General features: G+C 33.9%; 56 protein-coding genes and 2 pseudogenes (1 of these 58 running past the window's edge). 43 read left to right on the top strand and 15 right to left on the bottom strand.

Going from position 1 to position 57,671, the window contains the following annotated elements; all coding sequences use genetic code 11:
* The 3 genes from CER22_RS21210 to CER22_RS21195 form a co-directional block, all read right to left on the bottom strand.
* Positions 1–1,424, bottom strand: the 5' portion of a protein-coding gene (locus tag CER22_RS21210) for an LTA synthase family protein (RefSeq protein WP_088609502.1). 496 nt of this gene lie to the left of the window's left edge; only the first 1,424 of its 1,920 coding nucleotides appear in the window; it begins with the start codon at positions 1,422–1,424; its stop codon lies beyond the left edge, outside the window.
* A 465-nt stretch (positions 1,425–1,889) separates the two neighbouring features.
* Positions 1,890–3,227, bottom strand: a complete 1,338-nt coding sequence (locus tag CER22_RS21200; protein WP_088064267.1) for an NAD(P)/FAD-dependent oxidoreductase — start codon at positions 3,225–3,227, stop codon at positions 1,890–1,892.
* Positions 3,228–3,492: 265 nt separating this feature from the next.
* Positions 3,493–4,296 (bottom strand): cell wall hydrolase, encoded by an 804-nt coding sequence (locus tag CER22_RS21195; RefSeq protein ID WP_060487524.1) that lies wholly within the window; start codon positions 4,294–4,296, stop codon positions 3,493–3,495.
* 290 nt (positions 4,297–4,586) lie between these two features.
* On the opposite strand from CER22_RS21195, the gene CER22_RS21190 reads away from it, so the two are divergent.
* From CER22_RS21190 to CER22_RS21135, 12 genes are all read left to right on the top strand, one after another.
* The gene (locus CER22_RS21190; RefSeq protein ID WP_088609501.1) at positions 4,587–6,428 is read left to right on the top strand and encodes a S8 family peptidase; all 1,842 of its coding nucleotides are present in this window, start codon (positions 4,587–4,589) and stop codon (positions 6,426–6,428) included.
* Between the two features lie 177 nt (positions 6,429–6,605).
* Positions 6,606–7,586 (top strand): phosphatidylinositol-specific phospholipase C, encoded by a 981-nt coding sequence (locus CER22_RS21185; protein ID WP_088064265.1) that lies wholly within the window; start codon positions 6,606–6,608, stop codon positions 7,584–7,586.
* A 231-nt stretch (positions 7,587–7,817) separates the two neighbouring features.
* Complete coding sequence (locus CER22_RS21180; protein ID WP_088064264.1) at positions 7,818–9,533, top strand: methyl-accepting chemotaxis protein; 1,716 nt, start codon at positions 7,818–7,820, stop codon at positions 9,531–9,533.
* Positions 9,534–9,764: 231 nt separating this feature from the next.
* Positions 9,765–11,174 carry a GH1 family beta-glucosidase gene (locus tag CER22_RS21175; RefSeq protein WP_088064263.1) on the top strand — a complete coding sequence of 470 codons (1,410 nt, stop codon included), beginning with the start codon at positions 9,765–9,767 and terminating at the stop codon, positions 11,172–11,174.
* Between the two features lie 30 nt (positions 11,175–11,204).
* On the top strand, positions 11,205–11,912 hold the full coding sequence (locus CER22_RS21170; protein ID WP_088122945.1) for a GntR family transcriptional regulator: 708 nt from the start codon (positions 11,205–11,207) through the stop codon (positions 11,910–11,912).
* Positions 11,913–12,127: 215 nt separating this feature from the next.
* The gene (locus CER22_RS21165) at positions 12,128–12,319 is read left to right on the top strand and encodes a hypothetical protein (RefSeq protein ID WP_000575326.1); all 192 of its coding nucleotides are present in this window, start codon (positions 12,128–12,130) and stop codon (positions 12,317–12,319) included.
* Between the two features lie 53 nt (positions 12,320–12,372).
* On the top strand, positions 12,373–13,053 hold the full coding sequence (gene bshB2 / locus CER22_RS21160) for a bacillithiol biosynthesis deacetylase BshB2 (RefSeq protein ID WP_088609511.1): 681 nt from the start codon (positions 12,373–12,375) through the stop codon (positions 13,051–13,053).
* 23 nt (positions 13,054–13,076) lie between these two features.
* Entirely contained in the window at positions 13,077–13,850 is a 774-nt protein-coding gene (locus tag CER22_RS21155; RefSeq protein ID WP_088609500.1) for an alpha/beta fold hydrolase, read from the top strand.
* A gap of 68 nt (positions 13,851–13,918) precedes the next feature.
* Entirely contained in the window at positions 13,919–15,352 is a 1,434-nt protein-coding gene (gene pdxR, locus CER22_RS21150; protein WP_048545917.1) for a MocR-like pyridoxine biosynthesis transcription factor PdxR, read from the top strand.
* 33 nt (positions 15,353–15,385) lie between these two features.
* A complete protein-coding gene (locus CER22_RS21145; protein ID WP_060487518.1) occupies positions 15,386–15,742 on the top strand; it encodes a CidA/LrgA family holin-like protein in 357 nt (118 codons plus the stop codon).
* A gap of 23 nt (positions 15,743–15,765) precedes the next feature.
* Positions 15,766–16,437: an LrgB family protein gene (locus tag CER22_RS21140; protein WP_060487517.1), complete on the top strand. Its 672-nt coding sequence runs from the start codon at positions 15,766–15,768 to the stop codon at positions 16,435–16,437.
* Positions 16,438–16,457: 20 nt separating this feature from the next.
* Complete coding sequence (locus tag CER22_RS21135; RefSeq protein WP_088064260.1) at positions 16,458–16,883, top strand: YfmQ family protein; 426 nt, start codon at positions 16,458–16,460, stop codon at positions 16,881–16,883.
* Between the two features lie 22 nt (positions 16,884–16,905).
* On the opposite strand, the gene CER22_RS21130 is transcribed toward CER22_RS21135, so the two are convergent.
* Both CER22_RS21130 and CER22_RS21125 read right to left on the bottom strand, forming a co-directional pair.
* Positions 16,906–17,319 carry a CBO0543 family protein gene (locus CER22_RS21130; protein ID WP_141542695.1) on the bottom strand — a complete coding sequence of 138 codons (414 nt, stop codon included), beginning with the start codon at positions 17,317–17,319 and terminating at the stop codon, positions 16,906–16,908.
* The gene (locus CER22_RS21125) at positions 17,282–18,460 is read right to left on the bottom strand and encodes a DUF2515 domain-containing protein (protein WP_088609499.1); all 1,179 of its coding nucleotides are present in this window, start codon (positions 18,458–18,460) and stop codon (positions 17,282–17,284) included. Before CER22_RS21125 ends, CER22_RS21130 begins: the two co-directional genes overlap by 38 nt.
* A gap of 309 nt (positions 18,461–18,769) precedes the next feature.
* Between CER22_RS21125 and CER22_RS21120 the strand changes: the two genes are divergently transcribed.
* From CER22_RS21120 to CER22_RS21105, 4 genes are read left to right on the top strand one after another with little or no spacing between them, the layout of a single operon-like run.
* On the top strand, positions 18,770–19,756 hold the full coding sequence (locus CER22_RS21120) for a UDP-N-acetylglucosamine 4,6-dehydratase family protein (RefSeq protein ID WP_088064259.1): 987 nt from the start codon (positions 18,770–18,772) through the stop codon (positions 19,754–19,756).
* Complete coding sequence (locus CER22_RS21115; protein ID WP_060487513.1) at positions 19,753–20,664, top strand: NAD-dependent epimerase/dehydratase family protein; 912 nt, start codon at positions 19,753–19,755, stop codon at positions 20,662–20,664. The genes CER22_RS21120 and CER22_RS21115 overlap by 4 nt, the downstream gene beginning before the upstream one ends.
* Positions 20,665–20,689: 25 nt before the next feature.
* A complete protein-coding gene (locus CER22_RS21110) occupies positions 20,690–21,010 on the top strand; it encodes a DUF6572 domain-containing protein (RefSeq protein ID WP_060487512.1) in 321 nt (106 codons plus the stop codon).
* A gap of 48 nt (positions 21,011–21,058) precedes the next feature.
* Complete coding sequence (locus tag CER22_RS21105) at positions 21,059–22,126, top strand: undecaprenyldiphospho-muramoylpentapeptide beta-N-acetylglucosaminyltransferase (RefSeq protein ID WP_088609498.1); 1,068 nt, start codon at positions 21,059–21,061, stop codon at positions 22,124–22,126.
* A gap of 96 nt (positions 22,127–22,222) precedes the next feature.
* Here CER22_RS21105 and CER22_RS21100 read toward each other — a convergent pair whose 3' ends face one another.
* Positions 22,223–24,943: a sensor domain-containing phosphodiesterase gene (locus tag CER22_RS21100; RefSeq protein WP_137014260.1), complete on the bottom strand. Its 2,721-nt coding sequence runs from the start codon at positions 24,941–24,943 to the stop codon at positions 22,223–22,225.
* Between the two features lie 439 nt (positions 24,944–25,382).
* On the opposite strand from CER22_RS21100, the pseudogene CER22_RS21095 reads away from it, so the two are divergent.
* The 3 genes and pseudogenes from CER22_RS21095 to CER22_RS21085 all read left to right on the top strand — a co-directional run bounded on the left by CER22_RS21095 (position 25,383) and on the right by CER22_RS21085 (position 27,438).
* Positions 25,383–26,197: pseudogene (locus tag CER22_RS21095) on the top strand (alpha/beta fold hydrolase).
* A 30-nt stretch (positions 26,198–26,227) separates the two neighbouring features.
* Positions 26,228–26,803, top strand: a complete 576-nt coding sequence (locus CER22_RS21090) for a histidine phosphatase family protein (RefSeq protein ID WP_088609497.1) — start codon at positions 26,228–26,230, stop codon at positions 26,801–26,803.
* A 317-nt stretch (positions 26,804–27,120) separates the two neighbouring features.
* The gene (locus CER22_RS21085) at positions 27,121–27,438 is read left to right on the top strand and encodes a hypothetical protein (RefSeq protein WP_060487508.1); all 318 of its coding nucleotides are present in this window, start codon (positions 27,121–27,123) and stop codon (positions 27,436–27,438) included.
* A gap of 91 nt (positions 27,439–27,529) precedes the next feature.
* Here the strand turns inward: CER22_RS21085 and CER22_RS21080 are convergent, their stop codons facing one another.
* Complete coding sequence (locus CER22_RS21080) at positions 27,530–28,168, bottom strand: YczE/YyaS/YitT family protein (protein WP_088609496.1); 639 nt, start codon at positions 28,166–28,168, stop codon at positions 27,530–27,532.
* Positions 28,169–28,361: 193 nt separating this feature from the next.
* Between CER22_RS21080 and pepT the strand changes: the two genes are divergently transcribed.
* A complete protein-coding gene (pepT, locus tag CER22_RS21075) occupies positions 28,362–29,594 on the top strand; it encodes a peptidase T (protein ID WP_088609495.1) in 1,233 nt (410 codons plus the stop codon).
* A gap of 36 nt (positions 29,595–29,630) precedes the next feature.
* Here pepT and CER22_RS21070 read toward each other — a convergent pair whose 3' ends face one another.
* From CER22_RS21070 to CER22_RS21060, 3 genes are read right to left on the bottom strand one after another with little or no spacing between them, the layout of a single operon-like run.
* Complete coding sequence (locus CER22_RS21070; RefSeq protein WP_087985002.1) at positions 29,631–30,542, bottom strand: DNA-3-methyladenine glycosylase family protein; 912 nt, start codon at positions 30,540–30,542, stop codon at positions 29,631–29,633.
* Entirely contained in the window at positions 30,539–31,069 is a 531-nt protein-coding gene (locus CER22_RS21065) for a methylated-DNA--[protein]-cysteine S-methyltransferase (RefSeq protein ID WP_088064252.1), read from the bottom strand. Before CER22_RS21065 ends, CER22_RS21070 begins: the two co-directional genes overlap by 4 nt.
* Positions 31,070–31,073: 4 nt before the next feature.
* Positions 31,074–31,646, bottom strand: a complete 573-nt coding sequence (locus CER22_RS21060; protein ID WP_060487504.1) for a bifunctional transcriptional activator/DNA repair enzyme AdaA — start codon at positions 31,644–31,646, stop codon at positions 31,074–31,076.
* Between the two features lie 154 nt (positions 31,647–31,800).
* On the opposite strand from CER22_RS21060, the gene CER22_RS21055 reads away from it, so the two are divergent.
* The 11 genes from CER22_RS21055 (at position 31,801) to CER22_RS21005 (ending at position 42,211) form a co-directional block, all read left to right on the top strand.
* Positions 31,801–32,559, top strand: coding sequence for an exodeoxyribonuclease III (locus CER22_RS21055; RefSeq protein WP_048545879.1), 759 nt, complete (start codon positions 31,801–31,803; stop codon positions 32,557–32,559).
* Between the two features lie 298 nt (positions 32,560–32,857).
* On the top strand, positions 32,858–33,823 hold the full coding sequence (locus CER22_RS21050; protein ID WP_060487502.1) for an iron-hydroxamate ABC transporter substrate-binding protein: 966 nt from the start codon (positions 32,858–32,860) through the stop codon (positions 33,821–33,823).
* Between the two features lie 27 nt (positions 33,824–33,850).
* Positions 33,851–34,858 carry a FecCD family ABC transporter permease gene (locus CER22_RS21045; RefSeq protein WP_088122939.1) on the top strand — a complete coding sequence of 336 codons (1,008 nt, stop codon included), beginning with the start codon at positions 33,851–33,853 and terminating at the stop codon, positions 34,856–34,858.
* Positions 34,851–35,873 (top strand): FecCD family ABC transporter permease, encoded by a 1,023-nt coding sequence (locus CER22_RS21040; RefSeq protein ID WP_088609494.1) that lies wholly within the window; start codon positions 34,851–34,853, stop codon positions 35,871–35,873. The genes CER22_RS21045 and CER22_RS21040 overlap by 8 nt, the downstream gene beginning before the upstream one ends.
* Before the next feature lie 14 nt (positions 35,874–35,887).
* The gene (locus CER22_RS21035; RefSeq protein WP_046956533.1) at positions 35,888–36,709 is read left to right on the top strand and encodes an ABC transporter ATP-binding protein; all 822 of its coding nucleotides are present in this window, start codon (positions 35,888–35,890) and stop codon (positions 36,707–36,709) included.
* Positions 36,710–36,726: 17 nt separating this feature from the next.
* Complete coding sequence (locus CER22_RS21030; protein WP_088064248.1) at positions 36,727–37,545, top strand: alpha/beta hydrolase; 819 nt, start codon at positions 36,727–36,729, stop codon at positions 37,543–37,545.
* A gap of 276 nt (positions 37,546–37,821) precedes the next feature.
* Positions 37,822–38,049: a hypothetical protein gene (locus CER22_RS21025; RefSeq protein WP_000849106.1), complete on the top strand. Its 228-nt coding sequence runs from the start codon at positions 37,822–37,824 to the stop codon at positions 38,047–38,049.
* A 293-nt stretch (positions 38,050–38,342) separates the two neighbouring features.
* A complete protein-coding gene (locus tag CER22_RS21020; protein ID WP_000349636.1) occupies positions 38,343–38,645 on the top strand; it encodes a metal-sensing transcriptional repressor in 303 nt (100 codons plus the stop codon).
* Between the two features lie 202 nt (positions 38,646–38,847).
* Positions 38,848–39,054: a copper chaperone CopZ gene (gene copZ / locus CER22_RS21015; protein WP_002014669.1), complete on the top strand. Its 207-nt coding sequence runs from the start codon at positions 38,848–38,850 to the stop codon at positions 39,052–39,054.
* Between the two features lie 95 nt (positions 39,055–39,149).
* Entirely contained in the window at positions 39,150–41,570 is a 2,421-nt protein-coding gene (locus CER22_RS21010; protein WP_088122937.1) for a heavy metal translocating P-type ATPase, read from the top strand.
* Between the two features lie 161 nt (positions 41,571–41,731).
* Positions 41,732–42,211, top strand: a complete 480-nt coding sequence (locus CER22_RS21005; protein WP_088609493.1) for a GNAT family N-acetyltransferase — start codon at positions 41,732–41,734, stop codon at positions 42,209–42,211.
* A gap of 20 nt (positions 42,212–42,231) precedes the next feature.
* Here the strand turns inward: CER22_RS21005 and CER22_RS21000 are convergent, their stop codons facing one another.
* Positions 42,232–42,504 (bottom strand): HU family DNA-binding protein, encoded by a 273-nt coding sequence (locus CER22_RS21000; protein ID WP_001043904.1) that lies wholly within the window; start codon positions 42,502–42,504, stop codon positions 42,232–42,234.
* A gap of 141 nt (positions 42,505–42,645) precedes the next feature.
* Positions 42,646–43,461: a formate/nitrite transporter family protein gene (locus CER22_RS20995; RefSeq protein WP_087984993.1), complete on the bottom strand. Its 816-nt coding sequence runs from the start codon at positions 43,459–43,461 to the stop codon at positions 42,646–42,648.
* Positions 43,462–43,657: 196 nt separating this feature from the next.
* Here CER22_RS20995 and CER22_RS20990 point away from each other — a divergent pair, with 196 nt between their 5' ends.
* Positions 43,658–44,551: a metallophosphoesterase gene (locus tag CER22_RS20990; RefSeq protein WP_088064245.1), complete on the top strand. Its 894-nt coding sequence runs from the start codon at positions 43,658–43,660 to the stop codon at positions 44,549–44,551.
* A gap of 168 nt (positions 44,552–44,719) precedes the next feature.
* A pseudogene (locus CER22_RS34215) lies at positions 44,720–44,799 on the top strand (N-acyl-L-amino acid amidohydrolase); the annotation flags it as partial.
* Positions 44,800–44,851: 52 nt separating this feature from the next.
* On the opposite strand, the gene CER22_RS20985 reads toward CER22_RS34215, so the two are convergent.
* Positions 44,852–45,934, bottom strand: coding sequence for a chitinase (locus CER22_RS20985; protein WP_088064244.1), 1,083 nt, complete (start codon positions 45,932–45,934; stop codon positions 44,852–44,854).
* Positions 45,935–46,355: 421 nt separating this feature from the next.
* On the opposite strand from CER22_RS20985, the gene gabP reads away from it, so the two are divergent.
* From gabP to entD, 8 genes are all read left to right on the top strand, one after another.
* Positions 46,356–47,750 carry a GABA permease gene (gene gabP / locus CER22_RS20980; RefSeq protein WP_000360103.1) on the top strand — a complete coding sequence of 465 codons (1,395 nt, stop codon included), beginning with the start codon at positions 46,356–46,358 and terminating at the stop codon, positions 47,748–47,750.
* 133 nt (positions 47,751–47,883) lie between these two features.
* Positions 47,884–48,222, top strand: a complete 339-nt coding sequence (locus CER22_RS20975; RefSeq protein WP_113732328.1) for a hypothetical protein — start codon at positions 47,884–47,886, stop codon at positions 48,220–48,222.
* A 317-nt stretch (positions 48,223–48,539) separates the two neighbouring features.
* On the top strand, positions 48,540–49,082 hold the full coding sequence (locus CER22_RS20965; RefSeq protein ID WP_000228316.1) for a DUF420 domain-containing protein: 543 nt from the start codon (positions 48,540–48,542) through the stop codon (positions 49,080–49,082).
* 117 nt (positions 49,083–49,199) lie between these two features.
* On the top strand, positions 49,200–50,363 hold the full coding sequence (locus CER22_RS20960; protein ID WP_046956536.1) for an iron-containing alcohol dehydrogenase: 1,164 nt from the start codon (positions 49,200–49,202) through the stop codon (positions 50,361–50,363).
* Positions 50,364–50,551: 188 nt separating this feature from the next.
* Positions 50,552–51,304: a DeoR/GlpR family DNA-binding transcription regulator gene (locus CER22_RS20955; RefSeq protein WP_088064242.1), complete on the top strand. Its 753-nt coding sequence runs from the start codon at positions 50,552–50,554 to the stop codon at positions 51,302–51,304.
* Positions 51,301–52,212, top strand: a complete 912-nt coding sequence (gene pfkB / locus CER22_RS20950; RefSeq protein WP_060487493.1) for a 1-phosphofructokinase — start codon at positions 51,301–51,303, stop codon at positions 52,210–52,212. The genes CER22_RS20955 and pfkB overlap by 4 nt, the downstream gene beginning before the upstream one ends.
* Before the next feature lie 13 nt (positions 52,213–52,225).
* Positions 52,226–54,085: a PTS fructose transporter subunit IIABC gene (locus CER22_RS20945; protein ID WP_088609492.1), complete on the top strand. Its 1,860-nt coding sequence runs from the start codon at positions 52,226–52,228 to the stop codon at positions 54,083–54,085.
* 346 nt (positions 54,086–54,431) lie between these two features.
* Positions 54,432–55,364: a cell wall-binding protein EntD gene (gene entD, locus CER22_RS20935; RefSeq protein ID WP_088064240.1), complete on the top strand. Its 933-nt coding sequence runs from the start codon at positions 54,432–54,434 to the stop codon at positions 55,362–55,364.
* 62 nt (positions 55,365–55,426) lie between these two features.
* Here the strand turns inward: entD and CER22_RS20930 are convergent, their stop codons facing one another.
* A complete protein-coding gene (locus CER22_RS20930; RefSeq protein WP_000814419.1) occupies positions 55,427–55,672 on the bottom strand; it encodes a hypothetical protein in 246 nt (81 codons plus the stop codon).
* Positions 55,673–55,853: 181 nt separating this feature from the next.
* Here CER22_RS20930 and miaA point away from each other — a divergent pair, with 181 nt between their 5' ends.
* Positions 55,854–56,807 carry a tRNA (adenosine(37)-N6)-dimethylallyltransferase MiaA gene (gene miaA / locus CER22_RS20925; RefSeq protein ID WP_088064239.1) on the top strand — a complete coding sequence of 318 codons (954 nt, stop codon included), beginning with the start codon at positions 55,854–55,856 and terminating at the stop codon, positions 56,805–56,807.
* A 21-nt stretch (positions 56,808–56,828) separates the two neighbouring features.
* The gene (hfq, locus tag CER22_RS20920) at positions 56,829–57,053 is read left to right on the top strand and encodes an RNA chaperone Hfq (RefSeq protein WP_000813896.1); all 225 of its coding nucleotides are present in this window, start codon (positions 56,829–56,831) and stop codon (positions 57,051–57,053) included.
* An 80-nt stretch (positions 57,054–57,133) separates the two neighbouring features.
* Here the strand turns inward: hfq and CER22_RS20915 are convergent.
* Positions 57,134–57,671: Gly-Xaa-Xaa repeat protein (locus CER22_RS20915; protein WP_142293522.1), on the bottom strand; the 538-nt coding region annotated here is incomplete at its 5' end.

The raw sequence follows: 57,671 nt of genomic DNA, 5'->3' as shown, positions 1-57,671 counted from the left end.
CCATAATGATCACCATACAACACAATAATAGAATCATCATACATTCCCTCGGCTTTTAAACGCTCAATAAATTTTTTAATTGATTCGTCTAAGTAACGTGCTGTTACGATATAACGATCAAATACGCCATTACCAGAGTTGTATGGTTCAATGAATTTTGTATCTTCATCATAAGTAAATGGATAATGGTTCGTTAAAGTAAGGAAACGAGCGTAAAATGGTTGGTCAACAGTTTTTAATATATCTACTGATTGATCAAAGTATTCGATATCTTTTAATCCCCAATTTAAATTTGTTTCGGGCGTAATTTTGTAATCAAGTTCATTATAGTAACGATCATAACCGAGAGCAGAGTACATAATGTTACGATTCCAAAATGTTGCGTTATTCGCATGGAATACAGAAGTGAAATAACCTTGCTGACGTAAAATCTCTGGAGTCGCAGTATAATCATTGTTACCGTGCGTGAAAAATACAGCTCCTCGATTTAATGGATACAGCGACGTATCGATTAGAAATTCAGAATCGGACGTTTTTCCTTGCCCAGTTTGGTGGAAAAAGTTATCGAAGTAATAGCTTTCATTGATGAATTCATTCAAGAATGGTGTAACTTCTTGACCGTTAACTGATGCGCCTATTAAAAAAGTTTGCAGAGATTCAAGAGTGACAACAATTACGTTTTTTCCTTTCGCTGCACCAAACATGTTAGGGTTTGGCTCACTTTGGTTTGCCTTTACGTAGTTTTCAGTTTCTTGTAATTTACTACTATCAGCAAGTGCTTTTTGTGATCCTGCTTTTACTTGCAGTGTTAAATCATATATTTGATGAGTGTATAGTCCTAAATTTTTAACAAGCATGACTCGGTCGAATGATCTCGTTAATAGTTCAGGGCGCTCTTTTTCTGCAAGGTGTAGATTCGCAAAAAATACACCAATCGTTAAGAGAAAATATACGAAGCGTGCCGGATGAGTTACACGTCCGGTTTGGAAGACTAGTGCCTTCTTCTTTAACAAAATAAAGAAGAAAATAATGTCTACGAATGCGAGAATAATTTTGTAGTTCAATATTTCTATAATACTGCCGCCTAATTGGCCAAAGTTTGATGTTTGTCCAAGTACTGGTAACGTAACGAAATCACTATAAAAATCATAGAACATTACATTCCCAACAAGTACGATTGTTAATAAGAGATTAATACATAGCGCTATATAATTTCGCTTTTCACCGGTTGCAAATAATGCTAATCCGACAAAAGCTAATGATGCAGCGAGAGGGCTAATAAACAAAATAAGCTCTTGTGTAGAAGACTCAATTTTTAAATCAAAACTGAATCTTGTAATAAGATATGTTTTTAACCATACTGTTAACGCAATTATTAAAACAAAGCTTATATTTTGCATTTGTAAATTAATTTTATTTTTCATTTTTACACCTTCTTTATACGATTTATTTAACTTGTGTTATATATTATATTTTCATAACTATTAGAGTGTAATGAACCATTTAATGGTTTCTAAAGGTAACAATATGAAGTATTCATATACGTACAATAGGGAATTTTAAAGCGCAAATCTATTTTTGGAAATAGAACAGAAAAAGTCATAGTTGTAGTAAAAAATACTTATAGACATCCTAACATATTAAACACTATAGTGATGTTACAAAATATCGAACAAATGAAAGTGGAAATGAATAGAGGCTTTTAAAACTGTTGACATTCAATTTGTTAGAATTGAATGTCGATAGTTTTACCATACATAGTTATGTTAAATATGTATCTCGTAAAATCCCGATTTTTGGTGGGATAATCATTAGCGGGGGAAGGACAAGGTACATAAATAAAGCGTTATGGAAGTTAAAATATTTGATTGCTATCTTAATGAAAGAAATTAAATATGAGATAAATATTTTCCAACATATAACCCACTTGCAGCAGCTTGAGATAATGAATGAGTGACGCCTGAACAATCTCCAACTAAAAATAGTCCATGCACACTTGTTTCAAAATGGTTATTTATTTTTATCGTAGGAGCATAGAATTTTCCGTCAATTCCATATAATAAAGTATCTTTATCGATCGGTTCTTGGATGAATTGTTCTAAACGTAATAAAAATTCTTTAAGCCCTTCAATATATAATGGAGGAATTTCTGTATGCAAATCGCCATAATCTCCTTGTAGTGTAGGCTGTATACGGTTATGTTTCATGCCTTTCTCTGTTGTAGGTTGTTTATTTAGTAAGTCCTCTAAGCGCTGTATAACAATTCGATCTCGTCCTTGGTTAATGCTTTTAATAATTGAACTTGCGTATACATTTGCTTCTTTGAGAGTTGAAAAATAGCGCGGGATAAATAAAGTGAAATTTAAGTTAGGTGTGCCAGTTCCTTCCTCTCGAAAATTTTGACCGTCAGGCATAACTAAACCTTCTTCGTACTTTCTAATGATGCGTCCTTTCGGATTCATACAGTACGTAGTTGCTGTGAATTGTTCATGCTCATAAGAAAGTTTTGTCTCAAATGTATCTTTTAATATAGAACGTAATTGGTGTTCTTTCATCTCTACTCTAATACCTAAATCTACACGAGTTTGTTCCTGAGAAATATTTAGAGAAGTGCACATTTCTTTTAACCAATCCGCTCCGGAACGCCCAGTTGCAAACACTAGTTGCTTAGATTGAACTATTCCTTCATTTGTCTCTATTGTAAAATGATCTTTCTGTTTCATAATATGTTGTACATCTATATGAAATTGAATATTTATTTTCGTAAGTAAAAATTCATAGAGCTGCTGAAAAATGTCACTTGAAAGGGTAGTACCAAGATGTCTTACTTCTGTTGTTAGCATTTGTAAACCACACGTTTCAGCTCTCTTATTGAGATTTGGATTTTCTGTAGAGTATTTTGAAACAGAACTTCCTCCGAACTGACATAGAATTTCATCTACTTCAGCCATGAGTTGAATAAAGCTTTCTTTACCGACTTTTTGCTCAAGTTCTCCGCCAAATCCGTTTGTATAATTAAATTTCCCTTCAGATTTTCCTAAACCGCCAAACCCAAAATATTTATCACATGTAGTACAAGTACACACTTTTCCTTCGTCTAAAGGACAATGGCGATCTTCTAGCGCTTTACCTTTATCAAGAATTAAAACCTTTTTGTTACTTTTAGCCAGTGAATAAGCCATAAAAATGCTACTTACTCCAGCACCGATAATTGTAACGTCATACATATTTTTCCACCTGCTAACGAATAGTTTGTTTTTATTTTTCTAGTGTATAACAATTTTATGAAGTTAAGAAATAGCTTTTATTAATAAAGAGGGAGTTTTTGAACTTGATGCTTTTTTAATTTCTCGGAGTGGTGGGATAAATACAAATGTTTTTATTTGAAAGAAGAAATAGTTTTAAATAATCACTATGTCATATGATTAATAAAATCTAACATATAAAGAAACAGACCTTTCAAGTGAAGAGGTCTGTTAATGATTTCAAATGTTATTTAGCAAACAGATGGTTACCAATTACTGCTACTGTTTGACGTGTCGTAATCCATTTGTCTGTTGATGTTTTTGGATTATAGAAATAAAGCCAATCAGAATGTATGCCATTTGTGGAGATAGCTTCTTCTACTGCCATTTTTGCTTCTGGGCTTGCAGGCTGATTAATTCTTCCATCTGTAACAGGAGTAAAGGCATATCCGTATTTAATAGGTTCATAAATAACGCCTGTTATTGTATTTGGAAAACCTTTTGCATTTACACGATTTAGTATAACTTTTGCTACAGCTACTTTACCTTTATAAGATTCGCCACCTGCTTCAGCGGTAACTAAGCGTGCCATTAAGTCTTTTTCTTTTTCTGAAATGCTTGAGTTAATTTTTAAATGTTGTCCTGTATAAAGCTTGTTTCCGGCTGTATTGTTAATTTGTTTTATAGATTGAACGGTAACGTTGTAACGCTTTGCTATCGTTTCTAATGAATCTCCCTGTTGTACTTGATAAATAATTTGTCTAGAAATGTTCGCAGGTTTGGGTTTGGCATTTTGACGAACGGTGATTTCATTTGAATTCATGGACCCTGGAATATTTAACTGCTCACCAATAAAGGTTTGATCGTTTCCTTTATTGTTAGCCTGTTTAATGGATTGTATTGAAACCCCATATTGTTTACTAATGCCCCAAAGTGTATCATTCTTTTTTACTGTATGAATGGTAGATGCTTCAGCTGTACTTTGATGACATACGAATGTAATTGCAGCTGCAGATATAGGGATTATATGTTTTATTTTTAATAATTTCATTGTAAATCCTCCTAGCAAAAATAAGGTGAAATTGTTAAGTAATATAGTTCAGAATGTCTATACATAATATTTTGATATAAGTATATTAGCACGTATAAAATAAATAATCATCATAAGTTTCTTATTTATGTAGTGTAGAGTCCGAATATGAAATATTGCATATGAAAATACATTGAAGTTCATATTGCTGATTACTATAATCTATTTAGTAGAAAGGGAATATGTTATATAAGTAAAATCATTATAGATTAATATAATGATTACATATTATTAATAGGAGGAGTGATGTAATGAATATATTTAAAAGAATATCTGTTTCAGCTGTAATTATTTCAATATTTTTAGGAATAGGGGACACGGTCAATAGTGTAAAGGCTGATTCTGTAGAACAGCAGAGTAAATTAGGGATAGAACAAGAAACAGATAAGCAAATCATTGTAAAATTCAGAGCGGATTTGAAATTGCCATATGAAGATGGTATTGAAAAACAAATACAATCTCAAACGAACGATAAAGTACTAGAAGATTTTTTTGCAGAATATCCAGATGTAACATTTAATCGTTTATTCACATCTGTAAGCCCGGAACAAATACAAAACCTTGAAGTGAAAGCACCCAATAATATATCTACAAGTTTATTAAACTACTATATTCTTCAAACTCAAAATGGTGAGCAGGAAGAAGAACTAGTAGATAAGTTAAAGACATCTTCTTTAATAGAAGATGTGTATGTGAAGAAACAAGAAAAAATAACGCCACCGGAAGTACAACCATTAAGTGTATCTTTTAATCCTAATAACAATCCTAGATATAAAAAACAAGGTTACCTTGATGCGGCACCATACGGTATTAATGCGCCCTTCGCCTGGGGAGTTCAAGGCGGTAATGGAAATGGTATAACTTTTGTTGATATGGAATATGGATGGCTATTAAATCATGAGGATTTAGTACATCAAAATATTAAGTTAATGTCTGGAAGAAATATAGATCAGCATGTTGGACATGGAACGTCAGTACTAGGAATTGTATCCTCTGAAGATAATGCAGTGGGGAATATTGGGATTGCGCCAAAAGCGAAAGCGAAAGTGATTTCTCAAATAAGAGATAACGGGCAGTATAATACAGCTGATGCAATATTAAGTGCTGTAAATCAGTTAGAAGCTGGGGATGTTTTATTATTAGAGGCACAAGCTTCCTTTGATGGATATGGTGATAAATATTTACCTGTTGAAATACAACCAGATATCTTTGATGCGATTCGTGCTGGTACAGATAAAGGTGTTGTCATTATAGAAGCTGGAGCAAATGGATGGAATGATTTAGATCAATTTAAAGATAGAAATGGTAAACAAGTCTTAAATCGTAATAGTAAAGATTTTAAAGATTCAGGTGCAATTATGGTAGGAGCGGGCTCTTCATCTTTCCCTCATGAGCGTATGTGGTTTTCAAATTATGGAAGTCGGATTGATGTGTACGGGTGGGGAGAAAATGTAGATACAACTACAGCCGAGCAAAGTCGAAGTGCTGTAAATCTTTATACTTCAAGCTTTAGTGGAACATCTAGTGCTTCACCCATTATCGCAGGAGCAGCGACTTTAGTACAAAGTATTGCTAAAGAAAATTTAGGACAACCGTATAGACCAAGTGAATTAAGAACGATATTAAGTAACCGTAACACTGGAACGAAATCTAAAGATCCATCTTCAGATAAAATTGGTGTTTTACCAGATTTGAAGTCTATACTAGTAGATTTAGGGTATGAACGAAGAGAACTGAACGGTGGGAATGAGTTACAAGTAACAGAAAATGAACCAAATAATGAACGTAGACAGGCAAATAAAGTTAACTTTCATACACCAATAAAAGGAACACTACATAATCGTGATAAGGTAGATGTATTTACTTTCCAAATTGACTCACCAGAAAATATTAATATTTCTCTACTAAATGAACAAAACATTGGAATGACATGGGTACTTCATCATGAATCAGATTTAAACAACTATGTAGCATATGGTGAAAATGAAGGGAATGTAGTTAAAGGAACTTATAATGCAAAGCCAGGTAAATATTATTTATATGTTTATAAGTATGAGAATAAAGATGGTTCATATATATTGAATATAAAATAAACGAAAGGAACTTCAGATGAAGTTCCTTTAAATTTTTCTAATTCAGTATATGTGAATGATTTTTTAACTTTACTTCTATGCAATATTTCATATTGATGAAATGTTATTTATTTTTTACTCACCAGATTATATTATATTCAATAAGTTTGATATAAAACAGAAAAGGGAGGAATAATAATGAGCAATAAGAAGTTTATTTTGAAATTATTCATATGTAGTATGATATTTATCACATCTGTATTTGCTTTACACGATAAGCAAGTCGTTGCAGCTAGCTCTGTTATTGAACTTGAAAATTGGTCAAAATGGATGCAACCTATACCTGATAACATCCCGTTAGCACGAATTTCAATTCCAGGAACACATGATAGTGGTACGTTTAAATTACAAAATCCAATAAAGCAAGTATGGGGAATGACGCAAGAGTATGATTTTCGTTATCAAATGGATCATGGAGCTCGCATTTTTGATATAAGAGGCCGTTTAACAGATGATAATACGATAGTTCTTCATCATGGGCCATTATATCTTTATGTAACACTGCATGAATTCATAAACGAAGCGAAACAATTTTTAAAAGATAACCCAAGTGAAACAATTATTATGTCTTTAAAAAAAGAGTATGAGGATATGAAAGGGGCAGAAGGTTCATTTAGTAATACGTTTGAAAAAAATTATTTTGTTGATCCTATCTTTTTAAAAACAGAAGGAAATATAAAACTTGGAGATGCTCGAGGGAAAATTGTACTACTAAAAAGATATAGTGGTAGTAATGAATCTGGAGGATATAATAATTTTTATTGGCCAGATAATGAGACGTTTACGACAACTGTAAATCAAAATGTAAATGTAACAGTACAAGATAAATATAAAGTGAGTTATGATGTGAAAGTAAAATCTATTAAAGATACGATCAAGGAAACGATGAACAATAGTGAGGATTTAAATCATCTATATGTTAATTTTACAAGCTTGTCTTCTGGTGGTACAGCATGGAATAGCCCATATTATTATGCCTCTTATATAAATCCCGAAATTGCGGCATATATTAAACAAGAGAATCCAAAAAGAGTTGGTTGGGTGATCCAAGATTATGTTAGTGATAAGTGGTCACCGATTCTCTATCAAGAAGTTATAAGAACTAATAAGTCACTTTAATTTTCACCATAATTTCATAGAAACAATGTAACGCTATTAAAAGTCTTGTGGAATTCCCATAAGACTTTTTAGTATTGGATATTATGAGAATCAAAGTTCTTTGAATAGGTTTATATAGTTAATATAATAATTTAATGCAGTTATAAAATCGACACAAAAAAATGTCGATAAATGTCGAATATTATTGTAATATAAAACATATAAGTATAATATACAGATGAGGTGGAATTGTTGTCTTTTATTAAAAATAGTAAAATTGGAACGAAATTAAATGTGTTAGTCATTATATCGAGTTTGGCTTGTATCATGTTATCTTCTCTAGGGTTTTTAGGGCTTCAAAAAGGTGAAAATACATCTTCTAGTATGTATGACGAAAGGCTATTACCAATTGAATGGATAGGAACTGTAGAATCAAATTTTTACCATGTTAATATGAATTTTATGGAGATTATGATATCGAAAGATGAAAAAAGAATGAAAGAACTAATAACAGAAATGGATAAGACTAGGAAAGAAAATGATGAGTTATTAAAACAATTTGAAACTAGAATTAGTTCTCATAAAGAAAAGGGCTTGTATAATGCATTTCAAAGTCAATTCAAAGATTTAAGAATACAAATGAAGAAAGCACAGGATTTGGGACTGACTAATAATGAAGAAGCTTATAGCTATTATTTAAAAGAAATTGAGCCTAATATGGGAAAAACAATTCAGTCTATCCGTGAACTTATTTTATATAATAATACCGCGGCTGAACAACTACAAAAAGAGAATATCAATAGTGTGAAAAATACAATAATAACATTTGTAATTATTTCATGTGTTGGAATCATAATAATTATTTTTATTGGTTTTATAATAAAAAATACTATAAAAAAACCAATTGTATTATTACAAAAAGATATGGAACGAGTATCTGCTGGAGATTTAACAATTCGAACTTCTTATAAATCCGAGAACGAATTAGGCCATATTGTACAATCCTTTAATAGTATGTTAGATAACTTGCAACAATTAGTCGGTCAGGTGAAGGTTACAGCAAAAGAAGTGATTATTTCAACTGAAAATATGTTACAAGAGACAAAAACGGCAGCACATATATCAAACGAGGTTGTTCGAACTACTTCTGAAATAAATAAAGAAATAGAGGGACAGGTGACTAGTATTCAAGAAAGTTCAACTGCGATGGAAGAAATTGCAACTGGAGTTCAAACAGTAGCTGAATCTTCAGCGATGGTTGCTGAAGTTGCTGTTGCAACAATAGACCAAGCAAATTCTGGTAGTGAAGTTATAAAACAATCTATTCGTCAAATGAATAGTGTGAATGAAGTTGTCGAAGAAACTTCTAAGGTCATTGATAGACTTGTTACACGTACACAACAAATTGAAGAAGCGCTAGATATTATTACTAATATTGCAGAACAAACGAATTTACTGGCCTTAAATGCTGCAATTGAGGCGGCACGCGCCGGAGAAAATGGAAAAGGATTTGCAGTAGTTGCAGCTGAAGTAAGAGGTCTGGCTGAGAAATCTAAAACGTCTGTAAATGATATAAATAATTTATTACATTTTATACATCAAGATACACAGGATACAGTTCATGTAATGAAAAAAGGTCAACAACAGGCTAGTGGTGGTAAAGAAGCAGCATATAAGGCAGAACTCGCATTTTCATCTATTATGCAAGATATTAATAGAATAACGTCCCAAATTCAAGAAGTGTCTGCTGCCACAGAAGAAATGTCTGCTGGGACAGAAGAAGTGAATGCCTCTTTATCAATAGTCTCTGAAACTGCAACACAAGTCTCGCAAGAAACGAATCGAACGGTACAATCAATTCAAGCACAAGCCACATTGATTCAAGAAATAACGACGAAATCTAATGAAATGAAAAAGAAAGTCGAAAATTTAGAAATGCTAATTTCACAATTCATTATTGAAGAATAAGTTTGTTAACATTTATCAGTAGTATAAACTTTAAGATACTCAATATAGTGCTGCGTTGCACAATTTGAAAAAGGACCTTTATAGGTTCTTTTTTTGTAAATGGTGTGAATGCTATGTTTAATTATAGTGAAAAACAGAAATTTGTTATATAATAATCATTTAAATTTGTACCTACAAATTTTATATGTAATAATGAATTTGATTTATTCTAATGAAATGGAGGTATATACTATGAAGTTTCCACATGATTTTTTATTCGGAGCTGCTTCAGCTTCTTATCAAGTAGAAGGTGCATGGAATGAGGATGGAAAAGGTGTTACGAATTGGGATGAGTTTTCAAAAATTCCTGGCAAAACATACAATGGAACAAATGGTGATGTAGCGGTTGATCATTATCATCGATATAAGGAAGATGTTCGTTTAATGGCTGAGATGGGATTGGAATCGTATCGTTTTTCGATTTCTTGGGCGAGAATATTGCCGAATGGAGATGGAGAGGTAAATGAAAAAGGCATTAAATTTTATAACAATTTAATTGATGAATGTTTAAAGTACGGGATTGTACCGTTTGTCACTTTATATCATTGGGATCTACCATTACCGTTAGAAAAGGATGGTGGGTGGACGAATAAACGAACAGCAGATGCTTTTGTAAAGTATGCCGAAATTTGCTTTAAAGCATTTGGTGATAGAGTGAAACATTGGATTACTTTTAATGAAACAGTAATGTTTTGTGGATTAGGCTATTTAAAAGGTGCACATCCACCAGGGATAAAAAATGATGTTCCAAAGTATTTTCAAGCGACTCATTATGTATTTTATGCACATGCGAAAACAGTTGCGGTGTACAAGCAGCTGAAACAATATGGGGAGATTGGGATTACACATGTTTTCTTACCTGCTTATAGTGTGGATGATGAAAAAGAAAATATACTAGCAGCAAATCATGCGAATGAATATGAAACGTATTGGTATTATGATCCAGTTTTAAAAGGTGAGTATCCACCTTATGTTGTTCAACAATTAAAGGAAAAAGGGTGGACTCCTAATTGGACGGTTGAAGAATTAGAAATCATTAAACAAAATGCCGAAAAGAATGATTTTATTGGCTTGAATTATTATCAACCAATACGAGTAGAAAGATACGATATGGATATAAAGAGCGATGAGCATTCTCGAGAAAACTCAACACTTGCTCCAGGTAATCCTTCTTTTGATGGTTTTTATCGCACAGTAAAAATGGATGATAAAACATATACAAAATGGGGATGGGAAATATCTCCCGAAGGTTTCTTAGATGGATTGCATATGTTGAAAGAGCGTTACGGTGACATAAAGATGTATGTAACGGAAAATGGACTTGGTGATGAAGATCCAATCATTGAAGGAGAAGTTGTAGATGTTCCGAGAATTAAATTTATTGAAGAGCATTTAAAAGTAATAAAGCGTGCAATTGAAGAGGGAATCAATTTAAAAGGTTATTATGCATGGTCAGTGATTGATTTATTAAGTTGGTTAAATGGGTATAAAAAGCAATATGGCTTTATTTTTGTCGATCATAATGATAACTTAAAACGTAAGAAAAAACTTTCGTTTCATTGGTATAAACATGTGATCGAAACGAGAGGAGAAGAGTTATAACAGATAAAAGAGTATTTTAGGAGAAAGTGTATGAGTGCAAAGTATAAACAAATTGCAGATGTGTTAGAGCAAAACATTAGAGATGGGCTTTTTAATGAAACGAAAAAACTACCTACAGAAGAAGCTTTGATGAATCGGTTTGAAGTAAGCCGTAATACGATACGTAAAGTAATTAGTCAGCTTGTAAATAGAGGTTATATTTTTCAAGTGCAAGGTAGTGGTATGTTTTTACGTGAAACTTCTGTAACAGATTACATTAATTTAGGAAGTTTACGTGGATTAACGAAAAATCTCGTTTCGCAAAATATTGAAACGAAAGTGTTAGAGCTTGAAGTAATAGATGCGGACGAAGATATAGCAAAGCGGATGCAATGCGAAGCTGGAACTAGGATATATTTTTTGAAGCGTTTAAGAATTGTAGATGGTAAACCATTCTCTATTGAAGTAAGTTATTTCAAAAAGGATATTATTCCATATTTGAATAAAGAAATAGCATTAAGCTCTGTATACAGTTATTTCATTGAAGATTTACGATTAAATATTGGCTTTGCCGATAAATTTATTAGTTGTGAAAAAGTAAATAAAGAAAACGCACAGCTGTTAGAATTAAATGAAGGTGATCCGGCGCTTCTTATTGAAAATACAGTATGTCTTGTAAACGGGACAATTTTCGAGTTATCTCAATCGATGTTTCATTATGAAAAGACTAAACTTTTAAATCGAATTAATTTCAAATAAAAATAGAAAATAATTTATCGTGTGAAAAGCAACTGAGTCCAAAGTGATCAGTTGCTTTTTATTTTTTAAAGTGGATGAGCAAAAAAACACAAAAGTGGTTGGTCCGTTTTTTGTAAACATCTATTATGATAAGAGAAGAAAGGTAGTATGTTATTAAAGTTTTAAAGAGGAAGTTCTTTATTAAAATAGATTGTCTTTAGAGAGGTGAAAATACAATGATTTTTGCAATTTCACTAGTGGTTATTATTGTAATTGGATCCCTGTTTGGGACCGTGTTAGTTGCACGAAATGTGGAGGAGAATTACGGCAAGTCTACAAAGAGAAATGTGAAAAACTTATCAACTATTTATATTCTTCTTCTTTTCGTACTACTTGTTGGGGTAACGTGGTATGCGGTAGTGATTTAATAGTTTTGAAAGAAAAAAGTTAATATTGTATATGATGGAGGAGTATGATTTTGATAAAAAATGAACGCCACGTTTTAATTGTTTTTCCGCATCCAGATGATGAGTCATATTGCGTGGCAGGTACAATTTTAGCTTATGCGCAGCGAAATGTTCCTCTTACTTATGTTTGCTTAACGTTAGGTGAAATGGGGAGAACGATGGGGAATCCTCCTTTTGCAACACGTGAATCATTAAATGTTATAAGAGAGACGGAACTAAAGAGGGCTACAAATATTTTAGGGATTAAAGATTTACGTATGATGGGATATCGTGATAAAACTCTTGAATTTGAAACTCCCGGAGAGTTAAGACGTGTATTACAAAAATGTGTAGAAGAAGTGAATCCTTCGCTAGTTATTTCTTTTTATCCGGGATATGCGGTTCATCCAGATCATGATGCAACAGGAGAAGCGGTAGCAGAGGCGTTAGCTAATATTCCGGAATATAAAAGGCCAACATTTTATGCGGTAGCTTTTTCGAAGAATCATGAAGCGGAAATAGGTCCTCCGCATTTTAAAAACGAAGTGAAAGAATATGTTCCCAAAAAATTAGAGGCATTGCAAGCACATGCATCACAATTTGCGACGAAAGTAACGGAACTAAAAAGAGAGTATGAAGAAGGTGTACCGGAAACAGTAGAGTGGTTAGAAAAGGAACCATTTTGGATATATTCATTCAAAGATAAGAGTAAGTGACGTTATAGCTGAAGGTGATGAATATGTATTTTGAATATAAGAATCGGAAAATTTCTTACAATATAGAAGGATCGGGCCCTGTTATATTGTTATTACACGGTCTTGGTGGGAACGCAAACAATTGGTTATATCAAAGGCAATATTTCAAAGAGAATTGGACGGTGATTTCTCTTGATTTACCGGGGCATGGGAAATCGGAAGGGCTGGAAATTCTTTTTAAAGAATATGCAAATGTATTGTATGAGTTATGCAGTTATTTAAAGATACAAAAAGTAGTTATGTGTGGTCTTTCAAAAGGAGCTAGAGTCGGTATCGATTTTGCTATTCAATATCCAGGCTTTGTTTCTAGTTTAATTGTTGTAAATGCATTTCCCTATTTGGAGCCTGAAGATCGAAAAGAACGAATTGAAGTATATGATTTACTTAGCTTACACGATAATGGAAAAACATGGGCGGATACATTATTGAAGGCGATGGGAGTAGCAGATAATGAAGTAATTGTTAGGGGATTTTATCAATCTTTACAGTCTATTAATTCGGTGCATATTCAAAGATTATTTGCTGAATTAGTAGATTATGATCAAAGACTGTTTCTTTCAAATATTTCATGTCCTACTTTAATTATAAGAGGGGAAAATGATGATTTCGTTCCCGAGAAATATGTAAGAGAGTTTGAAAGACGTTTGAAAAATACAACTTTTATTGAGTTTAAAAATAGTGGACACTTACCTTATTTAGAACAGCCGACTAGCTTTAATATGACGGTAGAAAGATTTTTAAATCATGTAATTAATTAATACTATTATTAAAGTTAATACTGTTATTAGGGAATCAAGGATAGTTCGTTTTGAGAGGGGGCAACAAGGTGGAATGGAAACCAAATCGTGCAGATAAGACGCCTGTATATAAACAAATAGCGGATTATATGGAAAGGGGTATTTCTTCAGGTGAGTTTCCTTCTGACAGCAAGTTACCTTCTGAGCGTACGTTAGCGAAAGAATTACAGGTGAACCGGAGTACAATAGTAGCTGCGTATGAAGAATTAAAATCACTTGGAGTAGTAGAACGGCAAAAGGGAAGCGGAACAAGGGTCAATACAGATATATGGGGTGTCTCACATAAACGAATACCGAACTGGGGTAGGTACGTGGAGGATGGATCGTTCTTACCTAACGTACCACTCGTTCAACAAATTAGAACGGAAACACAAAAAGACGACTTAATTAATTTAGCGAGTGGTGAATTGTCACCAGAATTGATTCCGAGCGATAGATTCCGAACGATTTTGTCGGAGAAAACATTTATGGAAAACCTCGGTTATGACCATCCGCTTGGAAATGAAATGTTGAGAAAAACAATTGCAGCACATGTTCAGCAATATAAACAAATTGAAGCAGATTCGAATTCTATCCTTATTACATCTGGCGCACAACAGGCACTTAACCTTATCGTGCAATGCTTATTAAAACCAGGAGACGCGATTGCAATTGAAGATCCGTCGTATTGTTTTTCATTGCCGATGTTTAAATCTGCTGGCTTAAAAATATTCCATCTACCTGTTGATCAGCATGGAATGAATCCAGATGACTTAATTGATTTGCATAAAAAGCATCGTATTCGCATGGTATTTTTGAATCCAGATTATCAAAATCCAACGGGAACTGTGTTGTCATTAGCAAGGCGTAAAAAGGTTTTAGAGCTGTCTTCTGAATTTGGTATACCGATTGTAGAAGATGATCCGTATAGTTTAACTTCATTTAATGGAGAAGTGAATCCTACATTAAAGTCAATGGATCAAAACGGGAATGTTCTTTATATAAGTTCATTATCAAAAATTGTTGCATCAGGATTACGTATTGGCTGGGTAATTGGCCCTACGCGTGTAATAGAACGTTTAGCGGATGCAAAACAGCAAGTTGATTTTGGCCATAGTGTATTTACGCAGTGGGTGGCAAATCAATTTTTAGAATCAGAAGATTTTCATGCACATATTACAATGCTTCGTGAGCAATTGAAAGACAGAAGAGATGTGTTAATTAGAAAGCTTGAAGAAATATTAGGGGACCAGGTTGAATTTTTTGTTCCAGAGGGTGGAATACATTTATGGTGCAAAGTGCAAGGAACATTTGATGAATATCATTTATTAGGCGAATCTATACGAAATGGTGTAGCGTTTGTCCCGGGAAGTGTTTTAGGTACTAAAAATGAATATATTCGTTTTACTTTTGGGAGAGTAGATGTCGAACAAATTCAACTGGGAATTACGAGGTTTGCGGAAACGTTAAATGAGATCTCATAATAGTGATGCGTAATATTGAAATGAGGGAAAGAAATGAAGTACGTGGCGCTTTTACTGCAAGTAGGCGTGCTATATGTATTTAGCTTAGTTGGTACGTGGATTCAGGAAGTATTCCATTTATCAATGCCAGGAAGTTTAATTGGGATGTTAATGCTGTTTCTGCTCCTTTCTACTCGTATTTTACCATTAAAGTGGTTTGAGGAAGGTGCGGAAAAGTTACTCGTATTTTTACCGTTATTTCTAATTCCTTCGACAACAGGGCTGATGGAATTCGGGTCTTTTCTTTTCGGTAAGGGGAGTATTATATTCCTGTTAGTAGTTGCAAGTACGGTAGTAACTTTAATTGTTTCAGGATATATAAGTCAATTATTAGTAACATCAAAAAAATAAAATCGACAAGGTGCACGATGCAAATGGTCTTAATTATTATTACTGTAGTAATGTATGTATTGGCGACAAAGTTATATAAAAAAATTCCGTTTCCATTTACGTTACCGGTGTTAACAGTTACAGCGAGTATGATTTGCTTATTTTTAATTTTTGATATTTCTCATCATGAATATAGGGAAAATGGGGGAGATATTCTTTCCGGCTTATTAAGTCCTGCAATTGTAGCGTTAGCGATACCTTTATTTAAAGAGCGAAACATACTTATGAAAAACTTTTTGTCGATACTTATCGGTGTAGCGGTAGGTATAGTGGTTTTAACGAGTATGAATGTAGTGATTGGCGGGATGTTAAATATAGATAAGGAACTCATATTAACAACACTGCCGCAATTAGCGACGATGCCTATTGCTATTTCATTAGCGGATCAAATTGGCGGTATTCCATCTATGACTTCTAGTTTTGTAGTTGTTGCAGGGATAACAGGTGCTATTATCGGACCAACAGTACTTAAGTTTTTCCGAATAACAAGTACGATTGGAAAAGGAGTGGGGATGGGCTGCGCATCACATATTATCGGTGTGAGCCGTCTCGTGAAGGAAGGCGAAAAAGAAGCGACAATCGGTTCGGTAACGATGATTGTAACGGGAATACTCATTAGTATATTCATACCGTATGGAACGAAATTTATATTTTAAAATGTAATGGAGATGAGAAAATGACAACATGGTTTATAGTTACTTTATTTATTTTTGGCGCTGTTAAAGTGCTAGTTTCTAGTATGCCAACTTCTGTTGTAGAATCAATTATTAGTAGATTTGAATTGCATCAAAAACTTGAGGAAGAGAATACCTCTATATCGATAGATGGAAAGAATATAGAGGGAGAAATGAAACGACAAGTTATTCATGAATTTAATGAAGCTTTATTTTTAGATAAACATTATTTCCCGCCACATGGAGAAGGAACACCACTTGTTATTGATACGAAGAAAGGGAATAAAGAGATTAGATTTTCTCTATATAGCCATGAGGAACATGTTGATGTAATCAAGCAATATAAGAAGAAAATCGTTGCTTATCGTTTACGTTCAAAAAGTCTTCAAACTCTTGCACCATTAGCAATAACCGAAGATTATGCTTAAGAAGAGATCGATTATGGTCTCTTCATTTTTGTATGAAATGATATACTTTCCAAATAAAAGAAAAGAAAATCATATAGCCAAATAAAGAATATGTATGATTCCAATCCAAGCTATGAATAAAGAAACCGAATCTTTCAGCAACTTGTTCAAAAATGCTGGCAAAAATACCTATTGAAATAATAAGTAGAATTCTAGAAATTGTAGATAATGTTTTGGAAATTTGTATAAAAACAGCTGTTAAAATCGGTAGTACAAACAAAGTAAAGCCAATGTTAACTGAAAATATGGATGAGAATGGTCTAACGGGAAAGGAATACATTTGGTTCGCAACAAAGAAAGCATCTAAGCAAGTTCCGATAATAGAAGAGAGTAAGATTGTAACTGCTAATGCTAGAAAATCATTCTTCTTCTCGAAGGAGGACGTTTTTCTTTGCAAGAATTGCCAACTCAATTGTTTCGAGTGTTTTACAGTAGTCTTCTGTAATTTGTCCATTTATATTTTCCTCCTTATCTACTAAGTAATTTACAACTTGCCAGTCCGTAAACCAATCTTCATTGTCAACTTCTTCATGATTCATATCTCGCCATGCATAGATGAGTGCAGGACTGTATATACGATAAGCGCCACTACGCAACTGGCATTTCTTTATTCGACGCTTATAAAACTCACGGGAAAAAGATTCATTGACACTTGAAAATAAATGAGGCCAGTAATCTTTCCTTGATCCTGTATGCGGATGGTGCTGGGCCCAGCTTATTATTTGAGATAAAACATGTGTGTCTCGAAATAATAATGAATACAACCTTTTTCCAATTAAGATTCGTTCGTGTAAGGAAGTGAAATGTTTCATTGTATCACCAAATAGTAATACTTTGAGTTTCTTATCATTTTCGTAGAATGGGAAAAGAATATGATTAAATTGAAAGAAATCAAAGAGTTTAAATCCAATACTATTAAGTACAGTCTTTTTAAATTGTATATTTTGAATCACTCTTTTTTCTAAGTAGTGTTGCTCATTAATAATAGTTGCAATGGCTAATGTTTTTTTGTTACCTGTTTTCCAAAAATCGTTCCACATCGTTTCCATAAATGTAGAAACATTTAGGTGAGGGAGAAGGTGAAATAGCTTTTGTGCTCTTTTCACACTTTGTTCATAAAGCAGAAATTGAGGATATACATCTTGGAAAATAAGCCAATTCCCTCTTTCTAAAAAAGAAAAAAATGTGATTTGATCTTTCTCTGATAAAATTTTCGTATATAAATCGCCCTTTAAATCAGTCATATTCCAACCGCCGTTACGTGATACCATATGCCCAAGTAGTGCCCAATGTATTTCTGGATATTGAGTGTAAAATTGGTAGTATGCTCGTGTTCTTGTCACATTATTTTTATTTAGCTGTTCAGTTTGTATTTTTATGTTGTTGATGATGAGTTGCTCTTCTTTCGTTAATTTATACATCGAGCCAGAATGTATGAGTTTGCTTTTTTGTTTTAATTCATTTTTTACATCAAATAGGGAGAGAGGCAGTGCTTTGGAAGGTCCGTTATATGTATGATTTGAATTGCTTCGGTACATTCCGTTACCTCCATTTTTCATAAATTTAAACATGATTATTGGCTATGAATCGTTCTATTTATTTTATTACGAGTATAAGAAATAAATGAGCGGTGTTTTTTATAAGGGTTTAGTTATCATGCAAAAAGTATAAAAAATCTTACTGTTGTGAGGTGAAATAAAAAACAGAAACTATTTTTAATAGTTTCTGTTTTTTTATTTTGTCAATTAAATGTAACAAACGACAATTATGATTTAAATCAATTGAAAATAATTCAATAAATTTTATAAATACAATTTTAATTGAAATGTGTGGTAGGAGGAAAAGAAATGCTAAATAAAATAATTTTAATTACTGGTGGTACAGGTTCGTGGGGACAGGAACTTATAAAACAATTATTAGAAAAATCACCGAAAGAAATTAGAGTTTTTTCAAGAAATGAAACGGTTCAGTTTGAAATGCAGCAACAGTTTATAAATGATGATAGATTAAAATTTATTATTGGAGATATTCGTGATAAAGATCAACTAGTCTATGCATGCCAAGGTGTCCATTATGTATTCCATCTTGCAGCTTTAAAACATGTTCCAGTATGTGAGTATTATCCTTATGAAGCTATAAAAACAAATATACATGGTACACAAAATGTAATTGAAGCATCTATACAGATGCAAGTTGAGAAAGTTATATATGTTTCAACGGATAAAGCGGCCGATCCATCAAATACGTATGGGATGACAAAAGCAATTGGTGAGAAGTTAATGGTGCATGCGAATATGCAAACGAAGAAAACAAAATTCATTTGTGTTCGTGGTGGAAATGTTTTGGGGACGAGCGGAAGTGTGGTACCACTCTTTAAAAAACAAATTAAAAAATCTTTACAAGTAGGGATTACCGATGCAAATATGACTAGATTTTTCTTAACGATTGAAGATGCTGTTGGATTGTTATTTAAAGCCGTATATCAAGGTAGAGGTGGGGAAATCTTTGTTATGAAAATGCCGGCATGTAAAATAACAGATTTAGCAGAAGTTTTAATTGAAGATTCGAAAAAGGAAAACGTGAAGGTAAAAGAAGTAGGGATAAGACCGGGTGAAAAATTAAGTGAAATGCTTTTATCTGAGGTAGAGAGTAAAACAAGTATAAGTTTTGATCAAAATTATTTTGTGGTACTACCGACTATTCCTATAGAAGGACTGCAAGAATATTATGCTAGCTATCCGCTTGTGGATGTGAAGAGTTTTAGTTCTCAACAAGACTTACTTACAAAACACGAGGTGAAACAAATGTTATTAAAAGGAGGGTTTTTACGATGAAAAAAAATGCGAGTCTTTTAATAACTGGTGCAAATGGTTTCACAGGACGCCATGCTTGCCAATATTTTTTAGAGCAGGGCTTTCATGTAATTCCTATGTTTCAAAATCGTGCACATAGAGAAATAATTGGGAATGGTATTACTTGTAATTTAACTAATAAGAGCGAAGTAATGAAGGTAATGAAACAAATAAAGCCAGATTATGTATTGCATTTAGCAGGAAAGAATTCGGTCATAGAGTCTTGGACAGCTGCTCTTGAATATGTAGAGGTTAATGTAATAGGGACGTTATATTTATTAGAAGCAATTAAGCAAGAAGTACCTCACTGTAGAACATTGGTTATAGGATCTGCTTTGCAAGCAGATAGTATGAGCAATATAAAAATTTCAAATCCATATAGTTTAAGTAAAACGATGCAAGTCATTATTGCAGAGGCGTGGAGTGAATTAATGAATTCAAATATTATCATTGCAAAGCCCTCGAATTTAATTGGTCCAGGAGTATCGAATGGTATTTGTTCTATTCTTGCAAAAAAAATGATAACTATAGAGTCGAATAAAAGTGAAGCAATTATTGAAGTAAACAGTTTGAAAGATAGTAGGGATTTTCTAGATGTACGTGATGCGGTTAAAGCGTATCATGTGTTATTGCGCGATGGAATAAATGGAAAACAATATAATATTGGATCAGGGATAAAACGGTCTTTATTAGATGTAATAGAACAATACAAAGAATTAACACAGCTGAGTTTTTCCATAAAAGAAGCAGAGCATAGTGGAAGCGAATCAAATGAGAGTTTAGTAATAGAGGATATAAAAAGGTTAGGTTGGGTCCCAGAAATTCAATTCCATCAATCATTAAAAGATGTACTCGAGTATGCGAAGTGTAGTGAAATCTGCATTCAATGAAAAATGAAAAGGGTGTAAGAAATATATGAATGGCTATAAAACAATGGATAATCAAAATACGCTATTTCTTTTAATTGTTGATACGCTGGACTGGAAAGATGAGGAAGAGCATGTTTTGTGTATCTATGAGGCGATAAATAAATGTCAAGCCTATGTGGAAGGTAAAAAGGGTGATAGGAAAAATCCAGTAATAGGTACAGGAACTAGGCCTGTAATTCAAGTCTTTGCTCAGTATGAATGTAGTGAGTATGGAAATGATTTTTATGATCTTATTAAAGATTTTTTGCAAGATATAGGGTTTGAGCTAAATGTTTATATAAATAATAGTAAGTTTACTTACATTTAATAGATTAGTATAAAACAAGATTTTTAATGATAAAGGTGGATATAAATTATGAATAAAAAGATTCTCTTTACTGGGGGCGGTACAGCCGGACACGTAATGATTAATATGGTATTGATTCCTAAATTTATGGAAAAAGGATGGGGAATTGAGTATATTGGATCTCAAAATGGAATTGAAAAACTATTAGTTCAAAATGTGAAATACAATAGTATTTCAACGGGGAAGCTTAGGAGATATTGGGATTGGGAGAACTTTAAAGATCCTTTTAAAATAATAAAAGGTTGCATACAAAGTTATAAATTGATGAAACGAATAAAACCAGATGTTGTTTTTTCGGCAGGAGGATTTGTGTCCGTTCCTGTAGTAATAGGAGCGTGGATGAATAAAGTACCTGTAATAATACGTGAACCAGATAGTACGTTAGGATTAGCAAATAAAATAGCATTACCTTTTACTACAAAACTATGCACAACATTTCCTCAGACAGGAGAAAATGTAAGTAATGAGAAGAAGGTTTATGTAGGACCAATTGTAAGGGAAGAAATTGAGAGGGGCAATGTATTGCGGGGAAGAAGCTATTGTAAATTTCAGCAAGATAAACCAGTATTGTTAATTATGGGTGGGAGTCAAGGTGCTCAATGGATAAATGATATGGTAAGGGGAAGTTTGGAAAAATTACTATTAAATTTTAATATTGTTCATATGTGCGGTAAAGGGAAGGTGGATTCATCTATTGGTATGGAAGGTTATATGCAATTTGAGTATATAGGGGACGAGTTGCCGCATATACTAAATATGGCGAGTGTTGTAGTTTCTAGAGCAGGTTCTACTGCTATTTCTGAATTGCTATTTTTGAAGAAACCGATGTTGCTTATCCCGTTAACTAACAGTTCTAGTAGGGGAGATCAAGTTTTAAATGCTGAATATTTTTCTCGGCAAGGATATGCGGAAGTTATAATCCAGGACAGAATAAGTACGAATGTATTCATACATGCAGTAAATAAGTTGTATACAAATAAGGAGAGATATATTCAAAACATGAATGGATATAAGAAAACAAATGATGAGGGGATTCATCAATTAATAAATATAATAAATGAAGTGGTGAAGGAATAGAAATTTAAATAAAAAAACAAAAGGAAAGAAGATATCTTCTTTCCTTTTTACTATAGTTGTTCAAATTCATTATTACTTATCCATATTAGCAATATACTATAGGTGAATACCGATTTCTAATAGCTCAGTAAATGCATGAGTATGGATAGGTTTACTATAATAGTAACCTTGAATAAACTGACATTTATTTTTTTGAAGGAAATTCACATGTTCTTTCGTTTCTACACCTTCTGCAATGACAGACATTTCTAATGTATGTGCTAATGTGATAATCGTTTTAATAATTTCCATTCCATCTTCACACGTTTCAGACATTGTAATAAATTCTCTTGGGATTTTTAACGTATCTATTGGATATAAAGGTAAATACGCTAGTGAAGAATAACCTGTACCAAAGTCGTCGATTGAAATGTGAACTCCTAAACCCTTTAGTGTGCGGAGCTTTATCAATGTTTCTCGCTCATCCATCATTGCAATGCGCTCTGTTAATTCAAGGTCGAGAGAACTTGCCGGTAAGCCTGTAGTTGCTAATGTAGAAGAAATAGACTTTACAAAATCTTCTTGTTCAAATTCTTTAGCAGATAAGTTTACACCAATTTTTAAATGAGAATATCCGAGTGTGTGCCAACGTTTCATTTGCTCACAAGCCTGCTGCAATGTCCATTTTCCTATTGGAATAATTTGTAGTGTTTCTTCAGCAATCGGAATAAATTCATATGGAGAAATAACGCCTAATTCAGGATGATTCCACCTGATTAGAGCTTCTGCACCGATAATTTTATTAGATTCACTATCAACTTGAGGTTGATACAAAAGGAACAATTCTTCATTTTGTATTGCGTTTGGTAAATCTTTTTCTAATCGTAATCGTCTTTCAATTTTTTTAGCGATTACATCGTCATAAATAGAGACAGAGTTAAGCTCTTTTGCCTTTGCATCATACATTGCAACATTAGCGTTTTTCAAAAGTGTAGCGGTATCGATTCCGGAATGTGGATAAATAGCGATGCCGATACTAAGTGATAAAGTTAATGTATGCTCATGTATGACAAACGGTTTTTCCATGCATTCAAATAACTGGTTGCATAAATCGAATAAGGAATCTTCGTCAGTATAGTTTTCAATTAAGATTGTAAATTCATCGCCACCGATTCTTGACAGATGAGTATGTGATGGAAGACATGATTGGAATCGCTTCGCTACTTCTTCTAATATGTGATCTCCTGCCGAATGTCCAAGTGTATCGTTAATTGCTTTAAAGCGATCTAAATCTAAGTATAATAATGCGAACTCACTGTCTGTTGTTTTAGCATTTTTTATAACTCTTTTTAATTTCTTATGGAAAAAGGCACGGTTCCCAATTTTCGTTACCGTATCATGGAATGCTAAATACTTTATTTCTTCTTGTTGCTTTTTTAGTGCGGTAATATCTTTTACCATAATATAACTTCCTGAAATTTGTCCGTCTATTATAATAGGGACGATGGTAACGTATAAAAAATAAGTAAAACCATCTTTATATTTAGAACTTAGTTGTAAGTATGCCGATTCTTGTTGTTTCACCTTTTCTAATGCAGATGTTAGTTTATGTTTGTCTTCATCTAAAATAATCGAAAAACAAGTTTCACCGAGTAACTCATCTGTTGGTGCTCCAAGTAGTATACTTCCGGCTTGATTTACATTTAAGAATACGCCATGTAAATCAATTGTAAAAATAGGATCAGGGTGATATTCATATAACGATTTAAACTTTTGTTGTTTTTGAGATAGAGCCTCTGATTTATGAACTAAATCAGAAGTCCGTAAAGTCACCTTTTCTTCTAGTTGTGCATTGAATGCCTGTAAACGTTTTGTTAGGGAATTGTTTTGCATACGTACAATAGAATGACGAATGAGTACGAAAATAAAAGTAATACAATTTCCTGTAATGAGAGTTGAGGATGATGTTTGTTCTTTTAATGTAAACCCGATTAGTATTGCAACAGCAAGATAGGGAAATACAACTAAAGCCTTTTTTCCTATTATAGGGTTAACAATGAAATAATTTTTATGGCTATTACGATCTGCTGAAATAGATCCAGCTATTGCAATAAATAATATAGGTATTCTATATAAAAGACGTAATAATGTTATCGTTTCAGTTGCTAAATGGTTATTTAAGTAAAAATAAATATAGTTAAAAGTTGCAGAACTTATCAATACAAAAATAAAGATATAAATCTTCCGTTTAGAATTAAAAATTGTCGGACGGAAAAAGAGACTAACGCCTAGTAGAAGAAACAATAAATCTGCAATTGGATATAGAAATGAAAGGAAAACATCGCCTAGTGAAAGAGAGAATATATTTAAATTTGGTTGATTAAATAAATACCACTCTAATGTGAATATGGAAGTAAGTACTATACATATATCACAAATAAAGAACGTTTTTTCCCATTTATCGCATTCTTTTAAAATTTTATAACTGAAAGCGATAAGACAAAAGAGTAGAAAAAACATGTAAAATACATCAGAAATAGTAAAACGATGTATTGGAATTTCGAAGAAACTATCTTGATATGTATATACTATTTTACCTAATAAAAAACTCCCAATTGCTATCGTGATACATATCCAAAACGGATTTGAACTGACTTTTTTAGAATATATAGAATAAATTAGTGATACAAATGTAATGGCTTCAACAATAAGTGAAGCGAAGCGTACATCCGAATTTGAAAAATGAGTAGGGAACAGATAAAAAAATATAAAATAGATTGAATAGCATATTAATGTTCCGATTAATATACATAGTTGTAAATTTTTATTTAATTTCAATAAAATCACCTTCTTTAATTATGCACTATATTCGTAATATCTATACATAATAATATTACTTAAAAATTGTATCAGATTTCCTTGTAAAAATCTTGTTTATAAGGAAAGTATTGAAGAGTTTAATACTTCTTAAAATTAAAAAAACATTGCGTTTGATAGTATGTATTGCATCAAGATTTTAAATAGAAATTGTATATTTAGTCATCCTTTGAATTGTAAAGGTTTTTTAGTGATTTGCAAGCGGAGATGCAAAATTGCATATAAAATGATGAGAATCCTCTTTCTAGCTGATCTTTTGATTGTTATAGGCTATTTTAAGTAAGATTTTCATTTTTAATCTGAAAATTAACATTTGTAAAAATGTTACAAAAGGATATAAAATAAGAACGTGTATTCTTACAGAGTGGATAGTATTTTCACTAAATAGGGAGGACTTTTTATGTTATGGCGAATTAAAGATGCGGAAATATACTATGAAATTGTTGGAGAGGGTAAGCCAGTCATTATTATACATGGCTGTGCGCCGGATCATAGGTTAATGATGAAATGTATGGAATCAGTATTTCAAAAATATGAAGGTTATCAACGAATATATATTGATTTACCTGGAATGGGAAAGTCGAACGCTCCAGATTGGGTAAATAGTTCAGATCATATATTAGAAGTGTTAACTATATTTATTGAAGAAATCATTCCAAAGAAAGATTTTTTACTAGTAGGAGAGTCTTTCGGCGGATATTTAGCTAGAGGGATACTTTCAAAAATGTTTGAGAGAGTCAATGGATTATTATTAATATGTCCTGTGGTTGTTGCACTGCAAAAAGAAAGACGTTTACCGGATAAACAGATAATTGTACAAGATAAGGAGTTTTTAAATACGTTAACTTCTACCGAAAGAAAAGAATTTAGCGAGTTAGCAGTGGTAGCAAATGAATATACATATAAGCGATTTAAAGAAGAAATTAAGCCGGGGTTAGATGTTGCTAATTATGAATTTATTGAAAGATTGCAAAAAAATATTCTCTTACTATGGAGTTTCACCGAAAGAAATATGAGAAACCCGTTCTTTTATTAGCAGGAAGACAAGATATATCGGTAGGTTATCGAGATATTATAGAAATTATTGAAGATTATCCAAGAGCAACATTAGCGGTGCTTGATATGGCGGGACATAATTTGCAAATTGAACAGCCTGAACTATTCGAGAGTTTAGTAGGAGAATGGATTACACGAACAAAACAACAAAATTTATAAAAAACGAATGAATATTTTCAAGGAGGAAGTATGAATACATATATTTATATGGTTAGGCACGGTGAATCATCAAAATTAGAAGGGAGTGAAAGAACACGTGGTTTAACTGAAAAGGGAAGTTTAGACGCTCATAGAATAACAGACATATTAAAAACAGAGGGAATCGATACTTTCATTTCAAGTCCATATAAGAGGGCTGTGTTAACGATAGAAAAAACAGCCAATTTCTATGAAAAAGAAATATTAATATATGAAAACCTTAAAGAGTGTATGTTTTCCAGTGGGGATCAAGTTATATTAGATAAAGAGGTATATCCGCTTGTAAAGAAGATGTTCTCTGATCCGGATTTTGCACTAACAGAAGGAGAGTCATATAAGGATTGTCAGAGACGGGTAGTGAAAGTGTTAAAGGAAATATTAATGGATTTTCAAGGACAAAAAATTGTAATTGGCACACATGGGCTTGTAATGACACTCATGATGAATTATTTTGATAAGCAATACGGGTTTGAATTTCTAATACATACATCAAAGCCTGACATATATAAGCTGGAATTTAATGATGAACAATTATTGAATGTAAAAAAATTATGGATAGGAGAATGAAACTGAATATATGGAGTGTGTTTTAATTCGTACTTATAAAATATACTTTTTTTATAGAAAGCATTTTTATCAACTATTTTTAGAATCTTAAATCAATAAGTAATTATTCAATTTCTGAATAATATAAATGGAAGTTGGGTTAAGGAAACAATTTAAAATGTGACAAAACTCCAAACGTTGGATTTCTATTCAATTGGAAAAAAAGATGTAGAATTTTGTCTTACGGTCCCCGTTTACTTTTCATTTCATTACATATAGGCTTTGTGGTGTAAAGGGGAAAATCACCTTTATACAAAATTTATAAGGAGGACAATGTGATGAAAAAGATTAAAAAGTTTGCGGGAGTAGCTTTAGCAGGTACGGTTGGATTAAGTGGACTACTGTTTTTAGAACCAAGTGTAAGCGCTGCGGAAACAAAGCAGGTGAAAGAAGGAAATTTCAATGCGATTGATGTAACGATGAATCAAAGTGAATTTTATGTATTGAGTGGTAGAAGTATTGATATTCTTTCTGGAGATAAAGAAGCAATTCAGTTAAATAATTACACAATTCGTTTTAGTAAACCAGGGAAGTATGTAATTAAAGTAAATGGTTGTATTTATGACGATGTATATACTTTTATTGTAAATGAGTAGTATATATTCTGAAATTGTGAGATGAAAAAAGAAACACCCTATTTGCGGTGAGAATCGTAAATAGGGTGAATACTTTGTATTAAGTTGTAGTTTAAATATGTTCATTAACTTTCTCTTTGTTATGTAAAGTATGTAAGAGGGTTTGAAACATCTTAAATGATTGCTGAAAGATTGGACTTTGAATAAAGGTGTAAAGAAAAGTTACGATGAAAACAGGACCTCCTAGCATAAATCCAATAACTAGTACAACACATTCTACTATGATTCTAGCACGGCTAATAGATAGCCCTGTTTTGTCGGAAATAGTAAGCATGAATCCATCTCGAGGGCCAGCACCAATCCCAGCCGCAACATACATCCCTCCCCCAATACCTGTAATTGCAATCCCAGCAAATAAAATGAGTAAGTTTATCCATAAAAAATCACTAGCGTTTGGAAGAATGTTTGATTGTAAGAAAAAGTCCATAATGGGACCGATAAGTAGTGCATTTAAAAATGTGCCCACATTTATATATTTTCGATCTACTAATAAAGAAATGAGAACGAGACATAATCCACATATGACACCCCACGTACCAATGGTCCATCCAAATCTTTGGTAGAGAGCCATATTTAAAACTTCCCAAGGATGTAAACCGAGAAATTTCACTTTGACTGCAAGAGCATTTCCAAGGCCAAAAAAAATTAACCCTAAGAAAAAAAGAAAATAGCGAAAGAGAGTTAGCCTCATCTTTAATACCTCCTATATTTTATAATTATGTATATTACATGTAAGATTTTTAATGTACAAATATTAAGACTTTTTAGTTGTTATTTAAAATTGCTAAAATACAAATGAAATATATATTCGCAGTCAAAAAAGTTAAAATATTTCGTTTTAAGGATTATAATAGAGAGAGAAACATAAAAGGGAGTGAATGAGTTTGCAACAAGAACTTATTGAAAGATTTACGAGATATGTAAAGATTGATACACAATCGAATGAAGAAAGTCATACAGTACCAACAACATCTGGACAAATTGAGTTTGGTAAGTTATTAGTGGAAGAGTTAAAAGAGATTGGCTTAACAGAAGTAACAATGGATGATAATGGGTATGTAATGGCAACACTTCCTGCTAATACGAATAAGGATGTTCCAGTAATCGGCTTTTTAGCACATTTAGATACGGCAACAGACTTTACAGGGAAAAACGTAAAACCACAAATTCATGAAAATTTTGATGGCAATGCAATTACGTTAAATGAAGAGCTAAATGTTGTGTTAACGCCAGAACAGTTTCCAGAATTACCATCATATAAAGGACATACGATTATTACAACGGATGGTACGACACTTCTAGGAGCAGATGATAAAGCTGGTCTAACTGAAATTATGGTTGCAATGAACTATTTAATACATAATCCGCAAATTAAACATGGGAAAATAAGAGTAGCATTTACGCCGGATGAAGAAATTGGTCGTGGGCCAGCGCATTTTGATGTAGAAGCATTTGGTGCATCATGTGCTTATACGATGGATGGAGGTCCATTAGGTGGTTTAGAGTATGAAAGCTTTAATGCTGCAGGTGCTAAGTTAACGTTTAACGGAACGAATACACATCCCGGAACAGCGAAAAATAAAATGCGTAATGCAACTAAACTTGCTATGGAGTTTAATGGGCACTTACCAGTAGAAGAGGCACCAGAATATACAGAAGGCTATGAAGGATTCTATCATTTACTTTCATTAAATGGTGATGTTGAGCAAAGTAAAGCGTATTATATTATTCGAGATTTTGATCGTGAAAATTTTCAGGCGCGTAAACATAACGTTGAAAATATTGTGAAGCAAATGCAAGAGAAGTATGGACAAAATGCAGTCGTTTTAGAAATGAATGATCAATACTATAACATGCTTGAAAAAATCGAACCAGTGAGAGAAATTGTTGATATTGCATATGAAGCGATGAAAAGTTTAAATATCGAACCAAACATTCACCCGATTCGTGGTGGAACAGATGGATCACAATTATCGTATATGGGATTACCAACGCCGAATATTTTCACAGGTGGTGAAAACTATCACGGTAAATTTGAATATGTTTCGGTGGATACGATGGAAAAAGCTGTTCAAGTTATTGTGGAAATCGCAAGACGCTTCGAAGAACAAGCTTAAAAAAAACCAAGTAGTGCGGATGCGCTACTTGGTTTTTTAGTATAATACTCGCCACAAATAAAAAGTTGCGTAAGACTCCCAGTTGGTCCAATTTGCCGCAAAATCTTTTATTTCCTGTTTAGTCGGTTTACTTTCAGAACCTGTTATATATTTAATTGCATTGTGCAAGCCAACATCGTCAATGGGAAAAGCGGAAGGAAATCGTAAGCAGCGCATTAAAACATAGTTGGCAGTCCACGGTCCTATACCATGTATAGCAGTTAATTGTTTTTCAGCTTGTTGCACATCTTGTATTTGCAGTAAAGATTCTTTTGATAATTTTCCTTCTGTAATAAGCTTTGCAATACCTATTACATATTCGCATTTTCTAGTCGTCATTTTTAAGTTTTTGAGATCCTCTACATGTAAATTGGCAATCGTTTCAGGAGAAGGGAATATCCAATGTTTACTATCGTTCCATTCTACATAATTTCCAAAGTGTTCGACTAATCTTCTTTTTAGTGTATAAGCATATGTGAGATTAATTTGCTGACCGATAATTCCCCAGGAAAGTGCTTCAAATAAGTCTGGAATACCTAAAGTACGAAGCCCATAGTATTGTTCAATTGGTCCTTGAAGGAGTACATCATGTTTAGCTAATGTATAAAAGGGAGCTAAATCAGTAGTTAAATCAAACCACTCTTTTACATAGTGAGCTACAGCTTCGCATATCGATTCTTCAGACGTATATGATTCTTCTAAAAAACGTATTTGAATATTATCATCCGAGTTCATACTAATTTCAACTAAAGGATGTACATCCTGAACAGGGATAACTTTATAAATTTTGTTATCTTCAATGTGGAACATACATTCATTGTTAGAACGTGATAGATAGCGTAAATTTTCTTGGAAACTAAATTCTGTTGGAACTGCTAAAGTTAATGTGCTAGTATATTTTGCTGTCATATGCATTCTACCGGAGACTTTTCTAATGTAAGCAACACTTTCTTCATTTCTAATCCACCTCTAAAACCGGTTAGTTTACCATTCTTTCCAATAACACGATGGCAAGGAATTGTAATGAGAAGAGGGTTGGCAGCAATAGCAGTAGCAACGGCACGCACAGCAGTAGGTTTTTGCATTCTTTCGGCAATTTCTGAATAAGAATATGTCTCCCCATAAGGAATTTCACGTACCGTATTCCAAACAGATAATTGAAAATCAGTTCCGTAAGCATCGATAGGGAATGTAAAAGTTTCTCGTTTACTTTCTAAATACTCGATAACTTCTTTCGTATATGATTGTAGGTAATCTGGATTACATGCCAATATATGTTGTGGCAATTTCTTTCTAGCCCATATATTTAGTTCTTCAAATTTTTCATCTTGTGATCCAATGAAGCATAGTCCATTTTCAGTTGCAGCAATATGAAACTGCCAATTTTCATGTGTAAGTAGCGTCCAATATATAAATTTATTTTTGGAGGAATTCATTATTTTATCCTTCTTTCATTTCGTTCTTTTTTCGATATTCAGTAGGAGTGAATCCGGTTTTCTTTTTAAATAAAGTTGCGAAATACTCTGGGTTTTCTATCCCGACAGCAGTACTAATTTCTTTAATGGATTGATTTGTGTGTAAAAGGTGTTCTGCCGCTTTAACAATCCTAAACTGCTGTATATATTCTATTGGACTTATTCCTGTTACTTTTTTGAAAGTGCGTTGCAAATGAAATGGGCTACCATGACATATTTCAGCAAGTATGTTGAGAGTTAATAATTCGTCAAAGTGCTTTTTGATATAATCTTTAATTTGTTCTACCCACTCTTCATTAGGTAAAGTGAGCCCATTTGGTTTACAACGTTTGCAAGGGCGGAATTTTTCGCTTAATGCTTGCTCTGCATGATGAAAAATTCGTACATTGTTTCTATTCGGTATTCTTGATTTGCATGACGGTCGGCAAAAGATTCCGGTTGATTTCACAGCATAAAAGAATTTACTATCATAGGAAGAATCATTATGAATAATTGCTTGCCAATGCTCATTTGTTAACGTAATCCCTTCATTGTGCAAAGAACATCACCTCTGAAATTAGTATAACCTGAATAAAGTGCGTATGTATGTATTCACAAATGTAAGAGCAAGATTACAAAGGTGAAAATATGATTGTTTTTCTATTTTGTGATAGCATGAAATTTGAAAGTGAACATCAAGAGGAGGACTATAGGTGAAGTTAATTTCGTGGAATGTAAATGGTTTGCGAGCAGTTATCGCAAAAGGTGGATTTTTAGAATATCTTGAGGAATCAAATGCTGATATATTTTGTTTACAAGAGATTAAATTACAAGATGGGCAAATTGATTTGAATCCAGAGGGATATTATACATACTGGAATTATGCTGTGAAAAAAGGTTATTCAGGAACGGCTATTTTTTCGAAAAAAGAACCGCTATCTGTAACATACGGTTTAGGAATTGAAGAGCATGATCAAGAAGGACGAGTTATTACTTTAGAATTCGAAGATTTTTACATGATAACGTTATATACACCAAACTCAAAACGAGGATTAGAACGATTAGATTACAGAATGAAATGGGAAGATGATTTCAGGGCTTATATTAAGCAATTAGATGAAAAAAAGCCCGTTGTTTTTTGCGGTGATTTAAACGTTGCTCACAAAGAAATCGATTTAAAAAATCCAAAAAGTAATCGTAAAAACCCTGGATTCTCTGATGAGGAACGAGAGAAATTCACATGTATTTTAGAAGAAGGATTTATTGATACGTATCGTTATCTGTATCCTGATCAGGAAGGTGCATATTCGTGGTGGTCGTATCGTATGGGAGCGAGAGCAAAAAATATTGGATGGCGTTTAGATTATTTTGTTGTTTCGGAAAGAATGAAAGACAAAATAACAGAGGCGAAAATTAATAGTGAAGTGATGGGATCAGACCATTGCCCAGTTGAATTACATATAAATTTCTAAAAAAAGAAGTATCTTCCTAAGATTAGGCGGATACTTCTTTTTTATTCAGTTTGTTAAAATTTTTCAAATCTTTCTTGAAATAATTGCATATTAAATATATACTTAGTAACGATAATCATTATCAATGAAAAGTGTTATCAATAGATGAGGTGTAAAAGAATTATAGTTTAGGGGAAGTGAACGAGAATGAGTTCTGGATAGAATTATTAATCTAATGAAATATATATGTGAGACAAGTTTCATATAGTTAAATTTTATTGAGAATATAGTTTGAGAATTCGAGAGGAGTTATATAAAGATGAACAAGAAGTTATTTACTTTAGGGATGGTTACAGTTTTAAGTGTAGGACTAGCAGCATGCAATAGTACGGATAAAACTTCAGGAGAACAAAAGCAACAGACAAAAGCTACGGAAACGAAAAAAGACGAAAAAAGAAAAATTACATATTTAGGTAAAGAATATACAGTACCAGCAAAAGTAGATAAAATTGCGACAGCTAGTTTAGAGTCAATGGAAGATGCAGCGGTACTTGGTATTAAGCCAGTAGGTGCCATTACTGTTGGTGGTAAATTACCGAAGTATCTTGAGAAAGATTTAGAGGGTGCGAAATCTGTTGGCGAGAAAATGCAACCAAATTTTGAAACATTACTACAATTAAAGCCAGACGTTATTACATCAAGTACGAAATTCCCAGCAGAAACAGCTGAAAAGTTTACGAAAGTAGCTCCTACATTCCCGGTATCACACGTTTCAACAAATTGGGAAGATAACTTAAAGTTAATGGGAGAATTAACTGGTAAAAAAGATAAAGCAGAAAAAATTATTAAAGATTACAATTCAGACGCTGAAAAGGCAAAAGCAAAACTAGGAGATAAGTTAAAAGACAAAAAAGTACTTGTCATTAGACTAAGAGCAAACGAATTATTCCTATATCCAGAAGGAGTATACTTCAACCCTGTCATTTATAAAGATCTTGGATTAACTGCTCCAGAACAATTGAAAACTGTAAAAGCACAAGAGAAAATTTCATTTGAAAAACTTGCTGAACTTAATCCGGATTATATTTTCTTACAATATGAGACAACTGAAAATAAAAATCCGAAAGTGCTAGAAGAAATTGAAAGTAATCCAATTTGGCAAAGTATGAATGCTGCGAAGGAAAAGAAAGTATTTGTAAACGTTGTAGACCCAATGGCACAAGGTGGTACTGCTTGGAGTAAAACAGCATTCTTAAAAGAAGCAGTGAAAAATTTATCTAAATAATACAATAAGTAAGGTGCGTTGAATGATATGCAGAAAACAAATGCAGTACCAGTGACTATATTATGTATAGCACCCATACTCATCTTATTTACAGTTATATTTTCTATTTTGTATGGGGCGAAGAGTATTGATGCTGAAATAGTGTGGAACGCATTATTTCATTTTGATTCAAGCGATGTAAATCATAATATTATTATTACTTCACGTTTACCAAGGGTAGTTGCAGCTCTTTTAGTTGGAGCATTTCTAGCCATATCAGGAGCACTTATGCAGGGGATGACAAGAAACTATCTTGCATCCCCTTCTATTATGGGTGTGACGGATGGGGCAGCCTTTGTTATTACACTTTGTATGATTTTTCTTCCGGGAATGTCATCAATTGGTATGGTTTTATGTTCAATGATTGGTTCTGCACTAGGAGCCGGTATCGTGTTTGGTTTTGGCTCGCTCCTTCAAAATGGCTTATCACCAGTTAGGTTAGCGATTATCGGAACAGTTATTGGAACATTTTTAAGTAGTGTATCGGCCGCGATGGCATCATATTTCCAAATCTCTCAAAATGTTAGTTTTTGGTTTAATGCAAAGTTAGACCAAGTGGATCCTAATATCATTAAAATCACGATACCGTTTGGGATAATCGGAATAATTTTAGCGTTGTTAATATCAAAATCTATTACCATTCTTTCTTTAGGAGAAGAAGTTTCTATTAATCTAGGGCAGCGTACAAAACTAGTTAAAGCGATGGCAATTTTATCAGTTATCTTTTTAACAGGAACAGCAGTTGCTTTAGTAGGAAAAGTTGGTTTTGTAGGTTTAATTATTCCGCACATTACTCGCTTTATAATTGGGGTAGATTATAAGTGGATTTTGCCATGTGCAGGCGTTATTGGTGGAGTTTTCTTAGCGTTATGTGATGTTTTAAGTAGATTTGTAAACTATCCATTTGAAACACCTATTGGGGTCGTTACCTCCTTAATTGGAATTCCTTTCTTCCTTTATTTAATTCGTACAAGAGGAGGAGAGAGACATGCTTAAAAGTTCAAGTCAACGTTTTGGAATGACGATGGGGATTATTATATTTTTAATACTATGTGCTATTTATATTAGTTTAACGAATGGTACGTTTGATATTACAATTACAGATGTATTTAAAACACTCTTTAGAATAGATCCAGTACCAGACCATGATTTAGTTATTTTTGAGTTTCGTCTTCCTCGTATCGTAATTGCTGGGCTAGTAGGATTAGGCCTAGGCGTTGCAGGTGCTGTTATTCAAGGGATTACGAGAAATGGATTGGCAGACCCAGGTATTTTAGGAGTGAATGCTGGGGCCGGCACAGCAATCGTTATTTTTATGTTTTTCTTTCAAGGGCAATTAAAGAGCACAGACTGGATGTCTATTATGATGATGCCAATGTTTGGTTTAGTCGGCGGATTAGGTGCAGCTATCATCATTTATCTGTTTTCATGGAAAAACGGTAAGCTAGACTCCCAACGTCTTTTATTAACAGGGATTGCGATTGGGTCAGGATTTGGAGCATTTTCTATGTACTTATCACTCAAAATGAAGTCAACTGATTTCGAGATGGCTGCAGTTTGGGTGTCAGGAAGTATATATAGTGCAAACTGGAAGTATATTATTGCTATGTTGCCGTGGCTTATCATATTAATTCCGCTTATACAAAAGAAAGCTTATTTATTAGATTTATTTCAATTGGAAGAAACGAGTATTACAAGTTTAGGTGTTTCAGTAGAAAGAGAGAAATCTATTTTACTATTAAGTAGTATCGGACTTGTAAGTGCATGTGTTGCAGTTTCAGGAAGTATTGGTTTCATTGGATTAATGGCACCGCATATAGCAAAAAGGCTTGTCGGTATTCAGCATAAGCATATCATTCCTACGTGCGGAGTAATCGGAATGTTCCTTGTAATAGCTTCAGACTTTATTGCAAAAACAGTTTTCACCCCTGTAGAGTTACCTGTTGGAATCGTTATTTCTATTGTCGGTGTACCGTATTTCTTATATTTACTTTATAAGGCGAAAGCGTAAGAGGAGGAATAAAAGTGAGTATTTTAAGTGCAAAAAATTTAGAAACGAGTTATGAAAAGCTTACAGTGTTTCGCGATTTAAATGTGGAAATACAAGAAGGAAAAGTAACGACAATTATAGGGCCAAACGGGTGCGGGAAATCAACACTGTTAAAAACAATGGGAAGAATTTTAAAGCAAAAGAGCGGTAAAGTATATTTGCAAGGACAGGATTTAAATACGATTCCAACAAAAGAAATTGCGAAGCAGTTAGCTTTACTCCCGCAAACTCCAATTGCACCAGGAGAACTTAAAGTGGAAGAATTAATTTCCTATGGACGCTATCCACATCGAAATAATGTAAATAAGTTAACTTCAAAAGATAAAGAGATGATTGATTGGGCATTAGATATAACGAAAACTTCTGAATTTCGAACGAGACAAATTGCAAATTTATCAGGCGGTCAAAGACAAAAGGTATGGCTAGCGATGGCTTTAGCACAAGAGACAGAAGTGTTACTACTAGATGAACCAACTACATATCTCGATATGTCTCATCAATTAGATGTATTACAAATTGTGGAGAAGTTAAATAAAGAACATAATTGTACGGTTGTTATGGTACTACATGATATTAACCATGCAGCAAGGTTTTCAGATGAAATTATTGCGATGAAGGAAGGGGAAATCGTTACAACTGGTAGCCCAGAAGAAATCATTACAAATGAAGTGTTAAAAGAAGTATTTCATATTGATGCGCGTGTCATGATTGATCCGTATAATGGGTCTCCTGTTTGTTTTGGATACGATAGCGTTGCACTTCAAGAAGAGAAAGTAGAGATATATGTAACGAGTTAAGAAGGGGGGAATATAAGATGAATACTACTATTGAAAAACAGCAGATTATTACATCTAATACAGAACAGTGGAAACTGTATTCAAAATTAGACTGTAAGGAATATCAAATTCATATTTCAAAGCCGAGGCGGCCAGCACCAGAGTCAGGATATCCTGTTATATACGTATTAGATGGCAATGCCTTTTTTCAAACATTCCATGAAGCGGTTAAAATACAATCAGTTAGAGCGGAAAAAACAGGTGTTTCACCAGCCATTATAATAGGTATTGGTTATCCAATTGAAGAGGCATTTTCAGGAGAAGAAAGATGTTATGATTTTACGCCAAGTGTAATTTCAAAAGATGCGCCTTTAAAACCAGATGGCAAACCGTGGCCTAAAACAGGAGGAGCACATAACTTCTTTACTTTTATGGAAGAAGAACTGAAACCTCAAATTGAAAATAATTATAAGATTGATAAAGGAAAGCAAACATTATTTGGGCATTCGTTAGGTGGCTTATTTGCTTTACATATATTATTTACAAACGTAAATGCCTTTCAAAATTATTTTATTAGTAGTCCATCAATCTGGTGGAATAACCAATCTGTGCTTGAAAAAGAAGCGAATCTTATAAATGAATTAAACAGTGCCAAGTTTCAAACGGGAGTGTTCCTTACAGTTGGGTCACTAGAACGAGAGCATATGGTTGTAGGGGCAAATGAATTATCAGAGCGTCTTCTCCAAGTCAAACACGATCAGTTTCGATTTACGTTTTATGAAGCTGAAGGGGAGAATCACGCATCTGTTGTGCCGACTTCTTTAAGTAAAGGGTTAAGGTTTATTAGTTACGTATAAATTGAAATGAATATCTAATAAAATGCAAACAAAAGGCTATGGTAAATTTTCCATAGCCTTTTGTTTGTGCAAGTAGAATTGTCTTTTTTGAACGTTTTGTTTCAACTTTTCGTCTAAAGAGACAAAAAGTTGTCACAATTCGGTCACAATTAGCATAAACATAAAATAGACGAAATGAACTTATTTCCAAAAAGGCTTGATTCATTCCATTCATGATTAGAAGAGCTGAAACAGCATGGATTAAAAGTTCACTATATTCTCAAGGAGGTAGATCGTATGAAAACTATTCTTGCTATCGCTGGGCTTATTTGGGTTTTATCACATGGCATTCCAATTTATGAAGGAGAACAAATTCGCAGTGCTCTGAATAAAAATTTTAATGAATATCACGTTATTGATCGGCAAGATAATGTCGTGACAGTTCGTGTAAATGATTGTTTTCATACGGTAACCGTTGAAGGAACTTCAGTAGTGAATGATACAAAAGTATGTGATCAGCAATAATTATATATAGGAAGAAAAAAGTCTCAATTTACACGTGTGAAAATTGAGACTTTTATATTTGTGGATGAATAATAAGCGGGGATGGATAATCCCTGCTTATTATTGTTTTTTGAAAAAAAGGCAAGGGTATCATAATAATTGAGTCTGAGAAGCTAATAAGTTGTTAAGAATAAGCATAGAGCGGAAATATACTCATATGGGGTATCATACGTAGATAATTAATGCTATAATTGGTATACTCGTAAAAGCAATTGTTTTATTGGATGAAGAGAAACTTTAAGAAGGTGATAATTATGGATCATAAAGAGCATGAAGCGGTAACACATAGATCAGAAAAAGAAAAAGAGCAGATTATAAATAGATTAAAGAGAATTGAAGGACAGGTCCGCGGTATTCAAAATATGATTGAAAATGATCGTTATTGCGTGGATATTTTAGTGCAAATTTCAGCGATTAATGCAGCGATGAAAAAAGTAGGAATGGGTGTATTAAAAAACCATACAAGTCATTGTGTTTCAGGTGCTATTAAAGATGGCAATGGTGACGAAGCAATTGAAGAATTAATGACTGTATTTGAACGTTTTTCAAAAGCGTAAAAACAAGCTAGTATGTAACTGGCTTGTTTTTTGTTTACCTTCATATAAGATTTCGGGGTATTGATGTGAAAAAGTGTATGTAAAATAAACTTTTAGAAAATAATTGAAAAATCATGATACAAAACCATTGATTACCTTAGGGGGGTATGGTAAGATGTAATTGTGATTAACAAACAATGAAGAAACAAGAGGAGGATTTTAAATGGAACAGTTAACATTAAAAGTTGAAGGTATGTCTTGTGGACATTGTGTAAATTCTATTGAAAGCAGTGTGAAAGAACTAAACGGTGTTGAACAAGTGAAGGTTCAATTAGCAGAAGGAACTGTTGAAGTTACTATCGACTCGTCTGCTGTAACACTAAAAGATATCGTTGCTGTAATTGAAGATCAAGGATACGATGTTCAATAATTATTTTTAGATATGGAAATAAATCGTACTTTATAGGAAGTACGATTTATTTTGTTAATAATTATACCTTATGAGGGTATATAGAGGTGAGAGACATGAATGAACAGAAAGAGGCTAATCTTCAAATATCAGGAATGACATGTGCGGCATGTGCGAATAGAATTGAAAAAGGTCTGAAAAAAGTAGAAGGTGTTCATGATGCAAATGTAAATTTTGCACTTGAAAAAACAAAAATAATGTATGATCCCCAAAAAACAAATCCGCAACAGTTTAAGGAAAAAGTTGAATCGTTAGGATATGGAATTGTAAGTGATAAAGCTGAGTTTACTGTTTCAGGGATGACATGCGCAGCATGTGCGAATAGAGTAGAAAAGCGTTTAAATAAGTTAGAAGGTGTGAACGGAGCGACAGTAAATTTCGCTTTGGAATCAGCTACAGTAGATTTTAACCCTGATGAAATTAATGTAAATGAAATGAAGAGTGCAATTACGAAATTAGGATATAAATTGGAAGTGAAATCAGATGAGCAAGATGGATCAACTGATCATCGCTTACAAGAAATTGAGCGACAAAAGAAGAAATTTATCATTTCATTTATTTTATCATTCCCGTTACTGTGGGCAATGGTAAGTCATTTCTCATTTACATCGTTTATTTATTTACCTGATATGCTTATGAACCCTTGGGTGCAGCTAGCTCTTGCAACTCCAGTTCAGTTTATCATTGGTGGGCAGTTTTATGTTGGAGCTTATAAAGCGTTACGAAATAAAAGTGCCAATATGGATGTTCTCGTGGCACTTGGAACGTCGGCAGCGTATTTTTACAGTGTGTATTTAAGTATTAGGTCGATTGGTTCTTCGGAACATATGACAGACTTGTATTTTGAAACGAGTGCAGTACTTATTACATTAATTATTTTAGGTAAATTATTTGAAGCAAAGGCAAAGGGACGCTCGTCAGAAGCAATTAAAAAATTAATGGGATTACAGGCGAAAACCGCTACTGTTCTACGAGACGGAACAGAAATGAAAATTTTAATCGAAGAAGTAGTAGCTGGTGATATCGTTTATGTAAAACCTGGTGAAAAAATCCCGGTAGATGGAGAAATTGTAGAAGGAAAGTCAGCAATAGATGAATCGATGTTAACAGGTGAGAGTATTCCAGTTGATAAAACAATTGGGGATGTAGTAATCGGTTCTACAATGAATAAAAATGGATTTTTAAAAGTGAAAGCAACTAAGGTAGGAAGAGATACTGCATTAGCTCAAATTATTAAAGTAGTAGAAGAGGCGCAAGGGTCAAAAGCTCCTATTCAAAGAGTAGCTGATCAAATTTCAGGTATTTTCGTACCCGTTGTAGTTGTGATTGCTATTATCACATTTGCAGTGTGGATGCTATTTGTTACACCTGGTGATTTTGGCGGAGCACTTGAGAAAATGATAGCCGTACTTGTTATCGCTTGTCCATGTGCATTAGGTCTTGCGACACCTACATCTATTATGGCTGGATCAGGAAGATCAGCTGAGTATGGTATTTTATTTAAAGGTGGAGAGCATTTAGAAGCAACGCACCGATTAGATACAGTTATTCTAGATAAAACAGGTACTGTGACAAACGGAAAGCCTGTTTTAACAGATGTAATTGTAGTAGATGGATTCCATGAAGAAGAAATACTACGTTTAGTCGCTGCGGCAGAAAAAAATTCTGAACATCCACTTGCAGAAGCGATTGTAGAAGGAATTAAAGAAAAGAAAATTGATATCCCAAGTTCAGAAACGTTTGAAGCGATTCCAGGATTCGGTATCGAATCAGTTGTAGAAGGGAAACAATTATTAATTGGTACACGTCGATTAATGAAGAAATTCGATATTGATATTGAAGAAGTTGCTAAATCGATGGAAGAGCTAGAACGAGAAGGAAAAACAGCAATGCTTATTGCGATCAATAAAGAATATGCTGGTATAGTGGCCGTTGCAGATACTGTAAAAGATACTTCAAAAGCAGCTATCGCAAGACTTAAGAAAATGGGTCTAGACGTTGTTATGATTACAGGAGATAACACACAAACTGCTCAGGCAATCGCTAAGCAAGTTGGTATTGATCACGTAATTGCAGAAGTATTACCAGAAGGAAAAGCAGAAGAAGTGAAAAAACTCCAAGCACAAGGTAAGAAAGTAGCAATGGTTGGAGATGGAATAAATGATGCTCCTGCTCTTGCTACGGCGGATATCGGTATGGCAATTGGAACAGGAACGGATGTAGCGATGGAAGCGGCAGATATTACGTTAATCCGTGGGGATTTAAATAGTATTGCTGATGCAATCTTTATGAGTAAGATGACGATAAGAAATATTAAGCAAAATTTATTCTGGGCACTAGCTTATAACGGATTAGGAATCCCGATTGCGGCGTTCGGTTTCTTAGCACCTTGGGTTGCAGGAGCGGCTATGGCATTTAGTTCTGTATCCGTTGTATTAAATGCATTACGACTGCAAAGAGTGAAATTAAAAAAATAAAAATCTAGAGAGTAATTGCATATGCTTTTAAACGAAAAACAATACTTTGAAATAAGTATTGTTTTTTGTTTATATAGAAAGAAAAAAGATATAATAAAGCAGAAATATTGAATACTAGATGGTAGAAAAGTTAAATGATAGTTTAGTAAGGAGGTTCATATATGTTAAAAGATATGATCATTAGAACATTCCATAAAGAGGATTTAGAACAAGTATTACAGTTGTTCTATGAAACAGTTCATACAATTAATGCAAAAGATTATAATGTATTACAGCTACAGGCATGGGCACCAGAGCGACTAGATAGAGAAAATTGGTTAAATTCTTTAGAGAAGAATATTAGTTATGTAGCGGATCATAACAGTGTGATAGTGGGATTTGGCGATTATAATGATGATCATTACGTAGATCGTTTATTTACACATAAAGATTATCAAGGGAAAAGGATAGCTTCATACATACTACAGAAGTTAGAAAAAGAAGCAGTAAACTTGGGGCATGGGGATATATATACAGAAGCGAGTATTACAGCAAAACCTTTCTTTGAAAGTAAAGGTTTTATTTGCATAAAGGAACAAAAGAAACAGCATAATGGTCAGATTTTTACTAATTATGTAATGAAAAAAATAGCCCTCTCGTAAACGAGAAGGCTATTTTTTCATTATTTTACAGCTTCTTTAAGTTCTTTACCAGCTTTGAAAGCAGGTACTTTAGAAGCTGCGATTTGCATTTCTTCACCAGTTTGTGGGTTACGGCCTGTACGAGCAGCTCTTTCGCGTACTTCGAATGTACCGAATCCGATAAGTTGTACTTTTTCACCAGCAGCTAAAGTGTTAGTGATTGATTCTACTACAGTTTGTACAACTACAGTAGCTTCTTTTTGAGAAATCTCAGCATTTTGTGCTACGTTTTTAATTAATTCTGTTTTGTTCATGTTTTTCACCTCATATGTAAATAATGCTATTTAAGTTGTTATTATAACGTATAAAACATTCGAGAACAAGTGTACGCACATATATTCGTAAAAAAAATGAAATTTGTAATATTTTTTAGAGCCACTGTATAGACTTTCAATTTAAGCGGATACAGATTTTTTCTTTAATGCAGTTTGCTCTTTATTGGAAGGGAGTTCCTTATTATAGGATATGAAATAAGGTAATGCTACAAATAACATACCTCCTACTAAGTTTCCGAAGAAAACAAAAATGAAGTTTGGAAAATATTCAATCCAAGTTAAATGACCGGCAAAAATTGCAGCTGGGATGACAAACATATTGGCTACAACGTGTTGAAATCCAATCGCAACAAAAGTCATAACTGGGAACCAAATACCGATAATCTTCCCGATAAATTCTTTACTTCCCATACTGAGCCAAACAGCTAAACAAACGAGCCAATTACATCCGATTGCAGAAATGAAGGCTTGTAGTGGTGTATCTTGTAGTTTAGCTTGCGCAATAGAAACTGTTTTCGCTAAAAAAGCTCCCTCTGTTAATCCGACGATATGACCGAAAAAATAAGCAACGAATACAGCACCTATGAAGTTGCTAAACGTAACAATAACTAAATTTCGAATGAAGTGAAATAATTCGATTTTTTTGTGAAGCCACGCCATTGAAACGGTCATCATATTGCCAGTTACTAACTCACCGCCTGCAAGAATAACGAGTATAAGACCGATAGGGAATACAGCGGCACCTAGAAAACTAGTAAATGATCCCCAAGACTTTGGCATTGTTCCAATAACATGAATATCGAGTAAATACCCTAATGCTATGAAAGCACCACCAAAAAAACCGAGAATTAGCATAGGGAGTAATGATAAATGAGCTTTTTTTCTTCCGGAATTCGCAGCAAGTTCCGTAATTTCTTCTGGTGTAAATACAGACATGAATAATCTCTCCTTAATAAAATGATAGAATGAATAGAAGGAACATTTTTAAGAATCTATGTATTATAAAAATATGTTATGACTTCTGTATAAATTTGTCAAAGTGAATGAGGATAGAATTGGATATAGCTAACATTGTTCATGTTGTCACATTAATGTAACAATAAGGCTTTAAAGTACTTCTAGAGGTGAGAACATGAATACGAATCATGTAAAAAAAGAACAAAAAAAATCAATCGTCAAGATATGTATAATCAGTTTCATAAGTATAGTAATGATTTCAATAAGTTTGTATTTCTATGCGACAGAAATAGAACGAAAACTAGTAACAGTTACGTGGAATGAAATAGAAGCTTCTACAATTCCTAAAGAGTTTAATAACAAAAAGATATTACAATTCTCAGATGTGCATTTAGGGCCAGAATTTACATTGAAACAACTAGAAAATTTGGTAGAGAAGATGAATACGTTACATCCAGATATAGTAGTTTTTACAGGGGATTTAATAGATAAGTTTGGATCGTATAAGGCAGAAAGAGAAGAAGCGCAAAGCATTTTGCAGAAAATACATGCGCCCTTAGGGAAATATGCAGTGTTTGGGAATCATGATAGGGGCGGGGGAGGTAGTTTATTTTATAAAAAGTATATGGAGGAAGCTGGTTTCTCTGTGTTAGTAAATGAAGTGCATAAAATTAATGCGGAAAATGGCAAATATATTACAATATCAGGTTTGGATGATTTTTTATTAGGGAAGCCGCAAATAGACGCGACTTTAAAACAAGTAAGGCAACAAGATTTTAATATGCTCTTAGTACATGAGCCGGATGTTGTAGACAAAGTAGCTCGTTACCCAGTTGATTTTCAAATGTCAGGACATAGTCACGGAGGACAAGTTCAAATTCCTTTTATAGGTCCATTAATTACTACAAAATTAGCTGAGAGTCATGTTGAAGGTATGTATGAATTAGAAGGGAAGAATAAGCCGTTACATTTATACGTAAATCGTGGTATTGGGACAACCCGAATGCCTGTTAGATTTTGGAGTGTACCTGAACTTTCAGTATTTGTGTTAAAGCAAAATAGCAACTAGACTATTTTAGAGTAGTAACAGGACTTTCAGAGAAAGTTCTCTTTTTTTATTGGATAAATACAGAATGTTATGTGATTTTTATTTAAAGTGTTAAAAAGGAAAGGGGAATTTCTATGGTAGAAACATGGCATAAAGAATTGGAAAGTTTATATAACGAAATGGTTTCGTGGCAAATTACTTTTAAGTATTGTAAATAGTTATGTAGAGATGGAAAAGAATCTTTTCATCATGTAGAAGTGAAAAAGTAATTTACATAAATAAAAAACAACAATAGGTTATGTAACCTATTGTTGTTTTTTATTATTTTTCCAAGGGAATAGCATCAAAATATGTTCTATAGTTATTAGAGAATTCAAAGTTGTTTTTTGCATCCCAATTAATAGACCAAGACATTAGGCCGCGGAATGCAGGGTAGCCACTCTGATTTGAAAGTTTATACTTTCCTCCGAAAGGAATTCCTTTAATGATATAATCTAAAGCTTTTTTCATTTCAGTTGGAGAAATATATCCGCCACTTGGAGCGGCCGCTGGTGCTGCAGGAAGTCCAATCATGACTTGATCCGAACGAAGAGCTGGGAAAATGTTAGTTGCATTACCACCTACAGGAAAACCATGTAAGAGCATATCTGCCATAGCGACTTCGTAGTCTGCAGTGCCTTGATTGTAGTTATTACCGTCCATTCCAATCCCGCTACCAGCGTTGTAGTGTTGAACGTGAATGTATGTTAGTTTGTCTTTTACTCCGTAAATAATCGGTAAATAAGCACCCCAGATGCTTCCGTATGCGCTATAACCACCTTGAACATAAGCTGTTTCAGGAGCCATGCTTAATAGAAAATCTGGACCGTAATGATCTGAGATTGTTCGAATAGCTGAGATAAGATTTACGATTTGAGGAGTAGTTGGGTTTTTAAAATTAGTGTCATTTCCGTTTAAGTAAATACCTGATTCAAGGTCAATATCTATTCCATCAAAACCGTATTTATCAATCAGAGATTGTAGGGAATTAATAAAACGTTGCTTAGCCGCATTGTCAGGAAGTAAAACGACCCCATTTTGTCCACCTATTGAAAGAACTATTTTCTTACCTTTACTTTTTAAATAAGAAATATCTGATTTAAACTCTGCATCTGTACCATACACAGGAGAAAATTCAACAGTGGAACGATCACCACCAGTTTCACCGAAAGATACATTGATTACATCCCATTTTGGTGAAACGTCCCTTAATTTAATAATACCAGTACCGTTATCGAAGTTATGCCAGTATCCAACGAGTAATTTTGATCCTAAATTGTTTGCAGCTTGTGCTTGGAAGGGAGCTAGCGGTAGCAGTAAGAAAATTACTAAAGTACAACAAATAAATTTGAACTTGTTTAACATATCAACACTCCTATACAAAAAGTTGTCTAGATGTATAATCTTGTTTATTTCATGATATCTGAAAATTTGAACTTTTGTAAGGTGACTATAATTTTCTCAACAATTGTGTATGGAAAATTATTAAACCTAATGTAATAATTTTTGGAGGAGGTCGAATTACGATTGTTAAATTCAGAATATTTTGATATATTTTAAAGTATAGGACAAGATTTTTCGCATAATACTCTTACATAAAGTGAAACTTTAATCAGTGGGGCTTTGTTCATCCCCCGCTGATTATCAGCCCTCACCAATCGGGCTTTTACGGGCAGTAGATTCCCACCTAACTTCTTTGCTTCCGCTGAATTTTGAGGTGGGGGTCTTACTGCCCGTTAATGCGGGGGAAATTTCAAAATTAAGTTTGGAAGGGGATGTACAAGAGTTGGATAAAAATCTTAAGAAAGACCTCAAAATACGCCACATTACAATGATTTCCATTGGTGGCGTAATAGGAGCTGGTTTGTTTGTTGGAAGCGGTGCGGTTGTGCATTCAGCAGGGCCAGGTTCTATCGTTTCATATGCATTAGCAGGACTTCTAGTCATTTTCGTTATGAGAATGCTAGGGGAAATGGCAGCTATTAACCCGACAAGTGGTTCATTTGCAACATATGCAAGAGAAGCAATTGGTCCATGGGCGGGTTATACAATTGGGTGGCTATATTGGTTTTTCTGGGTAATTGTTATTGCGATAGAAGCTACAGCAGGTGCTGGTATTATTCAATATTGGATTCCAGAAATCCCGCTCTGGTTATTAAGCTTAATATTAACGATTTTATTAACATTGACGAATGTTTTTTCGGTGAAATCATTTGGAGAGTTTGAATATTGGTTTTCATTTATTAAAGTAATAAGTATCGTTTTGTTCCTTTGTCTTGGACTCGCTGTTATTTTAGGATTTGTACCAGGAACGGAAGCACCTGGCACTTCGAATTTAGTAGGGCAAGGAGGATTTATGCCAAATGGTATAAGTTCGGTGCTACTTGGAATTACCGTCGTTATATTTTCATTTATGGGATCAGAGATTGTCGCAGTAGCCGCTGGAGAGTCTGCCGAACCTGTAAAAGCAGTAAAAACAGCAACAAATAGTGTAATTTGGCGTATTCTCGTATTTTTCATTGGATCGATTGCTGTAGTTGTTACACTCCTTCCGTGGAATTCAGCGAACATACTAAAAAGCCCGTTTGTGGCGGTGCTGGAACATATAGGGATACCAGCGGCAGCACAAATTATGAACTTTATCGTTTTAACAGCTGTACTTTCTTGTTTAAATTCGGGTTTATATACGAACTCAAGAATGCTTTTTTCAATGGCAGAAAGAGGAGACGCGCCAAAGGCATTTTTGAAATTGAATAGTAGTGGTGTTCCAGTTCGGGCGGTTTTATTTGGAACTTTCTTTGCTTACATTGGAGTTGTTTTTAGTTACATATCTCCAGATAAAGTATTTTTATTTTTAGTGAATGCATCTGGCGGGATTGCGTTACTCGTTTATCTCGTTATAGCAGTTTCACATTTCAAGATACGTAAAAAAATGGGGAAAGCGGAACAACAAAATTTGAAAGTCAAAATGTGGCTTTTTCCATATGTAACATATGTTACAATTACTGCGATTATAGCAGTTTTAGTTGCCATGCTCGCAATTGAATCTTTACGTTCACAAGCGCTTTTAACAATGCTTGTTACTGTTCTTATAATAATTTCTTATTTTATTTTTAATAGAAATAAAAATAGTACATTGTTGAATCCTAAAAGCAAGAATGAGGAATCTGTTCGATTCTAATTTCTTGTTTTAGAAGAGAGTTACACCCAATCATTGCTATAAAAGAATCATATATAATCATAGAAACAAGTAATTACTATTGTCATAGTGAATATAAACTTTTTTCTTGACTTTTTATATGAAGGCGAGCAAAATGGTAAAAAAGGAAGGGGGGATGACGATGGAAGAGTACGTACTAGAGCTGTATAACTTGTTATATACGACAGAATGGCAAGATATTGTTTCATTTTTAGGAATAATGTTTTGTATGAAAATTGTAATTGTATATATGGAAGAGCAAGGTATGTTCTATTCCTTCTCATCTCCGTTCGATGTGCAGCGCGAGCCGTTGCCAAACTATGCCAAGGTAAATTACGAACAATTTCCTTTTGTGATTTTCTTTATGATTCGATTTATAACAGCAATTGTAAAGAAAAAGGAAAGTGACGATGAAGAGTGCCATTCAACTTGTAATATAGCGACTGCTTTTTAAGCTAAATACAAGGAGGAGATTTATATGTGGTTTCGATTTCTTATGATTGGTTTCTTTTCATTAACAGCAATTTCTTTAATGGGATATCAAGTGTCTGAAATTTATCAAGCATATAGCAATACATTTTTTAACAAAAACTAATTACATTGCTATTTAAATAATAAAGCGATAAAATCCTTCTTAAGAAGTTTTATTAAGAAGGATTTTTTTCTTTGCGCTGTCTTACTGTGTCAAACTATTGTCACATTTACACTGTGAATAATATGTTAAAATAGTGAGGTTACGTATACATATTTGAAGGAAGAGGAGTGACCATTTTGGTGGATCAATCAACTAATCAGAAAAGCTATGCTCCTATTGTGATAACGCTTTCTGTAATTGTAAATGCGATTATTTTATTTTTGTTCTTTGGACCTGTTGGCTATGAAGGAGAAGTACATTTTGATGTAACAATTTTACCAATGTTAAATGCAATTTTTAATAGCTTTACGTTCGTATTCTTATTAGCAGCTTTATACTCTATTATTAAGAAGAATGTGAAAATGCACCGTGGTTTCATCTTAGCAGCATTTACAACGACGTTGCTATTTTGTGTTTCTTATTTATCGTATCATTACTTGGCGCCAGCAACACATTTTGGCGGAGAAGGATTCATTAAATATGTGTATTTCATCATTTTAATTACACATATTATCCTGGCAGCAATTATTGTACCACTTGCATTGTTTGCACTTGTATTTGGTTTTACAAATCAATTAACACGTCATCGTAAAATTGTACGTTGGACGATGCCAATTTGGTTATATGTAAGTTTATCTGGTGTTATTGTTTACTTAATGATCTCACCTTATTATCAATAAAAAATCTCAGCCTTTAGGCTGGGATTTTTTTTGTTAGGCAAATATTTTTGTGAAATGAAAAAAATATGGTATACAAAAGTATAGTTGCTTTTCATATAGAAGGGATGGTAAAGGGATATGCAAAATTTTGTATTTCGTAATCCAACGAAACTTATTTTCGGTAAAGGTCAATTGGAACAGTTAAAAACTGAAATTCCACAGTTCGGTAAAAAAGTTCTTCTCGTATACGGGGGAGGCAGCATTAAAAGAAACGGTATTTATGATAATGTAATTTCTATTTTAAAAGATATAAATGCGGAAATATTTGAATTGACAGGTGTTGAACCGAATCCTCGTGTATCAACTGTAAAGAAAGGGATTCAAATTTGTAAAGATAATGGTGTCGAATTCATATTAGCGGTTGGCGGAGGAAGTGTAATCGACTGTACGAAAGCAATTGCTGCTGGTAGCAAATATGATGGAGATGTATGGGATATTGTAACGAAAAAAGCATTTGCTAGTGAGGCGTTACCATTTGGTACGGTACTTACGCTTGCGGCAACAGGATCTGAAATGAATGCTGGTTCTGTAATTACAAACTGGGAAACGAATGAAAAATATGGCTGGGGTAGCCCAGTTACTTTCCCGCAGTTTTCGATTTTAGATCCAGTTCATACTGCGTCTGTGCCGAGGGATCAAACAATTTACGGTATGGTAGATATTATGTCACATGTATTAGAGCAATATTTCCATCATGGAACAAATACAGAATTACAAGATCGTTATTGTGAATCTGTTTTAAAAACAGTAATTGAAACTGCTCCTAAGCTTTTAAGTGATTTAGAAAATTATGAGCATAGAGAAACCATTTTATATTGCGGTACTATGGCGTTAAACGGTATTTTAGCGATGGGAGTAAAAGGAGATTGGGCGACTCATAATATTGAACATGCAGTTTCTGCAGTTCATGATATACCACACGGGGGTGGCCTTGCGATTTTATTCCCGAACTGGATGAAGCGTGTTGTAGATGAAAATGTAAGTCGTTTTAAACAGTTCGCTATTCGCGTATTCGATGTAGAAACAGATGAAAAGACTGATCGAGAAATTGCGTTAGAAGGAATTGAGGCGTTACGTCAATTTTGGACTTCAATTGAGGCACCAGTAACGTTAGCGGATTACGGTATTGGGGAAAATGAAATTGATTTAATGGCTGATAAAGCGATGGCTTATGGTGAATTTGGTAACTTTAAAAAATTAAATAAAGACGATGTTTTAAGTATATATAAAGCTTCTTTATAAGTGAATCGAAAAAAGAAACCCATTTGATATAACAATCAAATGGGTTTCTTTTTTGTTGTTTATAACTGTTTATAACTGTTTATAACTGTTTATAACTGTTTGTGACTGTTTCTGGTTATTTGTGAATGTTTATGGTTGATTTTTGTGATCGTTTTCATTATACTGTAATCAAAGAAGAGGTGAATAAAATGTTAACTCCTGAACGTCATCAAATGATATTGCAACTTGTAAAAGAGCAGAAGGTTGTTAAATTACAGCAATTAGTGGAAAGAACAGAAAGCTCTGAATCAACAATTCGTCGTGATTTAGCGCAATTGGAAAAGCAAAGGTTATTAAAAAGAGTTCATGGTGGTGCTGCTGTTTTAACAGGAAAAGGACAAGAGCCAACGATGGTTGAAAAATCATCCAAAAACATTCAAATAAAACAACAAATTGCTAACTATGCGGCTAGCATTGTTGAACAAGGTGATTGCATTTATTTAGATGCAGGAAGTACAACATTTGAAATGATTCCATTTTTAATAAATAAAGATGTTACTGTCGTTACGAATGGACTTATGCATATTGAAGCTTTAGTTGAAAATAATATTCGTGCGTATTTACTAGGCGGAATGATGAAAAGTAGGACGAAAGCTTTAATTGGTGCTATGGCACAGGAAAGCATGCAGAAGTACCGTTTTGATAAATGTTTCTTAGGAGCGAATGGTGTGCATGAACAGCTTGGTTTTACAACTCCAGATCCAGAAGAGGCACTTTTAAAACAAATGGCATTAACATTAGCAAACGAAGGATATTTCTTAATTGATGAAAGTAAGTTTTCAGAAGTTGCGTTTGCGAAAATTGCCAATGTTGAAGAAGCAAATATTATTACAAACTATTTAGAAATTGATTTAGAAAAATATAAAAGACAAACCAATGTAATTGAGGCTGATAAACAATGATCTATACAGTTACTTTAAACCCATCTATTGATTATGTAGTACAAGTTAATTCCTTCGATTTAGGAGCAGTAAATCGAGCAGAGAAAGATATGAAATTTCCTGGAGGGAAAGGCATTAACGTTTCTCGTGTTCTTCATCGTTTAGGTGTTGAAAATGTAGCGCTTGGATTTACTGGTGGATTTACCGGTCGATTTATTAAAGATGTATTACAGGCGGAAGGTGTAACAACAAACTTCGTCCAAGTAGACGGTGATTCCCGAATTAATGTGAAAATAAAAGGGCAAGAAGAGACAGAATTAAATGGGCAAGGTCCTAATGTGACAAATGAACAATTTGAACAATTAATGAAACAAATTGAAAGTATGAGGCAGGGAGATTGTGTTGTACTAGCTGGAAGTGTACCGGCGTCTATCTCAACTACTTTTTATGAATCAATCGCAGCGCTCGGAGCTGAGAAAGGTATTCGCGTAGTAGTTGATGCAAGTGGAAGTGCGCTGCAGCATGTAATTAAAAATAAACCATTTTTACTAAAGCCTAATCATCATGAACTTGGTGAGTTATTCGGAGTAGAGATTTCAACAGTAGAAGATGTTTTACCGTTTGGAAGAAAATTAGTTGAACAAGGTGTAGAGCACGTTATCGTATCAATGGCTGGAGATGGGGCTTTATTATTTACGGCAGAAGGTATATATGAAGCAACTGTTCCAAAAGGTGTTGTAATTAATTCGGTCGGGGCCGGAGATTCTCTCGTTGCAGGATTTGTAGGTAAATATGAACAGACAAAAGATATTGAAAAGGCATTTCAATATGGCGTTGCAACAGGGAGTGCAACAGCATTTTCAGCTGATTTATGTGAAAAAGAAAAAGTAGAAGAATTATTGTCGCAAGTAATTGTAACTAAGCGATAGGGGGAAGTAACATATGAAAATTACAGAACTATTAAAAAGGGATACAGTTATTATGAACTTGACAGCTTCAAATAAAGAAGCTGTCATAGATGAATTAGTTGAGAAATTAGACGGAGCAAATCGTTTAAATAGTAAAGCTGAATTTAAAGAAGCTATTTTAAAGCGAGAGTCACAAAGTACGACTGGTATAGGGGAAGGGATTGCAATACCTCATGCGAAAACAAAAGCTGTTAAGCAACCAGCGATTTGTTTTGGTAGAAGTGTAAGCGGTATCAACTATGAATCGCTTGATGGGCAGCCTGCACATTTATTCTTTATGATTGCTGCGAGCGAAGGGGCGAATAATACTCATTTAGAAACGTTATCGCGCCTATCTACATTATTAATGGATGAAGGATTTCGTAAGCAATTGTTAGAAGCGAAGGATGAAGAGGAACTTCTTCGTTTATTTGATGAAAAAGAGAATGAAAAAGAAGAAGAAGACATTGAAGTTGCAAAACCAGAAGGAAATGAACCATACGTACTAGCAGTTACGGCTTGCCCAACTGGAATCGCTCACACCTATATGGCAGCGGATAGCTTGAAAGCAAAAGCAGCAGAGCTAGGAATAGCGATTAAAGTTGAAACGAATGGATCAACAGGTATAAAAAACGCTTTAACGAAAGAGGACATTGAACGAGCAACAGCTATTATCGTTGCCGCAGATAAACAAGTAGAAATGAACCGTTTTGCTGGGAAGCATGTTATTCAAGTGCCAGTCGCTGATGGGATTAGAAAAACGGAAACACTTCTTAATCGAGCTGTAAAACAAGACGCGCCAATCTTTAATGGAATAAAGGAAGATGGGAAGACAGAAAGTACAGAGAAAGAAAAAGGTTTAGGAATTTATAAGCACTTAATGAACGGTGTAAGTAATATGCTTCCATTCGTTGTGGGTGGAGGAATTTTAATTGCACTAGCATTTTGGATTGGTGGTATAAAAGCAGAAGGACCATTGGCTGAATTGTTAATGTCTATTGGTGGAGGCAAAACAGGTGCGTTTTTATTCCTCGTACCAATTTTAGCTGGATTTATTGCGAGTTCTATTGCTGATCGTCCAGGATTTATGCCTGGTGTTGTCGGTGGATTTTTAGCAGCACATGCGAATGCTGGATTTTTAGGGGGATTAATTGCTGGTTTCTTAGCTGGGTATGTTGTTTTAGGATTGAAAAGATTATTTTCAGGATTACCAGCACAGTTAGAAGGAATTAAACCTGTATTGTTATATCCGGTCTTTGGATTGTTGATTACAGGAGTTGTTATGCAAAAAGTAGTAATTCCGCCTGTAGTAGCATTGAATGAAATGTTAACAGGATGGTTAAATGGTTTGAACGGTACAAATGCTATATTACTAGGTCTTATATTAGGTGGTATGATGGCAATTGATATGGGTGGTCCAATTAATAAAGCTGCATTTACATTTGGTATTGCTGCAATAGAAGCGCAGAACTTTGGCGTACACTCTGCTGTTATGGCCGGTGGTATGGTACCACCATTAGCGATTGCATTCGCAACTACTTTCTTTAAATCAAAATTTACTGAAGCAGAGCGTAAATCTGGTTTAACAAATTATATTATGGGAGCATCGTTTATTACAGAAGGTGCGATTCCATTTGCAGCTGCAGATCCGATTCGAGTAATAGTAAGTTGTGTTGTTGGTTCAAGTATTGCGGGTGCATTATCTATGTTATTCCAAATTACATTACCAGCACCGCATGGTGGATTGTTTGTTATCGCATTAGTAAATAAACCGGTGCTATATATTTTCTCGATATTCATAGGGACAGTTATTTCAGCTCTTATGATGGGGATTGGGAAAAAGAAAGTTAAATAACACATGAAAAAGGAGTAGCTTTTATTAGCTGCTCTTTTTTATTACAAAAAAGGAGTTAATAATTGGAGAATGATGAATTTTGGTAAAAGATGTAATGAAATATGGTTTTTTTGTAACAAAAAAGTAATACTGTAATTTTTTTTGGAAAAAAATTCTGGGCTAGTATGTGGAAAATATATGAAAACTATTGGGGATTCTATTAGAAATGGAATTCATTAATATGGAAATTTATGTTACAACTCATTAATCGTGTATTACGAATGGTTTGTAATTGTGTGATTTCTAAAAATCCTAAAAATCTGTTGCTATAATGAAAATACGAAAACAAAGCAAATGGAGGCTATTCATGAAAAAATTATTAGGTATAGCAACGGCGGCAGTTTTTGGTCTTGGGATTTTTGCAGGTTCTGCGAAAGCAGAAACGATTGTAACAACAGACGTATTAAATGTTAGAGAAAACCCAACTGTAGAGTCAAAGCTTGTAGGTAAAATGTTAAGTGGAAATAAATTAGATGTTATAAATACAGAAAACGGATGGGCAAAAATTAAATTAAATGGTAAAGAAGCGTTTGTAAGTGCTGAATTTACAAAAAGTACATATTATGTAACGCCGGGCGTGTTAAATGTTCGTGCTGGAGCGAATACTGACTCTGAAATTCTTGGTAAACTGAATAAAGATGATGTAATTGAAACGACAAATCAAGTTCAAAATGAATGGTTACAATTTGACTATAATGGAAAAACGGGATATGTTCACATGCCATTTTTAACAGGGACGGCACCTGTAATTGAAAAGAAAGAAGTTGTAACGCAAGAAGAGGCGCCAGTAAGAGTAAATACGCCAGTTAAAAATAATAAAGTAGTTAAGAGCAAAGAGTCTGTTAAAAATGTAGAATCAAGTAAACCTGTAGCAAAACAGCAGTCAACTACGAAACAAGTTACGAAATCTACTGAAACAAGTGCACCTGCTGGTGGACGTGAAATAACAGTAGAAGCGACAGCGTATACAGCGCATCCAAGTGAGAATGGTACGTATGGTGGTCGTGTATTAACTGCAATGGGGCATGATTTAACAGCAAATCCGAATATGAAAGTAATTGCTGTTGATCCTAAAGTAATTCCGCTTGGATCAAAAGTATGGGTAGAAGGATATGGAGAAGCGATTGCTGGAGATACTGGCGGTGCGATTAAAGGGAATCGTATTGATGTATTAGTCGGTTCAGATGGTAGTGCCGATAGCTGGGGGCGCAAATCTGTAAAAGTAAAAGTTATAGAGTAGTGTATATGTATTAATATAAAAGGCGGTTGCTTGAACGTGTGTAAGCAACCGCCTTTTATGGATCATTGAAAAGGATAAATAGTTTTACCTGTAATAATTTTATATGCACTGCAAAATTGATTTTGTATATACTCTGTATTTTTATTTTCTGGATGTAATGTTGTTTCTTGGAGAGTAGAATGAAAAGAACGTAGCAAACAATTTAAGGCGAAATATAATTCTTCTTGTGAACAATTTTGTTCTTTTGTAGCAGTAGCTAAAATAAGATCTTTTGTTAAAGATGAAAAATTGATGGTGGATTGTTTCATAGTCAACTCATCCTCTCGAAGGTATTTTTAATCATGTATATGCGGAATTGGACAAACTATGTTCTTTTTTATTTATAATTTCATGTACCGAAATGAAAGAACTTGCAATCATGCCGTTAAAATTGGTAAGATTGGATATAATCAATAGATGGAGTACATTACATAAAGAGAGTTGAATGATATGGGAGAAGTGCAACGTGAAAAAGTTGCTGTCATCATTGGACCAACTGCTGTTGGAAAGACGAAGTTAAGTATTGATCTTGCCAAAGCGCTGAATGGTGAAATTATAAGTGGAGATTCCATGCAGATTTATCGTACGATGGATATTGGAACTGCAAAGGTGACAAAAGAAGAGATGGATGGAATTCCGCATTATATGGTCGATATAAAAAATCCGGAAGACTCATTTTCTGTTGCCGAATTTCAAGAACGTGTTCGTAAGCATATTCGAGAGATTACAGAGCGTGGTAAATTGCCAATTATCGTTGGTGGAACTGGTCTGTATATACAATCTGTTTTATTCGATTATCAGTTTACGGATGATGCTGGCGATACTATATACCGAGAACAAATGGAAAAGTTAGCATTAGAACGTGGTGTGGAATATGTACATAAGAAATTACAAGAAGTAGACCCAGAAAGTGCTGAGCGTATTCATGCAAATAATGTACGTCGTGTCATTAGAGCGTTAGAAATTTTCCACACGACGGGTGAAAAAATGAGTGATCAACTTGAAAAACAAGAAAACGAGTTATTATACGATGTTTCCTTGATTGGCTTGACAATGGATCGAGAAATGCTATACGATCGCATTAACTTACGAGTTGATATAATGATGGACCAAGGGTTATTAGAAGAAGTAGAAGGATTGTATAATAGAGGGATACGAGATTGTCAATCTATTCAAGCGATTGGGTATAAAGAGATATATGATTATTTTGAGGATCGTGTCTCTTTAGAAGAAGCGGTATCACAATTAAAGACGAATTCACGTCGTTATGCAAAGCGTCAATTAACGTGGTTCCGTAATAAGATGGATGTCACGTGGTTTGATGTTACAGGCGGTGAAAAAACGTCAGAAATTTTACGATACATAGAAGGAAAGTTACAACTAAAGTCGAATAATAGTAAGTAGAGAAAAAGAGGAGGATTCGACATGAAGCAATCAATCAATATTCAAGATCAGTTTTTAAATCAACTCCGTAAAGAAAATACGTTTGTTACGCTGTACTTATTAAATGGTTTCCAGCTTCGTGGATTAATTAAAGGATTTGATAATTTTACAGTCCTACTGGAAACAGAAGGTAAGCAACAGCTTATTTATAAACATGCAATTTCTACATTTGTACCACAAAAAAATGTTTCAATTGAATTAGAGTAGTAATGAATTATTGTACATAACAAAAAAAGAGCGAATTTCTCGCTCTTTTTTTATTTGCCATAAACGATACATAGTGAAATTTAAGCGATTCTAAATACAGTAAGGCGAATGTTAGTGTTTCCTGTTTCAGGAATTGTAATTTCGCTAAGGGTAGGTTTGACGGAAATGTTTGCGCCGGCAGCTAATGTTTCGATCGTAGTGAATGAAAGTGAGTCGCCTATTAGATTTGAAGAGAAGTTGTCAGTTGCGACTGCTCCATTTATTGAAATTCCTACTCCAAGTGGGGCGCATCCTGGTGCAGTTGTAGAGATGGATACGCTAATGACATAAATACCAGCGTTGATAACAGTAACTGTATCTGTGCCATTGAAGATAATGTTGTTTACGTTGATTGCAGTATTAAAAATGAAGTTGTTAAATTGGAGTACTGTTTGTTGAATGTTGTTTGTAACAACAATTGTTGCTACAGGGAAGCTAGGTCCAGTAGGCCCGGTTGGTCCAGTAGGTCCACCAGAAGGTCCAGTAGGTCCAGTAGCTCCTATACCAGTGGCGCCAGTAGCACCTGTTGGTCCTTGAACGCCTTGAGGTCCCGTGGCACCGGTAGCGCCCGTGTTACCT

The sequence above is a fragment of the Bacillus sp. K2I17 genome, from assembly GCF_002209985.1.
GTDB classification, from domain to species: domain Bacteria; phylum Bacillota; class Bacilli; order Bacillales; family Bacillaceae_G; genus Bacillus_A; species Bacillus_A wiedmannii.
The sequence above is the reverse complement of the archived record's forward strand: the minus strand, read 5'-3'. Positions and strand labels throughout refer to the sequence as shown.

Coding starts and splice junctions, on each gene's coding strand:
- CER22_RS21195 (WP_060487524.1), bottom strand. CDS start 4,296: ATGAAATTATTAAAAATAAAACATATAATCCCTATATCTGCAGCTGCA.
- CER22_RS21080 (WP_088609496.1), bottom strand. CDS start 28,168: ATGAGGCTAACTCTCTTTCGCTATTTTCTTTTTTTCTTAGGGTTAATT.
- CER22_RS21005 (WP_088609493.1), top strand. CDS start 41,732: ATGTTAAAAGATATGATCATTAGAACATTCCATAAAGAGGATTTAGAA.
- CER22_RS21115 (WP_060487513.1), top strand. CDS start 19,753: ATGAAAAAAAATGCGAGTCTTTTAATAACTGGTGCAAATGGTTTCACA.
- CER22_RS21175 (WP_088064263.1), top strand. CDS start 9,765: ATGAAGTTTCCACATGATTTTTTATTCGGAGCTGCTTCAGCTTCTTAT.
- CER22_RS21025 (WP_000849106.1), top strand. CDS start 37,822: ATGAAAACTATTCTTGCTATCGCTGGGCTTATTTGGGTTTTATCACAT.
- CER22_RS21020 (WP_000349636.1), top strand. CDS start 38,343: ATGGATCATAAAGAGCATGAAGCGGTAACACATAGATCAGAAAAAGAA.
- CER22_RS21125 (WP_088609499.1), bottom strand. CDS start 18,460: ATGTACCGAAGCAATTCAAATCATACATATAACGGACCTTCCAAAGCA.
- CER22_RS21085 (WP_060487508.1), top strand. CDS start 27,121: ATGAAAAAGATTAAAAAGTTTGCGGGAGTAGCTTTAGCAGGTACGGTT.
- CER22_RS21040 (WP_088609494.1), top strand. CDS start 34,851: ATGCTTAAAAGTTCAAGTCAACGTTTTGGAATGACGATGGGGATTATT.
- CER22_RS20990 (WP_088064245.1), top strand. CDS start 43,658: ATGAATACGAATCATGTAAAAAAAGAACAAAAAAAATCAATCGTCAAG.
- CER22_RS21070 (WP_087985002.1), bottom strand. CDS start 30,542: ATGACAGCAAAATATACTAGCACATTAACTTTAGCAGTTCCAACAGAA.
- CER22_RS21140 (WP_060487517.1), top strand. CDS start 15,766: ATGGTCTTAATTATTATTACTGTAGTAATGTATGTATTGGCGACAAAG.
- pfkB (WP_060487493.1), top strand. CDS start 51,301: ATGATCTATACAGTTACTTTAAACCCATCTATTGATTATGTAGTACAA.
- CER22_RS21165 (WP_000575326.1), top strand. CDS start 12,128: ATGATTTTTGCAATTTCACTAGTGGTTATTATTGTAATTGGATCCCTG.
- CER22_RS20930 (WP_000814419.1), bottom strand. CDS start 55,672: ATGAAACAATCCACCATCAATTTTTCATCTTTAACAAAAGATCTTATT.
- CER22_RS21170 (WP_088122945.1), top strand. CDS start 11,205: ATGAGTGCAAAGTATAAACAAATTGCAGATGTGTTAGAGCAAAACATT.
- CER22_RS21065 (WP_088064252.1), bottom strand. CDS start 31,069: ATGAATTCCTCCAAAAATAAATTTATATATTGGACGCTACTTACACAT.
- miaA (WP_088064239.1), top strand. CDS start 55,854: ATGGGAGAAGTGCAACGTGAAAAAGTTGCTGTCATCATTGGACCAACT.
- CER22_RS21105 (WP_088609498.1), top strand. CDS start 21,059: ATGAATAAAAAGATTCTCTTTACTGGGGGCGGTACAGCCGGACACGTA.
- entD (WP_088064240.1), top strand. CDS start 54,432: ATGAAAAAATTATTAGGTATAGCAACGGCGGCAGTTTTTGGTCTTGGG.
- CER22_RS21155 (WP_088609500.1), top strand. CDS start 13,077: ATGTATTTTGAATATAAGAATCGGAAAATTTCTTACAATATAGAAGGA.
- CER22_RS21010 (WP_088122937.1), top strand. CDS start 39,150: ATGAATGAACAGAAAGAGGCTAATCTTCAAATATCAGGAATGACATGT.
- CER22_RS21090 (WP_088609497.1), top strand. CDS start 26,228: ATGAATACATATATTTATATGGTTAGGCACGGTGAATCATCAAAATTA.
- CER22_RS21120 (WP_088064259.1), top strand. CDS start 18,770: ATGCTAAATAAAATAATTTTAATTACTGGTGGTACAGGTTCGTGGGGA.
- CER22_RS20945 (WP_088609492.1), top strand. CDS start 52,226: ATGAAAATTACAGAACTATTAAAAAGGGATACAGTTATTATGAACTTG.
- CER22_RS21145 (WP_060487518.1), top strand. CDS start 15,386: ATGAAGTACGTGGCGCTTTTACTGCAAGTAGGCGTGCTATATGTATTT.
- CER22_RS21190 (WP_088609501.1), top strand. CDS start 4,587: ATGAATATATTTAAAAGAATATCTGTTTCAGCTGTAATTATTTCAATA.
- hfq (WP_000813896.1), top strand. CDS start 56,829: ATGAAGCAATCAATCAATATTCAAGATCAGTTTTTAAATCAACTCCGT.
- CER22_RS21045 (WP_088122939.1), top strand. CDS start 33,851: ATGCAGAAAACAAATGCAGTACCAGTGACTATATTATGTATAGCACCC.
- CER22_RS20975 (WP_113732328.1), top strand. CDS start 47,884: ATGGTAAAAAAGGAAGGGGGGATGACGATGGAAGAGTACGTACTAGAG.
- CER22_RS21135 (WP_088064260.1), top strand. CDS start 16,458: ATGACAACATGGTTTATAGTTACTTTATTTATTTTTGGCGCTGTTAAA.
- CER22_RS20955 (WP_088064242.1), top strand. CDS start 50,552: ATGTTAACTCCTGAACGTCATCAAATGATATTGCAACTTGTAAAAGAG.
- CER22_RS20995 (WP_087984993.1), bottom strand. CDS start 43,461: ATGTCTGTATTTACACCAGAAGAAATTACGGAACTTGCTGCGAATTCC.
- CER22_RS21030 (WP_088064248.1), top strand. CDS start 36,727: ATGAATACTACTATTGAAAAACAGCAGATTATTACATCTAATACAGAA.
- copZ (WP_002014669.1), top strand. CDS start 38,848: ATGGAACAGTTAACATTAAAAGTTGAAGGTATGTCTTGTGGACATTGT.
- CER22_RS21000 (WP_001043904.1), bottom strand. CDS start 42,504: ATGAACAAAACAGAATTAATTAAAAACGTAGCACAAAATGCTGAGATT.
- CER22_RS21200 (WP_088064267.1), bottom strand. CDS start 3,227: ATGTATGACGTTACAATTATCGGTGCTGGAGTAAGTAGCATTTTTATG.
- CER22_RS20985 (WP_088064244.1), bottom strand. CDS start 45,934: ATGTTAAACAAGTTCAAATTTATTTGTTGTACTTTAGTAATTTTCTTA.
- CER22_RS21050 (WP_060487502.1), top strand. CDS start 32,858: ATGAACAAGAAGTTATTTACTTTAGGGATGGTTACAGTTTTAAGTGTA.
- CER22_RS21185 (WP_088064265.1), top strand. CDS start 6,606: ATGAGCAATAAGAAGTTTATTTTGAAATTATTCATATGTAGTATGATA.
- CER22_RS21110 (WP_060487512.1), top strand. CDS start 20,690: ATGAATGGCTATAAAACAATGGATAATCAAAATACGCTATTTCTTTTA.
- CER22_RS20960 (WP_046956536.1), top strand. CDS start 49,200: ATGCAAAATTTTGTATTTCGTAATCCAACGAAACTTATTTTCGGTAAA.